The organism is Pseudacidovorax intermedius, from assembly GCF_001476815.1.
Classification (GTDB): domain Bacteria; phylum Pseudomonadota; class Gammaproteobacteria; order Burkholderiales; family Burkholderiaceae_C; genus Xenophilus; species Xenophilus intermedius_A.
In genome coordinates this window covers 1-54,197 of the sequence record NZ_LDSL01000033.1, presented here as the reverse complement: position 1 = coordinate 54,197, position 54,197 = coordinate 1, and the positions used below count along the sequence as shown (strand labels likewise).

59 protein-coding genes and 2 pseudogenes are annotated in these 54,197 nt (G+C 68.8%); 34 read left to right on the top strand and 27 right to left on the bottom strand.

Annotation, left to right across the window (positions count from 1 at the left end; all coding sequences use genetic code 11):
• Positions 1 to 21: 21 nt before the first annotated feature.
• A complete protein-coding gene (locus tag NS331_RS04940) occupies positions 22 to 360 on the bottom strand; it encodes a hypothetical protein (RefSeq protein ID WP_153012748.1) in 339 nt (112 codons plus the stop codon).
• Between the two features lie 229 nt (positions 361 to 589).
• Between NS331_RS04940 and NS331_RS04935 the strand changes: the two genes are divergently transcribed.
• On the top strand, positions 590 to 1,048 hold the full coding sequence (locus tag NS331_RS04935; protein WP_058640899.1) for an MbcA/ParS/Xre antitoxin family protein: 459 nt from the start codon (positions 590 to 592) through the stop codon (positions 1,046 to 1,048).
• On the opposite strand, the gene NS331_RS04930 is transcribed toward NS331_RS04935, so the two are convergent.
• On the bottom strand, positions 1,030 to 1,983 hold the full coding sequence (locus NS331_RS04930; protein WP_058640898.1) for a LysR family transcriptional regulator: 954 nt from the start codon (positions 1,981 to 1,983) through the stop codon (positions 1,030 to 1,032). The two genes, NS331_RS04935 and NS331_RS04930, sit on opposite strands and share 19 nt — an antisense overlap.
• 68 nt (positions 1,984 to 2,051) lie before the next feature.
• Here NS331_RS04930 and NS331_RS04925 point away from each other — a divergent pair, with 68 nt between their 5' ends.
• Genes NS331_RS04925 through NS331_RS04915 form a run of 3 tightly spaced genes read left to right on the top strand, consistent with a single transcriptional unit; the run spans position 2,052 to position 4,877 of the window.
• Positions 2,052 to 3,038, top strand: coding sequence for a 3-hydroxyacyl-CoA dehydrogenase family protein (locus tag NS331_RS04925; RefSeq protein ID WP_058640897.1), 987 nt, complete (start codon positions 2,052 to 2,054; stop codon positions 3,036 to 3,038).
• Positions 3,035 to 3,859, top strand: a complete 825-nt coding sequence (locus NS331_RS04920) for a beta-keto acid cleavage family enzyme (protein WP_058640896.1) — start codon at positions 3,035 to 3,037, stop codon at positions 3,857 to 3,859. The genes NS331_RS04925 and NS331_RS04920 overlap by 4 nt, the downstream gene beginning before the upstream one ends.
• Positions 3,860 to 3,899: 40 nt before the next feature.
• Positions 3,900 to 4,877 (top strand): Bug family tripartite tricarboxylate transporter substrate binding protein, encoded by a 978-nt coding sequence (locus tag NS331_RS04915; RefSeq protein WP_058640895.1) that lies wholly within the window; start codon positions 3,900 to 3,902, stop codon positions 4,875 to 4,877.
• A gap of 37 nt (positions 4,878 to 4,914) precedes the next feature.
• Here the strand turns inward: NS331_RS04915 and NS331_RS04910 are convergent, their stop codons facing one another.
• The 8 genes from NS331_RS04910 to NS331_RS04875 all read right to left on the bottom strand — a co-directional run bounded on the left by NS331_RS04910 (position 4,915) and on the right by NS331_RS04875 (position 13,860).
• On the bottom strand, positions 4,915 to 6,324 hold the full coding sequence (locus tag NS331_RS04910) for an amidase (RefSeq protein ID WP_058640894.1): 1,410 nt from the start codon (positions 6,322 to 6,324) through the stop codon (positions 4,915 to 4,917).
• The gene (locus NS331_RS04905; RefSeq protein WP_058640893.1) at positions 6,321 to 7,025 is read right to left on the bottom strand and encodes an ABC transporter ATP-binding protein; all 705 of its coding nucleotides are present in this window, start codon (positions 7,023 to 7,025) and stop codon (positions 6,321 to 6,323) included. The genes NS331_RS04910 and NS331_RS04905 overlap by 4 nt, the downstream gene beginning before the upstream one ends.
• A gap of 16 nt (positions 7,026 to 7,041) precedes the next feature.
• On the bottom strand, positions 7,042 to 7,758 hold the full coding sequence (locus tag NS331_RS04900) for an ATP-binding cassette domain-containing protein (protein ID WP_058640892.1): 717 nt from the start codon (positions 7,756 to 7,758) through the stop codon (positions 7,042 to 7,044).
• The gene (locus NS331_RS04895) at positions 7,755 to 8,849 is read right to left on the bottom strand and encodes a branched-chain amino acid ABC transporter permease (protein WP_058640891.1); all 1,095 of its coding nucleotides are present in this window, start codon (positions 8,847 to 8,849) and stop codon (positions 7,755 to 7,757) included. Before NS331_RS04895 ends, NS331_RS04900 begins: the two co-directional genes overlap by 4 nt.
• The gene (locus NS331_RS04890; RefSeq protein WP_058640890.1) at positions 8,846 to 9,712 is read right to left on the bottom strand and encodes an ABC transporter permease subunit; all 867 of its coding nucleotides are present in this window, start codon (positions 9,710 to 9,712) and stop codon (positions 8,846 to 8,848) included. Before NS331_RS04890 ends, NS331_RS04895 begins: the two co-directional genes overlap by 4 nt.
• 32 nt (positions 9,713 to 9,744) lie before the next feature.
• Positions 9,745 to 10,971 (bottom strand): urea ABC transporter substrate-binding protein, encoded by a 1,227-nt coding sequence (locus NS331_RS04885; RefSeq protein ID WP_058640889.1) that lies wholly within the window; start codon positions 10,969 to 10,971, stop codon positions 9,745 to 9,747.
• 116 nt (positions 10,972 to 11,087) lie between these two features.
• The gene (locus tag NS331_RS04880; RefSeq protein ID WP_058640888.1) at positions 11,088 to 12,605 is read right to left on the bottom strand and encodes an amidase; all 1,518 of its coding nucleotides are present in this window, start codon (positions 12,603 to 12,605) and stop codon (positions 11,088 to 11,090) included.
• A 142-nt stretch (positions 12,606 to 12,747) separates the two neighbouring features.
• On the bottom strand, positions 12,748 to 13,860 hold the full coding sequence (locus NS331_RS04875) for a substrate-binding domain-containing protein (RefSeq protein ID WP_082702258.1): 1,113 nt from the start codon (positions 13,858 to 13,860) through the stop codon (positions 12,748 to 12,750).
• Between the two features lie 133 nt (positions 13,861 to 13,993).
• Between NS331_RS04875 and NS331_RS04870 the strand changes: the two genes are divergently transcribed.
• Positions 13,994 to 14,428, top strand: a complete 435-nt coding sequence (locus tag NS331_RS04870) for a MarR family winged helix-turn-helix transcriptional regulator (RefSeq protein ID WP_058640887.1) — start codon at positions 13,994 to 13,996, stop codon at positions 14,426 to 14,428.
• Positions 14,429 to 14,536: 108 nt separating this feature from the next.
• Here the strand turns inward: NS331_RS04870 and NS331_RS04865 are convergent, their stop codons facing one another.
• The gene (locus tag NS331_RS04865; RefSeq protein ID WP_242873651.1) at positions 14,537 to 15,208 is read right to left on the bottom strand and encodes a ferritin-like domain-containing protein; all 672 of its coding nucleotides are present in this window, start codon (positions 15,206 to 15,208) and stop codon (positions 14,537 to 14,539) included.
• 286 nt (positions 15,209 to 15,494) lie between these two features.
• Between NS331_RS04865 and NS331_RS04860 the strand changes: the two genes are divergently transcribed.
• The 3 genes from NS331_RS04860 to NS331_RS04850 are packed head-to-tail and all read left to right on the top strand — an operon-like array spanning position 15,495 to position 17,900.
• Complete coding sequence (locus NS331_RS04860; RefSeq protein ID WP_058640886.1) at positions 15,495 to 16,394, top strand: manganese catalase family protein; 900 nt, start codon at positions 15,495 to 15,497, stop codon at positions 16,392 to 16,394.
• The gene (locus tag NS331_RS04855; protein WP_058640885.1) at positions 16,391 to 17,014 is read left to right on the top strand and encodes a cysteine hydrolase family protein; all 624 of its coding nucleotides are present in this window, start codon (positions 16,391 to 16,393) and stop codon (positions 17,012 to 17,014) included. Before NS331_RS04860 ends, NS331_RS04855 begins: the two co-directional genes overlap by 4 nt.
• Positions 17,015 to 17,042: 28 nt before the next feature.
• The gene (locus tag NS331_RS04850; RefSeq protein ID WP_058640884.1) at positions 17,043 to 17,900 is read left to right on the top strand and encodes an SDR family oxidoreductase; all 858 of its coding nucleotides are present in this window, start codon (positions 17,043 to 17,045) and stop codon (positions 17,898 to 17,900) included.
• A gap of 106 nt (positions 17,901 to 18,006) precedes the next feature.
• Here NS331_RS04850 and NS331_RS04845 read toward each other — a convergent pair whose 3' ends face one another.
• On the bottom strand, positions 18,007 to 18,426 hold the full coding sequence (locus tag NS331_RS04845) for a BLUF domain-containing protein (RefSeq protein WP_058640883.1): 420 nt from the start codon (positions 18,424 to 18,426) through the stop codon (positions 18,007 to 18,009).
• A gap of 475 nt (positions 18,427 to 18,901) precedes the next feature.
• Entirely contained in the window at positions 18,902 to 19,120 is a 219-nt protein-coding gene (locus tag NS331_RS26010; RefSeq protein ID WP_153012747.1) for a hypothetical protein, read from the bottom strand.
• A gap of 174 nt (positions 19,121 to 19,294) precedes the next feature.
• On the opposite strand from NS331_RS26010, the gene NS331_RS04835 reads away from it, so the two are divergent.
• The 8 genes from NS331_RS04835 (at position 19,295) to NS331_RS04800 (ending at position 26,264) form a co-directional block, all read left to right on the top strand.
• Positions 19,295 to 19,966, top strand: coding sequence for an amino acid ABC transporter permease (locus NS331_RS04835; protein ID WP_058640881.1), 672 nt, complete (start codon positions 19,295 to 19,297; stop codon positions 19,964 to 19,966).
• Positions 19,967 to 19,988: 22 nt separating this feature from the next.
• The gene (locus NS331_RS04830) at positions 19,989 to 20,642 is read left to right on the top strand and encodes an amino acid ABC transporter permease (RefSeq protein ID WP_058640880.1); all 654 of its coding nucleotides are present in this window, start codon (positions 19,989 to 19,991) and stop codon (positions 20,640 to 20,642) included.
• A gap of 38 nt (positions 20,643 to 20,680) precedes the next feature.
• A complete protein-coding gene (locus tag NS331_RS04825; protein ID WP_058640879.1) occupies positions 20,681 to 21,478 on the top strand; it encodes a transporter substrate-binding domain-containing protein in 798 nt (265 codons plus the stop codon).
• Positions 21,479 to 21,516: 38 nt separating this feature from the next.
• The gene (locus tag NS331_RS04820) at positions 21,517 to 22,293 is read left to right on the top strand and encodes an amino acid ABC transporter ATP-binding protein (protein WP_058640878.1); all 777 of its coding nucleotides are present in this window, start codon (positions 21,517 to 21,519) and stop codon (positions 22,291 to 22,293) included.
• A 206-nt stretch (positions 22,294 to 22,499) separates the two neighbouring features.
• A complete protein-coding gene (locus NS331_RS04815; RefSeq protein WP_058640877.1) occupies positions 22,500 to 23,252 on the top strand; it encodes a sugar phosphate isomerase/epimerase family protein in 753 nt (250 codons plus the stop codon).
• Between the two features lie 29 nt (positions 23,253 to 23,281).
• Positions 23,282 to 24,235, top strand: a complete 954-nt coding sequence (locus NS331_RS04810; protein ID WP_058640876.1) for a sugar kinase — start codon at positions 23,282 to 23,284, stop codon at positions 24,233 to 24,235.
• Entirely contained in the window at positions 24,232 to 25,218 is a 987-nt protein-coding gene (locus NS331_RS04805; RefSeq protein WP_058640875.1) for a 2-hydroxyacid dehydrogenase, read from the top strand. Before NS331_RS04810 ends, NS331_RS04805 begins: the two co-directional genes overlap by 4 nt.
• Positions 25,215 to 26,264 (top strand): LacI family DNA-binding transcriptional regulator, encoded by a 1,050-nt coding sequence (locus tag NS331_RS04800; RefSeq protein WP_058640874.1) that lies wholly within the window; start codon positions 25,215 to 25,217, stop codon positions 26,262 to 26,264. The genes NS331_RS04805 and NS331_RS04800 overlap by 4 nt, the downstream gene beginning before the upstream one ends.
• 45 nt (positions 26,265 to 26,309) lie before the next feature.
• Here the strand turns inward: NS331_RS04800 and NS331_RS27345 are convergent, their stop codons facing one another.
• The 3 genes and pseudogenes from NS331_RS27345 to NS331_RS04790 all read right to left on the bottom strand — a co-directional run.
• A complete protein-coding gene (locus NS331_RS27345; protein ID WP_275936446.1) occupies positions 26,310 to 26,675 on the bottom strand; it encodes a Bug family tripartite tricarboxylate transporter substrate binding protein in 366 nt (121 codons plus the stop codon).
• Positions 26,663 to 27,280, bottom strand: a complete 618-nt coding sequence (locus NS331_RS27340) for a Bug family tripartite tricarboxylate transporter substrate binding protein (protein ID WP_275936445.1) — start codon at positions 27,278 to 27,280, stop codon at positions 26,663 to 26,665. The genes NS331_RS27345 and NS331_RS27340 overlap by 13 nt, the downstream gene beginning before the upstream one ends.
• 34 nt (positions 27,281 to 27,314) lie before the next feature.
• Positions 27,315 to 27,596, bottom strand: a pseudogene (locus tag NS331_RS04790) (arylsulfatase); the annotation flags it as partial.
• Between the two features lie 26 nt (positions 27,597 to 27,622).
• On the opposite strand from NS331_RS04790, the gene NS331_RS04785 reads away from it, so the two are divergent.
• Positions 27,623 to 28,528, top strand: a complete 906-nt coding sequence (locus tag NS331_RS04785) for a LysR family transcriptional regulator (RefSeq protein ID WP_058640872.1) — start codon at positions 27,623 to 27,625, stop codon at positions 28,526 to 28,528.
• A gap of 129 nt (positions 28,529 to 28,657) precedes the next feature.
• Here the strand turns inward: NS331_RS04785 and NS331_RS04780 are convergent, their stop codons facing one another.
• From NS331_RS04780 to NS331_RS04765, 4 genes are all read right to left on the bottom strand, one after another.
• A complete protein-coding gene (locus NS331_RS04780; protein WP_058640871.1) occupies positions 28,658 to 29,053 on the bottom strand; it encodes a type II toxin-antitoxin system HicB family antitoxin in 396 nt (131 codons plus the stop codon).
• 25 nt (positions 29,054 to 29,078) lie between these two features.
• Complete coding sequence (locus tag NS331_RS04775) at positions 29,079 to 29,258, bottom strand: type II toxin-antitoxin system HicA family toxin (protein ID WP_058640870.1); 180 nt, start codon at positions 29,256 to 29,258, stop codon at positions 29,079 to 29,081.
• Between the two features lie 78 nt (positions 29,259 to 29,336).
• On the bottom strand, positions 29,337 to 30,014 hold the full coding sequence (gene lolD, locus NS331_RS04770; protein ID WP_058640869.1) for a lipoprotein-releasing ABC transporter ATP-binding protein LolD: 678 nt from the start codon (positions 30,012 to 30,014) through the stop codon (positions 29,337 to 29,339).
• Positions 30,007 to 31,263: a lipoprotein-releasing ABC transporter permease subunit gene (locus tag NS331_RS04765; RefSeq protein WP_058640868.1), complete on the bottom strand. Its 1,257-nt coding sequence runs from the start codon at positions 31,261 to 31,263 to the stop codon at positions 30,007 to 30,009. Before NS331_RS04765 ends, lolD begins: the two co-directional genes overlap by 8 nt.
• Before the next feature lie 147 nt (positions 31,264 to 31,410).
• Between NS331_RS04765 and NS331_RS04760 the strand changes: the two genes are divergently transcribed.
• From NS331_RS04760 to NS331_RS04695, 15 genes and pseudogenes are all read left to right on the top strand, one after another.
• The gene (locus NS331_RS04760) at positions 31,411 to 32,346 is read left to right on the top strand and encodes a hypothetical protein (RefSeq protein ID WP_082702257.1); all 936 of its coding nucleotides are present in this window, start codon (positions 31,411 to 31,413) and stop codon (positions 32,344 to 32,346) included.
• Complete coding sequence (gene recJ, locus NS331_RS04755; protein ID WP_058640866.1) at positions 32,343 to 34,157, top strand: single-stranded-DNA-specific exonuclease RecJ; 1,815 nt, start codon at positions 32,343 to 32,345, stop codon at positions 34,155 to 34,157. The genes NS331_RS04760 and recJ overlap by 4 nt, the downstream gene beginning before the upstream one ends.
• Positions 34,154 to 34,873, top strand: coding sequence for a response regulator transcription factor (locus NS331_RS04750; protein ID WP_058640865.1), 720 nt, complete (start codon positions 34,154 to 34,156; stop codon positions 34,871 to 34,873). Before recJ ends, NS331_RS04750 begins: the two co-directional genes overlap by 4 nt.
• Positions 34,873 to 36,249 (top strand): sensor histidine kinase, encoded by a 1,377-nt coding sequence (locus NS331_RS04745; RefSeq protein ID WP_058640864.1) that lies wholly within the window; start codon positions 34,873 to 34,875, stop codon positions 36,247 to 36,249. The genes NS331_RS04750 and NS331_RS04745 overlap by 1 nt, the downstream gene beginning before the upstream one ends.
• Positions 36,250 to 36,320: 71 nt before the next feature.
• Entirely contained in the window at positions 36,321 to 36,569 is a 249-nt protein-coding gene (locus tag NS331_RS04740) for a type II toxin-antitoxin system Phd/YefM family antitoxin (RefSeq protein WP_058640863.1), read from the top strand.
• Positions 36,566 to 36,952: a type II toxin-antitoxin system VapC family toxin gene (locus NS331_RS04735; RefSeq protein WP_058640862.1), complete on the top strand. Its 387-nt coding sequence runs from the start codon at positions 36,566 to 36,568 to the stop codon at positions 36,950 to 36,952. The genes NS331_RS04740 and NS331_RS04735 overlap by 4 nt, the downstream gene beginning before the upstream one ends.
• A 183-nt stretch (positions 36,953 to 37,135) precedes the next feature.
• Positions 37,136 to 37,621 (top strand): tripartite tricarboxylate transporter TctB family protein, encoded by a 486-nt coding sequence (locus NS331_RS04730; RefSeq protein WP_058640861.1) that lies wholly within the window; start codon positions 37,136 to 37,138, stop codon positions 37,619 to 37,621.
• 37 nt (positions 37,622 to 37,658) lie between these two features.
• Positions 37,659 to 39,170: a tripartite tricarboxylate transporter permease gene (locus NS331_RS04725; RefSeq protein WP_058640860.1), complete on the top strand. Its 1,512-nt coding sequence runs from the start codon at positions 37,659 to 37,661 to the stop codon at positions 39,168 to 39,170.
• A gap of 135 nt (positions 39,171 to 39,305) precedes the next feature.
• Positions 39,306 to 39,914, top strand: coding sequence for a gamma carbonic anhydrase family protein (locus NS331_RS04720; protein WP_058640859.1), 609 nt, complete (start codon positions 39,306 to 39,308; stop codon positions 39,912 to 39,914).
• Complete coding sequence (locus tag NS331_RS04715) at positions 39,901 to 40,449, top strand: MarR family winged helix-turn-helix transcriptional regulator (protein WP_193758045.1); 549 nt, start codon at positions 39,901 to 39,903, stop codon at positions 40,447 to 40,449. Before NS331_RS04720 ends, NS331_RS04715 begins: the two co-directional genes overlap by 14 nt.
• Positions 40,450 to 40,563: 114 nt before the next feature.
• The gene (locus NS331_RS04710) at positions 40,564 to 40,851 is read left to right on the top strand and encodes a gamma-glutamylcyclotransferase (protein ID WP_058640857.1); all 288 of its coding nucleotides are present in this window, start codon (positions 40,564 to 40,566) and stop codon (positions 40,849 to 40,851) included.
• Positions 40,852 to 40,962: 111 nt separating this feature from the next.
• Positions 40,963 to 41,114, top strand: a pseudogene (locus tag NS331_RS27090) (IS5/IS1182 family transposase); the annotation flags it as partial.
• A 54-nt stretch (positions 41,115 to 41,168) separates the two neighbouring features.
• Positions 41,169 to 41,483, top strand: a complete 315-nt coding sequence (locus tag NS331_RS04705; protein ID WP_058640856.1) for a DUF1153 domain-containing protein — start codon at positions 41,169 to 41,171, stop codon at positions 41,481 to 41,483.
• Positions 41,480 to 42,301 carry an IS3 family transposase gene (locus tag NS331_RS04700; protein WP_058640855.1) on the top strand — a complete coding sequence of 274 codons (822 nt, stop codon included), beginning with the start codon at positions 41,480 to 41,482 and terminating at the stop codon, positions 42,299 to 42,301. Before NS331_RS04705 ends, NS331_RS04700 begins: the two co-directional genes overlap by 4 nt.
• 250 nt (positions 42,302 to 42,551) lie before the next feature.
• Complete coding sequence (locus NS331_RS04695; protein ID WP_058640854.1) at positions 42,552 to 43,652, top strand: AraC family transcriptional regulator; 1,101 nt, start codon at positions 42,552 to 42,554, stop codon at positions 43,650 to 43,652.
• A gap of 28 nt (positions 43,653 to 43,680) precedes the next feature.
• On the opposite strand, the gene NS331_RS04690 is transcribed toward NS331_RS04695, so the two are convergent.
• From NS331_RS04690 to NS331_RS04660, 7 genes are all read right to left on the bottom strand, one after another.
• The gene (locus NS331_RS04690) at positions 43,681 to 45,105 is read right to left on the bottom strand and encodes an aldehyde dehydrogenase family protein (RefSeq protein ID WP_058640917.1); all 1,425 of its coding nucleotides are present in this window, start codon (positions 45,103 to 45,105) and stop codon (positions 43,681 to 43,683) included.
• Between the two features lie 36 nt (positions 45,106 to 45,141).
• Complete coding sequence (locus NS331_RS04685; protein ID WP_058640853.1) at positions 45,142 to 46,962, bottom strand: flavin-containing monooxygenase; 1,821 nt, start codon at positions 46,960 to 46,962, stop codon at positions 45,142 to 45,144.
• 38 nt (positions 46,963 to 47,000) lie between these two features.
• The gene (locus NS331_RS04680) at positions 47,001 to 47,789 is read right to left on the bottom strand and encodes an SDR family NAD(P)-dependent oxidoreductase (RefSeq protein ID WP_058640852.1); all 789 of its coding nucleotides are present in this window, start codon (positions 47,787 to 47,789) and stop codon (positions 47,001 to 47,003) included.
• A 26-nt stretch (positions 47,790 to 47,815) separates the two neighbouring features.
• A complete protein-coding gene (locus NS331_RS04675; protein ID WP_082702256.1) occupies positions 47,816 to 48,823 on the bottom strand; it encodes an ABC transporter permease in 1,008 nt (335 codons plus the stop codon).
• On the bottom strand, positions 48,820 to 50,415 hold the full coding sequence (locus NS331_RS04670) for a sugar ABC transporter ATP-binding protein (RefSeq protein ID WP_058640851.1): 1,596 nt from the start codon (positions 50,413 to 50,415) through the stop codon (positions 48,820 to 48,822). Before NS331_RS04670 ends, NS331_RS04675 begins: the two co-directional genes overlap by 4 nt.
• On the bottom strand, positions 50,412 to 51,407 hold the full coding sequence (locus NS331_RS04665) for a sugar ABC transporter substrate-binding protein (protein ID WP_058640850.1): 996 nt from the start codon (positions 51,405 to 51,407) through the stop codon (positions 50,412 to 50,414). Before NS331_RS04665 ends, NS331_RS04670 begins: the two co-directional genes overlap by 4 nt.
• Positions 51,408 to 51,494: 87 nt before the next feature.
• Positions 51,495 to 52,268 (bottom strand): glucose 1-dehydrogenase, encoded by a 774-nt coding sequence (locus tag NS331_RS04660; RefSeq protein ID WP_058640849.1) that lies wholly within the window; start codon positions 52,266 to 52,268, stop codon positions 51,495 to 51,497.
• 583 nt (positions 52,269 to 52,851) lie between these two features.
• On the opposite strand from NS331_RS04660, the gene NS331_RS04655 reads away from it, so the two are divergent.
• Both NS331_RS04655 and NS331_RS26960 read left to right on the top strand, forming a co-directional pair.
• Entirely contained in the window at positions 52,852 to 53,775 is a 924-nt protein-coding gene (locus tag NS331_RS04655; protein WP_058640848.1) for a LysR substrate-binding domain-containing protein, read from the top strand.
• 152 nt (positions 53,776 to 53,927) lie between these two features.
• A partial coding sequence (locus NS331_RS26960) for a hypothetical protein (RefSeq protein ID WP_206597313.1) occupies positions 53,928 to 54,197 on the top strand: 270 nt, incomplete at its 3' end.

Genomic DNA, 54,197 nt, shown 5'->3' with positions numbered 1-54,197 from the left:
GACGGCGCGAGGCCGGCGCGATCAGCGGAAGAGCGCGACGTCCGTCGCCGGGCCGGGCACGGGCAGGTGACCCCGCGGCGCGTGGTCAGCCTGGCTTACTGCCTGGCTTTCCACCTGCCTAGGCGATGGCGCATCGGACGCGGCACGCGACGGCCCCATCGGCGAGGGCCGCGGGTCGGCGGTGAAGAGCGGGATGGCCATGGACCCGGCCTCCGGCGCCGATGCGCGGCTTGCGGGCTGCTGTGCCAGGGCATTCAGGGACAGGCCGGCGGCCATCAGGCCGAGGCCGACGGCGCGTCGCCACGCCCCCCGACCGCTGGCCGGGGCACTGCGAACGAAGGGGGTGAAAGACAGCGGCATGGCGACCTCCGGTTCGGCATGCGCCGCGGGTGCCATCACCTGCGCCGTCGCCGTGCAGACACTGTCTGCCGGCCGCCGCGACGGTCGTGTCGGCAGCGCCAATCGGGCGCTGTAGGCCGGCCGGCGACGCGGCGTGTCGCCACCCGGCCGGCGGCTTGTCGGCCGCGGGCATTTAGACTCGCCCCACTCCCAACAACAAAGCAGCGCCCCGGGGCGCCCGAACTCCCTCATGACAGAACGTGCCTCCAGCGTCGAAGCACTGGAAGCGCAGATCGCGCGCCTCACCCAGGAGCGCAAGGATCTGGAACGCCAGCAGCAGCGCCTGCGGGTGGATGAACTCAAGGCCCTGGCCGACGCCTATGCCGCCCAGCTGAAGGCGGCGGGTTTCAGCATCGAGGAAGGCATCCAGGCCCTCCAGCCGCACCGGCCCGCGGCGGAACCGCCGGCACCGCCGCGGCACCAGGCGATCCGGCCCGCGCCCTTCGTCACGGCGCCCAAGTCCCAGCCGCGCCCACCCATGGACACGGTGCACCTGCGCGCCCAGAGCGTGCTGGGCAGCGACGCCATCGACTGGCTGCGCCGCCCCCATGCCCTGCTGGGCGGCATGACGCCCTCGCAGATGGCGGACACGCCGCAGGGCGAAGAAAAGGTGCTGGCGCTGCTGACGGCCTACGCGCGCGGCGCCTGAGCCGCCCGGCGGCGCGGCCTGGCCGCCGTCTGGCCCAGCTGGCGCAGCAGTTCGGCCCGCAGGGCCTGTGCCACGGCCGAGGCCGCCGTCGACAGGGCCCGCTCCTGCCGCAGGACCTGGCCGATGGGCCGCTGGACGTCGGGCGCCGTCAGCCGCCGCAGCACCACCGGCCCGCCCAGCGCCACCTGCGCCGCCAGGGCGGGCAGCACCGACACCCCCAGGCCGGCCGCCACCATGGCGTTGATGGTGGCCAGGTGCTCCACCTCGAAGCGCGGCGCGAAACGCTGCCCCAAGGACAGCAGCGCCGCCTCGGCGTACTGCCGCACGCTGGTGGGCGCCGGCATCGAGATGTGCGGCAGGCCCGCCACCTCGGCCCAGCGCAGCGGGCCGCGCCGCGCGGCCAGCGCATGGTCGGCGGGCAGCAGCAGCACCAGCGGATCGCTGGCCAGCGTCTCGTAGGCCAGGTCGGCATAGGCCGGGTTCTCGGCCGTGAGCGCGAAGTCGACCTGGCCGGCGCGCACCAGGTCGAAGGAGGCGCCCGACAGCGAATCGACCACGCCCAGCTGCACGCCCGGATGCGCCGCCATGAAGCGCGCGAACACCGGCGGCACCACCGTGGCCGCCAGCGACGGCAGCGCCGCGATGCGCACCCGGCCCTCGCGCAGCTCGACCACGTCGCGCACCGCGCTCGCGGCCGCCTCGGCCTGGGCCCGCAGGATGCGCGCATGCGACAGCAGCGCCTGCCCGGCATCGGTAAGTTGCACGCTGCGCGTGTTGCGGGCGAACAGGCGCGCGCCCAGCGTCTCCTCCAGCCGGCCGATCACGCCCGAGACGGCCGACTGCGACAGGTGAACCCGCGCCGCCGCACGCCGGAAGTTCAGCGTCTCGGCCAGTTCGATGAAGACCTGCAGTTCGCGCAGCGACAGATTGATCATGGTGGCCGATCAGTCTATCGGGCAATAGCGTTGGACCGATCAGTGCCGGCTTCCTAGACTGCGCCGCCATGACAACCCCTTCCCTTGCCCGCCCCGCCGGCGCCGCCGTGATCGGCGGCGGCACCATGGGCGCAGACGTCGCCGTGGTGCTCAGCCGCGGCGGCCTGCCTGTCACCGTGGTGGAGCGCGATCCCGCCAAGGCGGCCGGGCTGCCCGCCTACATCGGTGCCCAGCTCGAGGCCGCCGGCTGCGCCGCGCATGCCGGGCCGGTCACCGTCGTTCAGCAGCTGGAGGCCGTGGACTGGGCCGACGTCGGCCTGGTGGTCGAGTGCATCGTCGAACAGCTGGCGCCCAAGCAGCAGCTCTTCGCCCGGCTGGTCGAGCTGGCCCTGCCCTCGGCCCTGCTCACCAGCAACAGCTCGGGCCTGCCCATCAGCCGCATCGCCGATGGCCTGCCCACGCGGGCGCGCATGTTCGGCCTGCACTTCTTCATGCCCGCGCATCTGGTGCCGCTGGTGGAGGTGGTGATGGGCCCGGACAGCGACGCCGACGCCGCCCAGGCCCTGATGCAGACCATGCGCCGCTGCGCCAGCGTGCCGGTGCTGGTGCGCAAGGACCGGCCGGGCTTCCTGGCCAACCGGCTGCAGCATGCCCTGGCGCGCGAGGCCTTCGCGCTGCTGGACGACGGCGTGGCCAGCGCCGAGGACATCGACGCCGCGGTGCGCTTCGGCTTCGGCTTCCGCTTCCTGGCCGCCGGGCCGATCCTGCAGCGCGACCATGCAGGCCTGGACGTGCACTGCGCCGCCGCCGCCACCATCTATCCCAGCCTGTGCAACGACGCGGAACCCGCGCGGGCGCTCCAGCAGCAGGTGCAGGCGGGCCGGGTGGGCATGAAGGCCGGCGCCGGCTTCCGCGACTGGCCCGAGGCCGAGCGTGCGGCCGAACGCGCGCGCTACGACCGCCTGCTGCGGGCTGGACTGCATCTGCTGGGCGACGAACTGCCGCCGCTGCCCGGCGCTGCCGCAACCCCTTTTTCCGAACCCAAGGCCACGTGACCTCCGACCCCCTCATCCTCACCGTGGCGCCCAACGGTGCCTACAAGCAGCACAGCGACCATCCCGCCGTGCCGCTGACGCCCCAGGCGCTCGCCGACACGGCCCGCCGCTGCCTGGACGCCGGCGCCGCCATGCTCCACCTGCACATCCGCGATGCCGACGGCCGCCACAGCCTGGACGTCGCGGGCTACCGCGAAGCCCTGCGCGTGGTGCGCCAGGCAGTCGGCGACGCGATGGTGCTGCAAGTCACCAGCGAGGCGGCGCGCGTCTACCAGGCGCCGCAGCAGATTGCCATGGTGCGCGCGCTGCAGCCGGAGGCCGTCTCCATCGGCCTGCGCGAGGTGGACGTGCCCGCCGTGGGCGAGGCCGGCCTGGCCGCCTTTTTCGGCGAACTGGCGGCGCGCGGCACCATGGTGCAGGTGATCCTCTACGACGCGGCCGACGTGTCGCGCTGGCAGGCCCTGCGCGCGGCGGGCACCATCCCCGATGCGCCCTGGTTCCTGCTCTTCGTGCTGGGCCGCTACAGCGCCGGGCAGACCTCCGACCCGCGCGACCTGCTGCCCTTCCTGGCCGCGCATGGCGACGGCCCCGAGCCGTGGGCGGTGTGCGCCTTCGGCCCCACCGAGCAGGCCTGCGTCACGGCCGCGGCGGCCTTCGGCGGCCATGCGCGCGTGGGCTTCGAGAACAACCTGCGGCTGCGCGACGGCCGTCTCGCCCCCGACAACACGGCCCTCGTGATGCAGGCGGCCGAGGCCGCCGCCACGCTCGGCCGGCCGCTGGCCACGGCGGCGCAGATCCGCGCGCGCTTCCGGCCGCGCTGACGCCCCCGATCCCCCACCACAACAACCGGAGACAAACCCCATGATCGATCGCCGCCAATGGCTGGCGGGCGCGGCCACCGGCCTGCTTGCCCCTTCCTTCGCCCTTGCCCAGTCCGATGCCGCCAAGGGCCCCGTGCGGATCGTGGTGCCCTACCCGCCGGGCGGCCCCACCGACCTGATGGCGCGGCTGCTGCAGCCGCAGCTGCAGCGCCGGCTGGGCGCCACCGTGATCGTCGACAACCGCGGTGGCGCGGGCGGCAACCTGGGCAGTGCCTACGTCGCGCGGCAGGCGCCGGCCGACGGCCTCACGCTGCTGCTGGCGGCCAGCGGGCCGATGGCGGTCAATGCGGCGCTGTACAAGTCCATGCCCTTCAACGCGCAGGAGGATCTGCTGCCGGTGGTGCAGCTGTCGGCCTTTCCGCTGGTGCTGGAGGTGCATCCCTCGGTCAAGGCCCGCACGCTGAAGGAATTCATCGCCTCCGCGGGCAGCCAGAAGGCGCCGCTCAACTTCGCCTCGGCCGGCAGCGGCACGCCGCAGCACCTGGCGGGCGAGCTGTTCGCCCGCGAGGCCAAGGTGCCGCTCACGCACGTGCCCTACCGCGGCGCCGGGCCGGCGCTCAACGACGTGCTGGGCGGGCAGGTGCCGCTGATGTTCGACATCCTGGCCAGCTCGCTGCAGCACCTGCAGGCGGGCAAGCTGGCGCCCATCGCCGTCACCTCGGCCACGCGCAGCCCAGCGCTGCCGCAGGTGCCGACCATGGCCGAGGCCGGGCTGCCCGGCTTCGAGGTGACGGCCTGGCACGGCATCGCCGTGCGCAGCGGCACACCCGCCGCCACCGTGCAGCGGCTCAATGCCGTGTTCCTGGACATCTTTGCCGACGCGGCCTTCCGCAAGTCCTGGGAGGCGCTGGGCACGCCCGTGGTGGCCGGCACGCCCGAGGCCTTCGGCCAGTTGATCCGCAGCGAGACAACGCGGCTGGGGCGCATCGCTCGGGAGACGGGGGCGACGGCGGACTGACGCCGCGCAGCGGCCAGCGCGTCAGTGCGTCAGTGCGTCAGGGGACTCGAAGCACCGGATGCCGCCGGTGCCAATCCGTCGCCTGCTGATAGGCCCAGCCCGCCCGCACCAGCAGCGCCTCGTCGAAATGGCGCGCCACGAACTGGAAGGCGATGGGCGTGCCCGCGTCGGTGAAGCCACCGGGCAGCGTGATCGTCGGGCTGCCCGTCATGTCGAAGGGGCAGGTGTAGCGCAGCATGGCCGACATCAGGTCGGCATCGGTGCCGAAGGTCCGCATGCGTTCCAGCGTGGGCGAGGCCACGCCCTGCGCCGGCACCAGCAGCAGGTCGATGTCCTGGAACAGGGCGCGGACCTTGCCGCTGAAGTCGTGCCGGTGCAGCACGATCTTCTGGTAGTCGGTGCCCTTCTGCGCATGGCCCAGGTCCAGCAGGCCCGAGAGCGCGGGACCGTACATGTCCTTGCGCGCCGGGTAGGTCGATTCATGCACCACGGCGGCCTCGACGGCGCACAGCGGAAACCAGTCGGCAATGGCCTGCGTGGGATCGGGGAAGACCACCTCGCGCAACGCGCCACCCAGGTCGCGCACGGCGGCCAGCACGCCGGCCATGACCTGGCGGGTGGCCTCGTCGACGCCCTCGCCGTTCCAGCGCGAATCGACGCCGATGCGCAGCCCCTGCAGGCCAAGCGTCATGCCGGCGAGGTAGTCGGGTACCGCCGCGAGGCTGGCGGTCGGGTCCTTCGGATCGGCGCCGGCGATGGCACCCAGCATCGCGCCCGCATCAGCCGCGCTGCGCGTCATCGGTCCGATGTGGTCCAGCGTCGCGGCGAGCTCGAAAGCACCGTAGCGGCTGACGCGACCCCAGGTGGGCTTGAGCCCAGTGAGGCCATTGGCCGCCGAAGGAAAGCGGATCGATCCGCCCGTATCGGTCCCCAGCGAGCCATAGCACAGGCCCGCGGCGGTGGCGACGCCCGATCCGCTGGATGACGCGCCCGACCAATGGGCGGCGTTCCACGGATTGACCGGCGGCACCACCGTCGGGTGGTGATCCGCATAGGCACTCTCGGTGAGCTGCAGCTTGCCCAGGATCACGGCGCCGGCCTCGCGCAGCTTGCGCACCGCCGTGCCGTCCTCGCTCGGCACGAAGTCCTGGTAGAGCGTCATGCCGGCGGCGGTGGGCACGCCGGCGGTCCAGCACAGGTCCTTGACGGCCACCGGCACGCCATGCAGCGGGCCGCGGACTTCGCCGCGGCCGATCTCCGCGTCGGCCTGCCGCGCATCGGCCAGGGCCTGGTCGGCCATCACCCGCACATAGCTCTTGAGCACGCCGTCGTGCGCGGCGATGCGCGCGAGCTGGGCCTGGGTCACCTCGACGGAGGACAGCGCCTTGCGCTGGATCTGCTGGCCGACTTCGACCAGCCCGAGGTCATGCAGTTCTGGGTTGCTCATCCGTGGACTCCTGTGTACTGGCTCATGATTTCGAAATCGCCGAGGTGCTCGCGCGGCACTTCGCCACCGATGTGGCCGCGCTTGATGACCAGCACCCGCTGCGACACGGCAGCGATGAATTCGAGGTTCTGCTCGACCAGCACGATGGTCAGGCCCGTGCGGTCGCGCAGCGAGGCCAGCGTCTCGGCAATCTCCTCGATGATCGAAGGCTGGATGCCCTCGGTCGGCTCGTCGAGCAGCAGCAGCGTGGGCTTGCCGGCCAGCGCGCGCGCCAGGGCCAGCAGTTGCTGCTCACCCCCGGAGAGCGAGCCGCCCGGGCGGTCGAGCAATCGCTTGAGGCGGGGAAAGTGCTCCAGCAGCGCCTCGATCGTGTCCAGCGTGCGTTCGCCGGTCTTGACCAGGCCCATGCGCAGGTTGTCCATGGCGCTGAGCGTGGGAAAGATCTCCCGCCCCTGCGGCACGTAGGCCATGCCCAGCCGCGCGCGCGCATGCGGGGCCAGGCGCGCGACCTCGGTGCCGTTGAAGCGCACCGTTCCCGCCGTGGGCCGGATCACGCCCATCAGCGTCTTGAGCAGCGTGGTCTTGCCCATGCCGTTGTGGCCCAGGATGCCGACCGACTCCCCCGCCTCGATCTTCAAGGCGACGTCGTTGAGCACGGGGATGGCCCCGTAGCCCGCATGCAGATTCGAGACTTCGAGCATCGGTCCGCCTTCGCACTCAGTGGGGCTTCTTGCCCAGGTAGATCTGCTGGATCAGCGGGTCGCTCATGATGCGGTCAGGCGTGTCCTCGCGGATCACGGCGCCCTGGTGCAGCACCGTGACCTTGCGCGCGATCATGCGGATGAAGTTCATGTCGTGCTCCACCACCACCAGCGCATGCTGGCGGTTGATCTCCAGGATCAGCTCGGCCGTGCGGGCCACCTCGGCATCGCTCATGCCGGCCGCGGGCTCGTCCAGCAGGATCAGTGGCGGGTCGGCCGCGATCACCACGCCGATCTCCACCCACTGCCGCAGCCCGTGCGCCAGCAGGCCGGCCTGCACGTCGTGGTAGGCGGCCATGCCCACCCGCTCCAGCGTCTCACGGGTGATGCGCTCGGCCTGCATGCTGCTGTTGAGCCGCCGGGCCGACAGCCACACGTTCTCCCACACGGTCAGCCCGTTGAAGAGGCTGGGCACCTGCGTCTTGATGCCGATGCCCAGGCGGCCGGGTTCGTGCGGCTGCATGCGGGAGATGTCCTGGCCGCGGAACAGGATCTGGCCCGAGGTGGGCTTGACCTGCCCGGTCAGCAGCTTGAAGAAGGTGCTCTTGCCGGCCCCGTTGGGCCCGATCACGCAGCGCAGCTCGTTCTCGGCCAGCGAGAAGTTAACGTCGCGCGTGGCATGCACGCCGCCGAAGCGCACGTTGAGGTCGCGGGTTTCGATCAGCGGGGTCATCGCGTGGGCTCCAGCGGGGCCAGGGACGTGGCGTCCGGCGCGTCGGGCATCGGTGCCGCAGCCGACACGGGTGCGGCGACGGAAGGCCTTGGCCCGCGCAGCCTTCGCCACGCCGCCTCGATCAGCATCCCCGCCGTCGGCACGATGCCCTTGGGCACCAGCAGCACGAACACCACCAGGATGGCGCCGAGGACGAGATTGGCGTTGAGGGTCTGCTGGGTGCCGATCTGCGTGGTCAGCCACTGGATGACCACCGCACCCACCACAGGGCCCACCAGCGTGCCCAACCCGCCGACGATGACCCAGATGATGATCTGCGCCGACTGCGCCAGGCCGAAGATGGTCGGACTGGTGAAGGCGCCCCAGTTGGCGAAGAGGCAGCCGGCCAGGCCGGCGATGGCACCGCCGAGCGTGAAGCTGAACAGCTTGTACACCCGCGCGTCGTAGCCCAGCAGCAGCACGCGCTGCTCGTTCTCCTTGGCCGCCACGATCACCCGGCCGATCTTGGAAGCCAGCAATGCGCGCAGGCCCAGGTAGACGATCAGCAGGCAGGCGAAGGCGAGGTAGAACAGGTCCTTGGGCGTCAGCACCTCGTCCGTCAGGCCCGGCCAGTTGAGCGTCGGGATGGCCGGGATGCCGTTGAAGCCACCCAGCGGTGCATCGCCGATGCGCCACTCGGGCCCGGCCGTCGAGTTGACCAGGTTGAACAGGATCAGCGTCACCGTGAGCGTGATGACACCCATGTACACGTCGGACAGCCGGCCATAGAAGATCACGTACCCCAGTAGCGCCGCAAAGAGCGCCGGAACCACGATGGCCAGCAGGAAGGGCACCGTGCTGTCCCCCATGTTCATCACGGCGATGGCATAGGTGTAGGCCCCCAACCCGAAGAAGGCCGCCTGGCCGAAGCACAGGATGCCGCCGTAGCCCCAGATGAAGGCCAGGCTGACCGACAGGATGGCCATGACCACGTAGATGGTGGCCTCGATCAGCGTGTAGTCGTCGATGACGAAGGGCAGGCCCAGCATCAGCGCCAGGCCGAACGCCAGGCAGACGATGGCGCTGGCCCACGAATTCGCGAAGCGGTTCACAGGGACCCCTTGAAGAAACGGCCGGTGATGCCCTGCGGCAGCAGCCGCAGCAGCACGATGGCGGCCACGAGCAGCGCCACCTCGCCCAGCACGGGCGTGGTGGCGAAGGTGGCGAGCTGGTTGATGGCACCGAACAGCGAGGACGCGCCCAGCAGCCCGGCCAGGATGGCCGGCCCGCCGCCGATCACCGTGATGAAGGCCTTGGCCACGAAGGCCGCGCCCATGGTCGGCACCACGCCCGTGAGCGGCGCGAGCAGTCCGCCCGCCAGGCCCGACAGTGCGGCGCCGACGGCGAAGGTCACCGAATAGACCCGGCTCGGGCTGATGCCCAATGCGTTCGCCATGTCCGGCTTCTGCATCGTGCCGCGCGCGATCAACCCCCACTGCGTGTGCGTGAGCACCCAGCGGATGGCGAAGGCCACCACTGCCGCCACGGCGATGATGACCAGCGTGTAGCCGCTGACCGAATACGCCCCGACCGAGAAGCTGCCCAGCGGCGCCGACACGCCGGCCGTGGTGTTGCCCGCGATGGAGGTCACGATGCCCACCAGCAGCAGGGACAGCCCCCAGGTGGCCAGCATGGTGTCGACCATGCGGCCGTACAGCCGCCGGATGACCAGCCGCTCGAGCAGCACGCCGATGGCGCCGACCGCCACCGGCGCCACGACGAACATCGCCACCCAGAGGTTGATGCCCAGCTTGAGCGCCAGGATGACGGCATAGGCCCCGAGCATCATGAACTCGCCATGGGCCAGGTTGATCACCTTCATCATGCCGAAGATGACGGCCAGCCCGGCCGAGACGATCACCAGGCCCGCCACGGCGTAGAGCACCTGGATGACCACGATCAGCGCAAGATCCATGTCGATTGACTCCTCGGTCCAGGCGGTTTCATTCAGGCTTTGATGACGTACTGCTGGTTGTCTTTCGGGTTCTTCTGGAGGTTGCACACCGCGCTGGTGTCCACCGGCGGCTGCTGCTGGAAGGTCTCGACGATGTTGAGCTGCTTGTTGCGCACCTCGGCGATGCTCACGTTCAGCACGCAGTGGTGCGTGGGCGCGTCGATGGTCACCTTGCCGCTGGGCGCGTCGATGCTGATGCCGCTTTCCAGCGCGGTGATCATCTTTTCGCGGTCGATCGAGCCGGCCTTCTTCACCGCCTCGGCCCAGAGCTTGAAGCCCTGGTAGGTGCCCATGGCCAGCTCGGTGATGTTGGGATAGTCGCTGCCGAAGCGCTTGTAGAAGCGCTCCTTGAAGGCCTTGTTCTGCGGCGTGTCGAGGTTCTGGAAGTAGTTGTACGACACCAGGAAGCCGTCGGTCTCCGCGGGCGACAGCACGATGTGCTCGTTGCCGCCGGCGAAGGTGGTGGAGGCCAGCGGGATCTTCTTGGTCAGACCCGCTGCCGCCCACTGGCGATAGAAGGAGATGTGCGCGCCACCCACCAGGGCCGAGACGATCATGTCGGGCTTGGCGGCCTCGATCTTGGAGATGGTCGGGCCGAAGTTGGTCACGTCCAGCGGGAAGAAGTCGATGGCGGCAACCGAGCCACCGTTGTCCTGCACGAACTTCTTGACCCACTGCGAGGTGATCTGGCCGTAGTTGTAGTCGGCCGCCACCACGTAGACCTTCTTGCCCCACTTCTTCATGGCGTAGGGGATGAGCTTGGCCACCGTCTGGCCCGGCGTGACGCCGGTGCAGAAGGTGTTGCGGTCGCACACGCCGCCTTCGTACTGCGTGTTGTAGAAGTAGAGCGTCCTGTTGCGGGTGAGCACCGGCCGGATCACCTCGCGCGAGGCGGAGGTGATGCCGCCCATCACCACGGTGGATTTGTCGCGCAGCGCCGACTGCTGGGCGAACTGCGCATACAGCTGCATGTTGGACTGCGGGTCGTAGGTGACCAGCCTGATCTTCCTGCCGAGCAGGCCGCCGGCCGCGTTCTGCTCCTCCACCGCCAGCGTCATGCAGTCCGCCATGGGCTTGCCGTAGATGTCGAGGCCGCCGGACATGTCGATGATGCTGCCGACGACGATCTCGTCCGCGGCCATCGCAGCCATGGGAAAGAGCGGCAGCGCCGTGCCGGCCAGGGCGGTGGCGGAGCCTTGAAGGAAGGATCGACGGTCCATGGGAACACTCCTCGTTGATCTGACGGACGCAGGCCGTCGTTGTGTGTGGCAGGGATGAAGGGACGGAAACGCAGGTGACGCGGGGCAAGCGCAGCGCGCCGCCCGGCTCGAAGGGCTCAGAGGGCTTTCCAGTCGCCGGCCTGCTCGAAGGCATAGGCGGCGCGGTAGAGGGTCTCTTCCTCGTAGTTGCGGCCGACGAGCATCATTCCGACCGGCAGGCCGTCCACCAGCCCGCAGGGAATGCTCATCGCCGGATGGCCGGTGACGTCGAAGGGACAGGTGTTGGGCAGCACCTCGAAGGCCCGTGTGATCACCTCCTCCAGCGACGCGCCCGGCTTCGGGATGGGCGTGGCCGTGATCGGCAGCGTGGGCATCAGCAGCAGGTCGAAGTCCGACAGGGCGGCGTCGTAGGCCGCCGTCAGCTTGCGGGCGAGGTTCTGCGCCTTGGCATAGAAATGGCCGCGGTAGTTCTGGATGAAGTATTCGCCCAGCACCATGGTGATCTTGAGCGTGTCGGACAGCTCGTCGGCGCGTTGCTTCCAGCCGGCGTGGAAGTCCACCAAGCTGGTCACGTACAGGCCCTTCCAGTTGAAGCCGTGGCCGTTGTCCTTCATCATCTGCTGCGTCGCCCCTTCGGCGGCGATGGGCAGCCAGATGGCCGGGCCCAGTGCGTGCATCGGCACCGACACCTCGCTCACGGTGGCGCCCAGGCGTGTGAAGACCTCGGCCGCGCTGCGCACCTTCTCGTTGACGGCCGCATCCGACTGCGGCCAGCCGAAGCCCTCGGTCACGATGCCGATGCGCAGGCCCTGCACGCCCTTCTTCATCAGCTCGCTGTAGGGCTTGGGGCCCTGGCCGGCGTGCTGGCGCGGATCCAGCCCGTCGGGCCCTGCCAGCACCTCGAGCATCAGCGCGTTGTCGGTCACGTTGGCCGTCATGGGGCCGGTGTGGTCGATGGTCAACTCGATGGGCATCACGCCCGTGTAGGGCACCAGGCCATGCGTGGCCTTCATGCCGTAAATGCCGCAGTACGACGCCGGCATGCGGATGGAGCCCCCCTGGTCACCGCCGATGGCCATGTCGACCTCACCGGCGGCGACCAGCGCCGCGCTGCCCGAGGACGAGCCACCCGCCGAGTAGCCCATGCGCCAGGGGTTGTGCACCGGCGATGGCGAGCTGGTGTGCGACCCGCCCGAGAAGCAGAAGTATTCGCACACGGCCTTGCCGACGACGGTGGCACCGGCATCCAGCAGCCGTGTCACAACGGTGGCGTCGACGTTGGGCACATAGCCCTCCAGCGTGGAGGCGCCGTTCATCATGGGCACGCCGGCCAGGCAGACGTTGTCCTTCAGCACCACGGTCTTGCCGGCGAGCTTGCCGCCTGGCTTGCCCTGGATGGTGGTCTTCACGTACCAGGCGCCGTACCGGTTTTCTTCGCCCGAGGGGAAGTAGCCCGGGGTGCGGGCGTAGGTGACCGCCGGCTGGTAGTCGGGCATGGCGTCCACCGCATCGTAGGCGTCGAAATTGGGCTGCAGCAGTGCGTTGTAGCTGGCGGCCTGGGAATCGGACAGGTGGATGCCGAGGCTGAGTGCGACGTCCTGCAACTGCTCGACGGTGGGGCGCTTGATGGCCATGAAAGGACTCCGTGTCACGAGGGAAGAAGAGGCGCCCGAAGCCTTGGGACACCATGCGTTTCACGGATCGATTCTGGGAACTTATATTTTCCTGGTCAAGCTTTTTCTTTTCTTTGGAAAATAAAAATATGGCAAAGACAAGTCAGAGTCGGGTCAGCACCCGGAATGCATTGCCCTCCGCCCGCGCCAGGTAGATGGGCACGCCGCTCGGTTCGCCCGCCTCGAATGCGGCGTCGCGAGCACTGCGGTAGGCGATGGTGCCGACGCTGGTGGCACGGCTGCGCCCGGTGCATTCGCCGCGGTCGAGCAGCGCTGCCAGGAAGTGCATCCCTTCGTAGGTGGACTGGCCATGCGTGCTGAGCGTCGGCGCGCGCTCGCCGAAATGGGCGCGGTAGCGCGCCTTGAACGCCAGGTTGGCGTCGGTGTCCAGCGTGGCGAAGTAGCCGCAGGCGGCATAGAACTCTTCGGCGTTGTCGGCGCCGAAGCCCAGCAGTTCGTTCTCGCCGGCGCCGCAGGTCAGGCGCAGCATGTGGCGGTGCAGGCCCGCGCGACCGAAGGCGCGGTTGAACTCGATGGCGTCCTGCCCCACCAGCGAGACCAGCACCGCATCGGCCCGGGCCTTGCGCACGGCATCCAGCACGGCCGAGAAGTCGGTCGTCTCGAAGGGCACGTAACGCTCCCCCACCAGTTCCGCCCCGGTCTCGGCGATGCAGGTGCGCGCGATGCGGTGGGACATCCGCGGCCAGACATAGTCGTTGCCGACCGCATACCAGCGCCGCGGGCGCTTGCGCTCGCCCAGCCAGCGGATGGCCGGCCGCAGCTGCCGTTCGGCGGTCTCGCCGATGGCAAAGACCCCAGGGCTGGCCTCGCCCCCCTCGTACAGCGGGGTGTAGACGATGGGAATGCGGCCGCCGACAGCGCGCAGGATGCGATGGCGCACGGCACTGGTGTGCATGCCGACGATGGCGTCGATGTCGCCGGCCTGCACCAGTTCCGTCAGCGTGGCCTCCATGTCGGCCGCATCGTCCGCGGCGTTGACCGTGAGCAGTCGGCAGGCGCGGCCGCCCAGCCCTGCCCCGCGATTGAGTTCGGAGACGGCCAGCTTGGCACAGGCCAGGGCCGACGGCGCCCAGATGCCGGCGAAGCCACCGAGCGGCACGCACAGCGCGATGTTGAGCTCATGGCTCGCGAGCAGCGGCCGCTGCGGCCGACCGGGGGGCAGGCGCGGCGTGGCGGGTCCTGAGGATGGAAACATCGGGAACTCCCGGGGCGGTGCACCAAGTTGGCAACGGGAGGGACGGCGTCGCAAAAAACGCGCCAATGCTTTCCAAGGCAAGGGTTGCGCGCTACCATCGGCGGCCCTTCCCCCGCAAGCGCCCACGTGAGCCATGCCTGAGAAAGACCTATCGCAGTACCTGGCCTATCTGCTGGCCTCTGCCAACCGGCGCATGCGCATCGGTTTGGCGCAGTCCATCGCGGCGGAAGAGGTGACGGAGGAGCACTGGCGCATCCTGCAGGTCCTTGCCGACGAGCAGGGCCGCTCGATGGGCGACCTGGCCGAGGCGGTGCTGCTGAACCACCCGGCCCTGACCAAGAACATCGACAAGCTGGTGGCCCGCGGCCTGGTGCAGCGGGCCGCCGACCCGGCGGACAGCCGGCGGGTGCTGGTCTACATCAGCGACCTCGGCCTGGAAACGGTCGCCCGCCTGCGCAAGAGCGTGGATGCGCACCACGAGCAGATCGAGGAAGCCCTCGGCCCCCGCAAGACCAGCCAGCTGAAGAAGCTGCTCGAATCCTTCATCGACGAGACCGAGCCGAACTGACGCGCGGCATCGGCGCGTCGAGTCGGCCGGCCAGGACCACCCGTCCGGACACCTGGGCGGTCGGATGCCTGCCGGGCCTGAGCGCGACGGTCGGCAGGCGGGCCGCGATCACCGCTTGGCGTCCGAACCCGCACCCCGCGACAGCACCAGGAATTCCTGCGTCAGCACGCCCAGCCGCTCGCCCAGCCATGCGGCGGTGGCCTCTTCCTGCCGCAGGATGTCGTCGCAGACCTGGCGGGTCTGCGTGTCCTGCGCCATGTCGGCGGCGGCCACAAGGATGCGGTACGTCGCGACCTCGAAGTGCTCGAAGGCATAGCAGCTCATGGCCACCTTCATCACCTCGTCGTCGGCCATCCTGGCACCCAGGCCCTGCATCATGGCGCTCATCTTGCCGGCCATGTCCTTGACGCCCGAGGTGTCGCCACCGCGGCGCTGGATGCACTCGCGCAGCAGACGCGCCTGCTCGCGCGTCTCCTGAAGGTGCGCCTGCAACTTGGCCTTGAGTTCGGGATAGTTCTCCAGCCGGTCGCTGGCGGTCTGCAGCATGGTCTCGGCCTGCTCCTCCATGGCGTGGGCATCGCGCAGCCAGTCCATCAGATGTTCGGCGGGTTCGGTCATCGGAGAGCTCCAGGTCGGCAGGGTTGAGTCAGGCAGGGCCGTGCGGGCCGGTGCCGCGGAATCGCCCGCGAAATCCTCGAGGGACGCGCCGGGGTCTTCCTCGCCGGCCGCCGACTGGCTGGCCAGGTCCACGCCGAAAGGCTTGCGGGAGTGGGCATTCATGGGCGTCGTCCTTCAGGTCGGGTGCGAAAGACTTGACCGTGGGGCACGCGTCGACCTGCCCTGTAGGAAGAGTCCCGGCGGCAGGCCGGCGCGACGCGAGGCCGCTGCCAGCGCACGGCCGACGGACGGGCCTGCCGCATCGCCGCTTCGCCCTCCCACCCCGGGCTGGGCCTTTGCCTACATGCCGCGCGCCGTACCCGCCAAAGGCTGTGCAGCCGCGTCCGAAACATGGACGTGTCTTTCGCATCCCCGACCTCATCATCCCAACCCCACAGGAGCGCCATCGATGTTCTCGCACAACAAGCGACTGCAATACACCGTGCACGTCAGCATGCCCAACCCCGGTCTCGCCAACCTCATGCTCGAGCAGTTCGGCGGCCCGCAGGGCGAACTGGCGGCCGCCTGCCGCTACTTCACCCAGGCCATCGCGGAGGACGACCCGGGCCGCAAGGACATGCTGTTCGACATCGCCACCGAGGAGCTGAGCCATCTGGAGGTGATCGGCAACCTGGTCTGCATGCTCAACAAGGGCGCCAAGGGCCGGCTGGCCGAGGGCGTGGAAGAACAGGGCGAGCTCTACCGCTCGATCACCGGTGCCGGCAACGACAGCCACCTCACGCAGGTGCTCTACGGCGGCGGCGCAGCGCTGACCAACTCGGCGGGCGTGCCCTGGTCGGCCGCCTACGTCGACACCATCGGCGAGCCCACGGCCGACCTGCGCTCCAACATCGCGGCCGAGGCCCGCGCCAAGATCGTCTATGAGCGGCTCATCAACCTGACCGAAGACCCGGGCGTGAAGGACGCCCTCACCTTCCTGATGACGCGCGAGGTGGCGCACCAGAAGTCCTTCGAGAAGGCCCTCTACAGCATCGAACCCAACTTCCCACCGGGCAAGCTGCCGGGCGATCCGCGCTTCGCCAGCGTGTACTTCCGCATGTCCAAGGGCGAGGCCGACCTCAAGGGCCCGTGGAACGAGGGCCCGGGCTGGGACTTCGTGCCGATGACGCAGGACTCCGGGCCGGTAGACGGCCGCACCGGCTGGGCCTCGGTGGAACTGCCCGAGGCCGATGCCGCCCAGGTGCGCGCCATGGCCACGCGCACCCAGTCGCGCACCGACATCGACCCCACCACCGGCGCCGAACTGGGCATGGGCCAGACGCCGCCGCCCGCCGCCACCAAGAAGTGACCAGGCATTCGCGGGAGGCCGGCCATCCGGCCGGCGGCGAGGCGCCGGAGGGCATGGCGCTGGTCATCATCGACATGATCAGTTGCTGGGACTTTCCGGATGCCGAGCACCTGCTGCCCCATGCACGCCGCGCCGCGGAGGAGATCGCGGCGCTGGCGGAAGCCTGCCGCGCCCGCGACGTGCCGGTCATCTATGCCAACGACAACCGCGGCCGCTGGCGCTCGGACTTCCGTGCGCTGGTGGACGGCGCCCTGGCGCAGGACGGCCCGGGTGCCGACATCACCCGCCTACTGCAACCCTGGGCCGAGGACTACTTCGTCCTCAAGCCCAAGCATTCGATCTTCCATGGAACGCCCATGCCCTTCCTGCTGCAGCACCTGGGCGTGCAGCGGCTGGTGCTGACGGGCGTTTCCAGCGACCAATGCGTGCTGATGTCGGTCTCGGATGCGCGCATGCGCGAACTGGACCCCATCGTTCCCGCCGACTGCTCCGCCTCGCAAGGCGACGCGCGCCATCGGGCGCTGCTGCAGCAATTGCGCGAGACGTGGAAGGTCGAGGCGCCGCCGACCTGGCGCGCGCTGTTCGACGATGACGCCCCGCCGCAAGACCTTTCCCCTTGACATTCCTACCCCTAGCCAGGAGCCCTGCATGACCGAACCCACCGCCAAGCCCTCGACCCCGCCGCAACAGCCGCCCGGCCTGGAATCGCGGATGACGCCGGAGCCCGATTTCGGCGCCGACAGCTACCGCGGCAGTGGCCGGCTGGACGGCAAGGTGGCGCTGATCACCGGCGGGGACAGCGGCATCGGCCGCGCCGTCGCGCTGGCCTTCGCGCGCGAAGGCGCGGACGTGCTGATCTCCTTTCTGGAGGAGGAGGAAAGCGATGCCCGCGTCACCCGCGACTGGGTGCAAAAGGCCGGTCGCCAGTGCCTGGCCATTCCCGGCGACATCCGCAGCGAGGCGCATTGCCGCGCCCTGGTCGATGCAGCAGTGCAGCAGTTCGGCCGGCTGGACGTGCTGGTCAACAACGCCGCCTTCCAGATGAGCCACAAGTCGCTGCAGGAGTTGACCGAGGAAGAGATCGACCGCACCTTCCGCACCAACGTCTTTGCCATGTTCTTCCTGGCCAAGGCCGCGGTGCCGCACATGAAGCCGGGCGCCGCCATCATCAACACCGCGTCGATCAACGCCGACAAACCCAACGCCACCCTCGTGGCCTATGCGGCCACCAAGGGCGCCATCCAGAACCTCACGGGCGGCCTCGCACAGTTGCTGGCCGAGCAGGGCATCCGCGTCAACTGCGTGGCGCCCGGGCCGGTGTGGACGCCGCTGATTCCGTCGACCATGCCGCCCGAGCAGGTCGCCACCTTCGGCCAGCAGACACCCATGAAGCGGCCAGCCCAGCCAAAGGAGCTGCAGGCTGCCTACGTCATGCTGGCTTCAGACGAGGCGAGCTACATCTCCGGGGCCACCATTGCCGTCACCGGCGGGGTGCCGATGATTTAAGGGCCAAGGCGCTGGGTACGACGGTGTCGGAAGGCCGCATTTCAGGCGGCGCTCGGCAGGCGTTGTGCCGGCCGCAGCGGCGGTCGACCTCGCGCGGCTCGGGGCCTCAGAGGGCCACCCAGTTCGGCATGCGCGCCAGCGCGCGGAACAATGCGGGCGCCTCGTCCGGCGGCACGGCATACAGGTCCAGCGGCGCGGCCATGCCATGGCTCATCAGCAGTGTGCGTATGCGCTCGTCCCATGCCAGCAGCGCCATGGACCACTGAGGGAACAATCGCGTCCCGATGGCACCTTGATCCAGCAGGCGCACCGCATGGTTGCGCTCGTCGTCGAGGATTCGGCCGAACAGGCCTTGAAGCGCCGCCTCCGGCCCTTCGAGGTACTGCATGTACACGCCATCGAGGAGGCACAGCCCGCCCGTCACGTTTGCGGCCGGATTGTTCTCGCGCGACTGCACGAGGATGGATGCCACATCGTCGGACCGGAAGGCCCGCGCGCGGCTGACGTAGATGAGGCGGCACAGCACGGGGCCATGCTAACGCCGGGTGGGATGCGACGGAAGGCGCACGCGCCTCACCTTCATCGCACCTTGGTCATCAGGCAAGACAGGACATAACGGCTGGGCAAGGGCGAGTCCCGCCACGCCGGCACGCCTCTTTTTTCGTAGGCCTCCAGGGAAGGGAAGCCAGTGACATTCCATGCGTACGTGTCTGCCCGCTCGAGTTCGATCACCTCGTAGGGGCAGCGGGCGCCCCTGGGCCTGGGAAGCCGCGCGACCAGCCTGGGAGCTCCCTGCTCCCGCGTGGCGTCAAGCACCTCGTAATGCCGGGCTCTGCAATCGCCGTACTGCCACCGCCAGGACAGGACGGTCGCCTCCATCGACAAGACGCCGGAGCAGGCGCGCCCCGTCCCCTCGAAACGCCCTATCCACGGCTCATCCGCGCTGGCAGCAATCCCCGCCCCTCCCATGAGGGACAGCAGAACGGCGCCTACTCGACGCTTCACCGGCACACCGCCGCCTTGCGCCGACGAACTGCCGCCAGGGTGTCGTCCAGCTTGCGCGCGTACTGGCTGTCGCCTCCAGCGTTGTAGTACGTCGCGGCGGTCGACGTATCGAGCGCAATCCAGCCGGTGACGACGCGCTGCATCGAAGCCTTCTGGCATGTCAGTACACCGGCGCGACGGGGAACAGCCAGAACAGCTTCGTGGGTGGGCGTCACTTTTCAGCTCCTAAGGGAAGTCAGGCTAGCACTTGCGGCACCGCGCCCAACGTGACAAATGCCCGATGCCCCAACATTTCTCAGCACCGGGATAAACCCTGATCCCAAACACTGAAACCGGTTTCATAATTTCTCTCATCGGAGACACACCGGCGCGCCCACGCGCCCCATGCCGTGAAATACCAGTTCCAGTTCGATGCCGTGCTCGCCGCCTGGCCCCTGCTGCTCAAGGGCACGTGGATCACGGTGCAGTTGTCCCTCACCGCCACGCTGCTGGGGCTGGCCGTGGCCGTGATGTGCGCCTGGGGCAAGACCAGCGGGCCGGCGCCGGTGCGCTTCCTGATCAACACCTACATCGAGGTGATCCGGAACACGCCCTTCCTGGTGCAGCTGTTCTTCTTTTTCTTCGCGCTGCCGGCCATCGGCGTGCGCTGGTCGCCGTACATGGCCGCGCTCACGGCCATGGTGGTCAACCTGGGCGCCTACGCCACCGAGATCATCCGCGCCGGCATCGAATCCATTCCCAAGGGCCAGATCGAGGCGGGCCGCGCACTCAACCTCAAAGGCTGGGAGATCTTCCGCTTCATCATCATCAAGCCGGCGCTCAAGGCCATCTATCCCGCGCTGACCAGCCAGTTCATCCTGCTGATGCTCAGCTCGGCCGTGGTGTCGGTGATCTCGGCCGATGACCTCACCTCGGTGGCCGCCACGCTGCAGTCGCAGACCTTCCGCAGCTTCGAGATCTACATCGTCGTGGCCGCCATCTACCTCGGGCTGGCCCTGCTCTTCTCGCTGCTGTTCAAGCTGATCTACCAGCGCGTGCTGCACTACCCCGACCGCCGCTGAAGGCAGCAACAGGAGATCCACCATGCGTACCTTCGGCTTTCCCGAATTCCTGTTCATCCTCGAAGCGGCCCAGTGGACGCTGGCCCTGTCGGCCATCGCCTTCGTGGGCGGCGCCATCCTCGGCCTGATCATCGCGCTGGCCCGCACCAGCGAGAACCGCGCGGCGCTGTTCGCCTCGGGCGTGTTCATCCAGGTGTTCCAGGGCACGCCGCTGCTGCTGCAGCTGTTCCTGATCTTCTTCGGCGCACCGGTGCTGGGGCTGGACATCAACCCGTGGATCGCCGCAGGTGCAGCGCTCATCCTCAACAGTGCCGCCTTCCTGGGCGAGATCTGGCGCGGCTGCATCCAGGCCATTCCGCGCGGCCAATGGGAAGCGGCCATGGCGCTGAACCTGTCGTACACCGCCCGCCTGCGCGACGTGGTGCTGCCGCAGGCCTTCAAGATCGCGCTGCCGCCCACCGTCGGCTACGTGGTGCAGATCATCAAGGGCACGTCGCTGGCAGCCATCATCGGCTTCACCGAGATCACCCGCGCCGGGCAGATCATCAACAACGCCACCTTCCAGCCGCTGGAGGTGTTCAGCACCGTGGCCGCGCTGTACTTCGTGATCTGCTGGCCGCTGTCGCTGCTGGCCGCGCACATGGAGCGCCGGCGCGCCCGCGCCCTGGCCCGCTGACATTCCTCTCTTCACCGCTCAACCCAAGGAGACTTCGCATGACCATCCGCCTGCACCGCCGCACCGCCCTGGCCCTGGGCCTGGCCGCCTGCGCCACCGCCTTCGCACCCCTGGCCTCGGCCCAGTCCGTGGCCGACATCAAGAAGAAGGGCGAGATCACCATCGGCATGCTGGTGGACTTTCCGCCCTACGGCACCACCGACGCGAAGAACCAGCCCGACGGCTACGACGCCGACGTGGCCAAGCTGCTGGCCAAGGACCTGGGCGTCAAGGCCAACATCGTGCCCGTGACCGGCCCCAACCGCATTCCCTTCCTGCTGACCAACAAGGTCGACCTGCTGATCGCCTCGCTGGCCGTCACGCCCGAGCGTGCCAAGCAGGTGGACTTCTCGGTGCCCTATGCCGCCGCCACCATCGTGCTGTACGGCAGCAGCAAGGTCGAGATGAAGTCGCCCGCCGACCTCAAGGGCAAGCGCGTGGGCGTGGCCCGGGCCAGCACGCAGGACGTGTCGCTGACGGCCGTGGCGCCCGAGGGCACCGAAATCCGCCGCTTCGACGACGACGCCTCGGCCATGCAGGCGCTGATGTCGGGCCAGGTCGACGCCATCGGCTGCTCCACCACCGTGGCCGCGCAGATCGCCAAGCGCGCCGGCAGCAACTTCGAGAACAAGTTCAACCTGCGCCAGCAGGTGATGGGCATCGCCATGCGCCCCGGCCAGCCCGAACTGAAGAAGACGCTGGACGAGTTCGTCGAGCGCAACAGGAAGAATGGCGAGCTGAACAAGCTCTACCAGAAGTGGCTGGGCACGGACTTCCCGGCCCTGCCCAACTCCTGATCGCCCTCTTCACGCAGAACGCACAAGGCAGCCGAACGATGAACAGCAGCGTGGCCGCGCCCCATGAACTGGGCGACCCCATCATCCGCATGGACGGGGTGAGCAAGTGGTATGGCGAGTTCCAGGTGCTCACCGACGTGGACCTGTCGGTGCGCGCCGGCGAGCGCATCGTCATCTGCGGGCCCTCGGGCTCGGGCAAGTCCACGCTGATCCGCTGCATCAACCGGCTGGAGACGGTGCAGAAGGGCCGCATCACGGTCGACGGCATCGAGCTCACGGCCGGCGGCAAGAACGTGGACGCCGTGCGCGCCGAAGTGGGCATGGTGTTCCAGCAGTTCAACCTGTTCCCGCACCTCACCATCCTGCAGAACTGCACGCTCGCGCCGATGCGCTCGCGCGGCATGTCGCGCGAAGAGGCCGAGGCCGTCGCCATGAAGTACCTGACGCGAGTGCGCATTCCCGAGCAGGCCAACAAGTACCCGAGCCAGCTGTCGGGCGGCCAGCAGCAGCGCGTGGCCATCGCGCGTGCGCTGTGCATGGCGCCCAAGATCATGCTGTTCGACGAGCCCACGTCGGCGCTCGACCCCGAAATGGTCAAGGAAGTGCTCGACACCATGATCGGCCTGGCCGACGACGGCATGACCATGCTGTGCGTGACGCACGAGATGGGCTTCGCGCGCAGCGTGGCCGACCGCGTGATCTTCATGGCCGGCGGCCAGATCCTCGAACAGGGCACGCCGGAGGCCTTCTTCGGCCATCCGCAGCACGAGAAGACGCGGCAGTTCCTGGGCCAGATCCTCACCTCGGGCCATTGAGATGACGCATGCCCGTGCCGCCGCCCGGAGCCCCTCTCCCCTCGCGGGAGAGGGGTTGGGGAGAGGGGGCGCTCGCACCACGACGGCCTTGTCTCCCTGCGCGGGCCGCGCCCCCCTCTCCCCGGCCCTCTCCCGCGAGGGGAGAGGGCGTTCCGTTCCCATTCAAGCGCTGCAGCGGGCGCGCAGCGCCACTGAAGCCTGACCCCATGTTCACCGTACTCATTTCCCTGTCCTCCTTCGGCGCGGCCGAGGTGGGCCGCCATGGCCAGGCCTGGGCCACGGGCCTGGCCTACGAAGCCGGCGTGGACAGCGTCGAGGTGCGCGGCGAGCTGCTGCGCAGCCCCGATGCCGAACTGTCAGCACTGAAGGGCCGCGCGGCGGTCTACTCCAGCCCCGATGGCCTGTGGACGCCCGCCGGCGAACTCGACAGCGCCGCATTGCAGCTCGGCCTGGCCCGCGCCGTCGCGCTCGATGCGCCCCGCCTCAAGATGGCCATCGGCGGCTTCCACGCGGTGCGCAGCCGCGACTCGCTGGCAACGCTGCGCGACGCCCTGGCCCGCACGCCCGTCGAACTGGTGATCGAGAACGACCAGACCCCCACTGCCGGTACGCTCGACGCGCTGCTCGCCTTCTTCGACGCCCAGCAGGCCGCCGGCCTGGACCTGGGCATGACCTTCGACATGGGCAACTGGCACTGGCTGGGCGAATGCCCGCTGGAGGCCGCCCGCGCCCTCGCCCACCGCGTGCGCTATGTGCATGCCAAGGGCGTGCAGCGCCGGCCCGACAAATGGGTCGCCGTGCCGCTGGCCGAGTCCGCCGCGCCCTGGCGCGCCGTGCTGCGCGCCCTGCCGGCCGACGTGCCGCATGCCATCGAATACCCGCTGATCGGCGATGACCTCACGGCGGTCACCCGCGCCGAGATCGCCGCCCTGCGACAGCTGCGCGCGCCTGCGCGCTGAACACCCGCCTTTCCCACCGCCGCCCGACCATGACCGCCGCCCCCACCTTCGACGTCGCCACCTTCGGCGAGGCCATGCTGCTGCTCGTGGCCGACGAGCCCGGCCCCATCGAGCACGCCACGCTGTTCCACAAGCGCAGCGCCGGGGCGGAGACCAACGTGGCCATCGGCCTGTCGCGCCTCGGCCTCAAGGTGGGCTGGGCCAGCCGGCTGGGCACCGACTCCATGGGCCGCGCGCTGCTGGCCACCATGCAGGCCGAAGGCATCGACTGCTCGCACGTCGTGTGCGATGCCACGCAGCGCACCGGCTTCCAGTTCAAGGGCCGCGTCACCGACGGCAGCGATCCGCCCATCGAATACCACCGCAAGGGCTCGGCCGCGAGCCAGATGCGGCCCGAGGACATCGACGAGGCCTGGCTGTGCGCTGCACGGCACCTGCATGCCACGGGCGTGTTCGCCGCCGTCTCCGAGACCACGCTGCCCACCGCCCACCGCACGCTGGACCTGATGCGCGCGGCGGGCCGCAGCATCTCCTTCGACCCCAACCTGCGGCCCACGCTGTGGGGCAGCACCGAGCGCATGCGCGAATGCATCAACGCGCTGGCCGCCAAGGCCGATTGGGTGCTGCCCGGCCTGGAAGAAGGCCGGCTGCTCACCGGCGAGGCCACGCCCGAGGGCATTGCCCGCTTCTACCGCGCGGCCGGGGCCTCGCTGGTCGTCGTCAAGCTCGGGCCCGAAGGCGCCTACTACGACAGCGCCACGGCCGGCTGCGGTCAGGTGCCGGGCTTTCCGGTCGACAAGGTCATCGACACCGTGGGCGCCGGCGACGGCTTCGCGGCCGGCGTCGTCAGCGCCCTGCTCGAAGGCCGCAGCGTGCCCGAGGCCGTGCGCCGCGGCGCCTGGATCGGCGCCCGTGCGGTGCAGGTGCTGGGCGACACCGAAGGCCTGCCCACGCGGGCCCAATTGGACGAGGCCGGCCTGTGAGCGACGCACGCAAGAAGGTCCTGGTGTTCCGGGCGCTCCCGCCCGACCAGATGGCACGGCTGCAGGCCGCGCACGACGTCAGCTTCGCCGACCCAAAGAAAGACCACGCCGCCTTCGACGCCGCACTGGCCGAGGCGCAGGGCCTGATCGGCTCCAGCTTTCCCATCGACGCTGGCGTCATCGCCGCCGCGCCCAAACTGGAAGTGGTCTCCAGCGTGTCCGTGGGCGTGGACAACTACGACCTGGCCGCCCTGCACGCCCGCAACATCGTGCTGGCCCACACGCCCGGCGTGCTGGACGAGACGGTGGCCGACACCGTGTTCGCCCTGCTGATGGCCACCAGCCGCCGCGTGGTCGAACTCGCCGCGCTGGTGCGCGAGGGCCGGTGGGACCGGAACATCGGCGAAGACCTGTTCGGCTTCGACGTGCACGGCAAGACGCTGGGCCTGCTGGGCTTCGGCCGCATCGGCCAGGCCATCGCGCGGCGCGCGGCGCTGGGCTTCGGCATGCCGGTGCTGTATCACGCCCGCCGGCCGGTGGACCTGGCCACGCAGGCGCCCGAACTGCAGGGCCGCGCCAACCACACGCCGCTGCCTAAGTTGCTGGCCCGCGCCGACTTCGTGGTCGCCATGCTGCCGCTCACGCCGCAGACCCGCGGCATGGTCGATGCCGCCCTGCTCGCCCAAATGAAGCCCGGCGCCATCTTCATCAACGGTGGCCGCGGTGCCACCGTGGACGAGGCCGCCCTTCTGGCCGCGCTGGACAGCGGCCGCCTGCGGGCCGCCGGCCTGGACGTGTTCGCGCGCGAGCCGCTGCCGCTGGATTCGCGCCTGCGCACGCACCCGCAGGTGACGCCGCTGCCGCACATCGGCTCGGCCACGCACGAGACGCGGCATGCCATGGCTGCGCTGGCGGTCAGCAACCTGCTGGACGCATTGGCCGGCCGGCGGCCCGCTGCGGTGTTCGACACTGCGGCTTCATGAACCAGCCCTCGCCGGCGTCTCGGCCGGCCCGCCCCACCATCTCGGACGTCGCCCGCGTGGCGGGCGTGTCCAAGGCCACGGTGTCGCGCTTCTTCAACCACCGTGAGCGGCTGCTGAGCCCCGACATCGCGGCCCGCGTCGAAGCCGCCATCGGCGAGCTGGGCTACGTGCCCAGCCCGATGGCGCAGGCACTCAGCCACGGCCGCTCGCGGCTCATCGGGCTGATCGTGGCCGATATCACCAACCCCTTCTCCGTGGCCGTGCTGCGCGGCGCCGAGAAGGCCTGCAAGGACGCGGGCTACCTGGTGATGCTGTTCAACATCGGCAACGAGGCCGGCCGCGAGCGCGAGGCCATCGACGCCCTGGCCGGCTACCAGGTGGACGGCTTCATCCTCAACACGCTGGGCCGCGGAGCGGGCGTGGTCGAGGCCATCGCCACCCACGGCAAGCCGGCGGTGCTAGTGGACCGGCGGCACGACGGGCTGGAGGCCGACTTCGTCTCCATCGACAACCGCGGCGCCATGGCCGAGGTCTGCAGCCACCTGATCGATGGCGGCTGGCGCGAGCTGCTCTACGTGACAGAGCCGCAGCAGGGCGTGAGCACCCGCCGCGAGCGCACGGCCGCCTTCCGGGACTGCGTGGCGGCCCATGCCCCGGCCACGCCCCGCGTGCACGGCGAGGTGTTCGAGATGGCCGAGAGCGGCGACGAGGCGCTGCGCGACGCCCTGCGCGCCCTGCGCAAGCGTGCTCGCGCCCCGCGCCGTGCCGCCGTGGTGGCCGGCAACTCCGTGGTGACGCTGCGTGTGGCGCAGGCGGTGCGCCAGCTGGGCTGGGAGTTCGGCGAGGAACTGGGCTTCATCGGCTTCGACGAGCCCGAATGGGCCTCGCTGGTCGGCCGCGGCCTCAGCACCCTGGCCCAGCCCACCGACGACCTGGGCCGCGCCGCCGCCGCTTGCCTGATCGAGCGCATGCAGGGCCTGGAAGGCCCGGCGCGCGAGCGGCTGCTGCCGGGGACGCTGGTGGTGCGGGGATCGTCCGCGCCCTGATCGGCGCTCACACGCGCCGCCTTTCGCATTCAGCCCCTATCCGACTCAGTTCAGCACGATGTGCGCCTTGGTCGCCACGTCGCCGAACTTGCGCAGGCTGTCCTGCACGAACTTCTGCGCCTCGGCCGGCGACATGCGGCCCGGCAGCTGGCCGCCCGCCTCCAGCGCGGCCTGCACTTGCGGGTTCTCGGCCGCCTTGGCGATGGCGGCATTGAGCCGTGCCACCACCGGCGCGGGCAGGCCCTTGGCCGCCGCAACGGCGAAATACTGGGTCGCCTCGTAGCCCTTGAGGCCCGCTTCGGCCATGGTCGGCACGTTGGGCAGGCGGGGAATGCGGTAGGGCGTTGTCACGGCATAGGCACGCAGCTGGCCGGCCTTGATCTGCGACAGCACGGGCGTCACGCCCAGCATGCCAGCTTGACCTGGCCACCCACCACGTCCACCACCGCCTGGCCGCCGCCCTTGTACGGCACGTGCAGCATCTGCGTTCCCGCCATCTGGTTGAACAGTTCGCCGGCCAGGTGCTGGCCGGTGCCGATGCCGGAGCTGGCGTAGTCCCACTGCTGCGGGTTCTTCTTCATCGCAGCGATGAGCGAGCTCAGGTCCGTCGGCGCCAGCGCGGCGCCGCCCACCAGCACGATGGGCCCCTGCGACAGCAGGCCCACCGCCTGCAGTTCTCGGCCCACCTCCGGCTGCGCTTGGCCGAAGAGCACGGGCCCCGGCACCGTCACCAGCGTGTAGCCGTCCGGCTTGGCGCGCGCCGCCTGCTTGAGTGCCAGCGCGCCGGAAGCACCGGGCACGTTGTCGACCACGATGGACTGGCCGATCTGGTCCGACACGGCCTTGGCGAAGGCCCGGGTGAGCACGTCCACCGAGCCGCCGGGCACGAAGCCGACGATCCAGGTGATGGGTTTGGCCTCGGGCCAGGGCGCTTCGGCATGGGCGCCGAGGGCGAGCGTGGAAAGCGCGAGCGCCGAAAGGCGCAGGAGGTGACGGCGGCTGGCGGAGGTGGTCATGGCTTGCTTCGGGGCGTTGTTCGAGGGGTGGCGGTCAGCGGTCCAGCTGGCCGGGTGGCGTGTGCGGATGCGCGGCCGCACTGGCGTTGAAGTCGCGGATCATGCGCAGCACCGGGCCCATCACCCAGGTGTTGAAGACCAGCACGTCGGTCTCTTCCTTGGGGTCGCGCGTCACGTTGAACAGGTAGGGCGATTCCAGCTTGCCCTGGCCCTGGTTGACCTCGGGCTCCCAGTAGAAGTGCAGCTTCCAGTCGCGCCACTTGGCCGCGCGCAGCTCCTGCTTGATGTAGAAGAGAAAGCCCTCGCGCGCCGACTTCTCGCGCCATGCCATGAGCGCCAGGAATGAACCTCTCGATCCAGGACATCCAGTACTTTCTTGCCGTGGCCCGCGATGGCCAACTCTCGGCCGCCGCCGACGAGCAGGGCGTGACCCAGTCGGCACTCACCAAGGCCATGCAGCGGGTGGAGCGGGAGTTCGGCGTGCAGCTCTTCGAGCGCAGCGTGCGGGGCGTGCGGCTGACCTCGGCCGGCCTGCGCGTGGCCGAGCAGATGCGCCGCCTGCAGGCCGAATATGCCGACACGGTGCTGCTGGCCGACGAGATGCGCGCCCGCCAGGCAGGCCTGCTACGCCTGGGCGTGACCGACACCACCGGCGGCAACCGCATGGCCGCCGTGCTCGGCCCCATGCTGGCCATGCGGCCGGGCCTGCGCATCAAGCTGCGCGTGGACCGCTCGGACGCGCTGGCCGCCCAGGTGCAGGACGGCACGCTGGACCTGGCCCTGGTGCCCGCGTACGAAGGCCTGCCGCTGCCCGCCGAGCGCACCAAGGTCGACAACGACCCGCTGCTGCCGCTGGTGCGCGTGGGCCATCCGCTGGCGCAGCTGGCGCGCGTCGCGCTCAAGGACGTGGCGCGCTACGGCTGGATGCTGGGGCCGGAGCATTCCTCCGCCTTCCGCGCCGTGGCGGCGGTGTTCGCACGCCAGGGCCTAGGCCCGCCGCAGGTGGTGGTGGAGGTGCCCTTTTCGTCCGAGATGAACCTGTCGGTGCTGGCCGCCACCGACCTGGTCACGCTGCTGCCGCGCTCGCTGATGCCGCTGGCGGCGCAAGACCGCTTCGTGCAACTGCCCGTGGCGGCGCTGCGCATCCCGCGGGCGGTGGTGCTGCTGTCACGGCCGGGCTCGGCATGGTCGCCGTTGATGGAGACGCTGCGGGGGTTGCTGCTGGAGCGGACGATGGCGAGGCACTGAAATCCTTTGCGCGCCTGAGCCCGTCGGCTGCGGAGCCGCCCCGGACGACCATCCGCCAGCAGCCTCGACCATGCCGCAAGCGCAAAAAAGCCCGCGCGCGGCGGGCTCGAAGGGTGGCGCAAGGCGCCGTCAGTGGGCTCGCTCCGCCATCTCTTTCTCGGCCGCCGCGGCCAGGAACGCCGAGCGAGAGATGCGGCGCTGGCTCGCATACCGGTCGATGCGCTGCAGCAGGGCTTCGGACATGCTCACGTTCACACGCACGGCCCTGTCGCGCACCTTGGCAAGGTCGATGTCCACCAGCATCCAGAAGCCGCCCTTGAAGTCCTTGCTGCCAGCCCACTCATCGACGCTGGAGGGTGCGGGAATGGGGTCCGCGTCGTTGCCGTAATGGGCCTCGACGGCTTCCTGTGCTGCGCTGGGGATACCGGCGGCATCGTCGGCGGCCGCGAAGCATCCGGGAAGGTCGGGAAAGGTCAGGCCAAAGGCGCTGCCCTTGTCCTTGTGGACGTAGACGGGATAGAGCATCGTCGTTCCTTCGAGAGTGCCCGGCTCAGAGCCCAGCCTGTTTCAGTATGCTTTTGACGGTACCGACCGGCAGATCCTTCTTCGGATGCGGGACCGTGACCTTGCCCGGCTTCGTCGGGTGCTTGTACTGCCGGTGCGATCCCACCGTGTGGACCAGGTACCAACCGTCGGCCGTGATCTGCTTGATGAGCGCGTCGCTCGACATTGCGCAACTCTACACAAAACTGCGCAATTTTGCGCAAGTGCACATCGAGCGATGGGGGCGTCGCTCCAGCTGGAGCGCTCAATCCGCCAACCGCCCCTGCACGAGTCGCAGCACACGGTCGCAGCGCGCGGCCAGCGACTCGTCGTGCGTCACCATCACAAAGGCCGTCCCGCGCTCGCGCGCCAGCTGCAGCATCAGCGCGAACACCGTGTCGGCCGTGCTTCGGTCCAGGTTGCCCGTGGGCTCGTCGGCCAGCACGCAGGCGGGCTGCGTGACCAGCGCCCGGGCGATGGCCACGCGCTGGCGTTCGCCGCCGGAGAGCTCGGCCGGGCGGTGCGACAGGCGCTCGCCCAGGCCTACGGCGGCCAGCGTGGCGCGCGCGGCCTCGGCGGCCTTCTCGGGCGCTTCGCGGCGGATCTTGAGCGGCATGGCCACGTTGTCCAGCGCGCTGAATTCGGGCAGCAGGTGGTGGAACTGGTAGACGAAACCCAGGTACTGGTTGCGCAGGCGGCCCTGGGCCGCGGCATCCAGCCGGCCGAGCAGCTGGCCCTTGAGCTCGACGGTGCCGCTGCTGGGCGAATCCAGCCCGCCCAGCAGGTGCAGCAGCGTGCTCTTGCCCGAGCCGGAGGCGCCGACGATGGCCATGGTCTCGCCGGCGCGCACGTCCAGGTCCACGCCGTGCAGCACGGTGAGGTCGATGCGGCCTTCGTGGAAGCGCTTGGTCAGGCCGCGGGCCTTGAGCACGACGTCATTCATACCGCAAAGCCTCCGCCGGATTCACACGGCTGGCGCGCCAGCTGGGGTAGAGCGTGGCCACGAAGGCCAGCACCAGGGAGATGATGGCGATGGGCATGATGTCGCTGCGCTGCGGGTCGCTGGGCATGCGGCTGATGAGGTAGATGTCCTGCGGCAGAAAGTGCGTGTGCAGCAGCCGCTCGATGGCCGGCACGATGACGTCGATGTTGTAGGCCACCAGCAGGCCCAGCCCCAGGCCGGCGAAGGTGCCGATCACGCCGACCATGGCGCCCTGCACCACGAAGATGCCCATGATGCTTTTCGGACTCGCGCCCAGCGTGCGCAGGATGGCGATGTCGGCGCGCTTGTCGGTCACGGTCATCACCAGCGTGCTCACCAGGTTGAAGGCGGCCACGGCCACGATCAGCGTGAGGATGATGAACATCATGCGTTTCTCGACCTGCACGGCCGCGAACCACGTCTTGTTCTGCCGCGTCCAGTCGCGGATGAGGAACTGGCCCGGCAGCGTCTTGGCCAGCTCGTCGGCCACCTCGCGCGCGTCGTCCAGGTTGCGCAGCTTGAGGCGGATGCCGGTCGGGCCCTCCAGCCGGAAGACCTTGGCCGCGTCCTGCTCGTTGATCATCGCCAGCGCAGAGTCGTACTCGTAGTGGCCCGATTCAAAGGTACCCACCACGGTGAACTGCTTGAGCCGCGGCACCACGCCGGCCGGCGTGACCTGGCCGCCCGGCGCGATCAGCGTCACCTGGTCGCCGTCACGCACGTATAGCTGGCGCGCCAGCTCGCTGCCGAGCACGATGCCGAACTGGCCGGGCACCAGCCTGTCGAGCGCGCCCTTCTGCGCCGTGCTGGAGAAGTCGGTGACCTCGGGCTCCAGCTTGGGCTCGATGCCGCGCACCAGCGCGCCCTTCATGTCCTCGCCGCGGGCGATCAGCGCCTGCGTGGCGATGAAGGGCGCGGCGCCGATGACTTCGGGATTCTTGCGGGCCGCGTCCATGATGGGCTGCAGCTCGGGCAGCGCCTGGCCGTCGCGCGAGAAGATCTCGATGTGCGAGACCACGCCCAGCATGCGGTCGCGCACCTCCTTCTGGAAGCCGTTCATCACCGACAGCACGATGATCAGCGCCGCCACGCCCAGGGCGATGCCCGCCATGGACACGCCGGAGATGAAGGAGATGAAGCCGTTGCGGCGGGTGGCCCGGCCCGCGCGCGTGTAGCGCCAGCCGAGCTGCAGTTCGTACGGAAGAGGCATGGATGCGAAGACGGCGCCGCGTGGCGCCGGAAGCCCCCGGGAAGCCGGGCCGGGCATTGTGGCACCGCGCCACGAGGCCCCGCGTCGGACGCGACAATACGGCCCATGTCGCCTTCCGCCGACGCCCAGTCCCCTGCTTCGTCCCCCTTGCACCTGATCGTCCCCTTCGCCGGCCGGCGCACGCCCGCCTGCCAGGCCGCCCTGCCCGGCCTGACGCTGCCCAACCTGGCAGCCCTGCTCGCCCGCCTGCCCGAGGCCGCGGCCGACGCGCAGGACGAACACAGCCTGAACCCGCCGCACGAGCGCGCCCGCGCCGCCGCGCTGGGCCTGCCCGCCGCCGCCGACGGCACCCTGCCCTGGGCCGCCCTGGCCGCCCGCCGCGCCGGCCTGCCCGGCGCCGCCGACCAGGCCTGGGCCTGGGTCACGCTGTGCCACTGGCAGGCCGGCATGAGCGAGGTGGTGCTGACCGACCCGGCCCACCTGGCCGTGCAGCCCGCCGAATCGCAGGCGCTGCTGGCCGCCGTGCGGCCCTTCTTCGAAGAGGACGAGATCCATCTCTTCGCCACCGACGCGCCCGGCACCTGGCTGGCCAGCGGGCCGGTGTTCGACCAGCTGCCCACGGCCTCGCTCGACCGCGCCATCGGCCAGCCGCTGGACGCCTGGCTGCCCATGGCCGATGGCGCCCGCACCCTGCGACGGCTGCAGAACGAGATGCAGATGCTGCTCTACAACCACCCGGTCAACGACGCGCGTGGCGAGCGCCGCCAGTTGCTGGTCAATTCTCTGTGGTTCAGCGGCACCGGCCGCGCCGCCATCGTGCAGCCACCGGCCAGCCTGCCGGCCGTGGACGAGCGCCTGCGCGCCGCCGCGCTGGACGACCATGGCGAGGCCTGGGCCGCCGCCTGGGCCGCGCTCGACGCCGGCCCCATCGCGCAATGCCTGGCCCGCAGCCGTGCCGGCGAGCCCGTGGCCCTGACCCTGTGCGGCGACCGCGCCGCCCGCCGCTACCAGGGGCGGCGCGGCCTGCTGCAGCGCTGGCTGCAGCGCACGCCCGGCGTCGCCGCCGTGCTGGAGTCGCTGTGAAGATCATTCCCCGCGACGTACCGCCGCGCACCGCCTGGGCGCTGGAACAGGCCGGCCTGCATCCGCTGCTGGCGCGCCTGTATGCCGCGCGCGGCGTGGCCTCCGCCGACGAACTGGACGACGGCCTGGCCCGCCTGCTGCCGCCCGCCGGCCTGCGCGGCGCCGAGGCCGCCGCCCGCCTGCTGGCCGACGCCATCGCCGCTGACCGCCGCATCTGCGTGGTGGCCGATTACGACTGCGACGGCGCCACCGCCTGCGCCGTCGCGCTGCGCGGACTGCGCCTGCTGGGCGCACGCCACGTGCAGTACCTGGTGCCCGACCGCGTGACCGACGGCTACGGCCTGACACCGCCCATCGCCGAGCGCGTGGCCGCCACCGGTGCCGACCTGCTGCTGACGGTGGACAACGGCATCGCCAGCGTGGAGGGCGTGGCCCGTGCGCGAGAACTGGGCCTGTCCGTGCTGGTGACCGACCACCACCTGCCCGGGCCCGAACTGCCCGCCGCCGACGTGCTGGTCAACCCCAACCAGCCCGGGTGCGACTTCGCCAGCAAGAGCATCGCCGGCGTGGGCGTGATGTTCTATGTGCTGCTGGCCCTGCGCGCCGAACTCCGCGCGCGCGGCGCCTACGACGGCCGGCCCGCCGCCGGGCCCACGTCTTCGGCGGATGGCGAAGCACGCGCAGCGGGCAAGGTGGCGGCGCCCGTTCAGCAACCCAAGCTGGACGTGCTGCTGCCCCTGGTGGCCCTCGGCACCGTCGCCGACGTGGTCCGGCTGGACGCCAACAACCGCCGCCTGGTCGCCCAGGGCCTGCGCCGCATCCGCGCCGGCGCCATGCCCTGCGGCCTGGCCGCCCTCTTCCGCGCTGCCGGCCGCCGGCCCGAGGTGGCCACCACCTTCGACTTCGGCTTCGCCCTCGGCCCACGGATCAACGCCGCCGGCCGGCTGGCCGACATGACGCTGGGCATCGAATGCCTGCTCACCGACGACCCCGGCCGCGCCGACGAACTGGCGAAGCTGCTGGACGGCATCAACCGCGAGCGCCGCGACATCGAAGGCGGCATGCGCGAGCAGGCCATCCGCCTCGCCGAGTCGTTGTTCGGCATGCAGCAGGCGGTGGAGGGCCAGGACCGGCCCGTCGCCAGCATGCCCGCCGCCATCAGCGTGTTCGACCCCGAGTTCCACGAAGGCGTGGTCGGCATCGTGGCCTCGCGCCTCAAGGACCGGCACCACCGGCCGGTGTTCGTCTTCGCGGCCAGCGGTGCCGAAGGCAAGTCGCACGAGCTCAAGGGCTCGGGCCGCTCGATCCCCGGCTTCCACCTGCGCGATGCGCTGGACCTGGTGGCCAAGCGCCACCCCGGCGTGCTGCTGCGCTTCGGCGGCCATGCGATGGCGGCGGGCTGCACCATCGCGCGCGAGCAGTTCCCGGTGTTCGAGCGCGCCCTGGCCCAGGTCGCCGCCGAATGGCTGGACGCCGCCACGCTGACCCGCCGGCTGGAGACCGACGGCCCCATCGACCGCGAATACCTGCGCGTGGAGCTGGTCGACACCCTGCACCGCGAGGTGTGGGGCCAGGGCTTCGCGCCGCCCACCTTCAGCGACGAGGTCGAGGTGGTGTCGCAACGGCTGGTGGGCGAGAAGCACCTGTCGCTCAAGCTGCGCCTGGCGGGCCAGCCGGTGGACGGCATCTGGTTCGGCCAGACCGAGCCGCTGCCGCCGCGCGTGCGCCTGGCCTTCCGCCTCGATGCGGACGAATGGCAGGGCGTGCGCCGGCTGCGCCTGATGGTCGAAGGCGCCGAGCTGCCCGGATGAGCGATACCGCCCTGCCCTGGCGCTGCCTGCTGGTGGAGGACGATGCCTCCAACGCGCGCTACATCGCCGACGGCCTGCGCGCCATGGGCCACACCGTGGCCATCAGCCGCGACGGCGCCGAGGCGCTGGCCCGCGCCACCGGCGAGGCCTGGGACCTGGTCATCCTCGACCGCATGCTGCCCAACGGCATCGACGGGCTGGCCATCCTCTCGACCCTGCGCGGCCTGGGCCTGCGCACGCCGGTGCTGGTGCTCAGCGCCCTGAGCGCGCTGGACGAGCGGGTGCGCGGCCTCAAGGCCGGCGGCGACGACTACCTGGCCAAGCCCTTCGCCTTCTCCGAGCTGGCAGCGCGGGCCGAGGCCCTGGTTCGCCGCACCCGCGCCGGCCCCGAGCAGCGCGTGCTGCAGGTGGCCGACCTGCGGCTGGACCTGGGTGCGCGCAAGGCCGAGCGCGGCGGCAGGCCGCTGGCGCTGCAGCCGCGCGAGTTCCGCCTGCTGACCTGCCTGATGCTCAACGCCGGCCAGGTCATGACCCGCACCATGCTGCTCGAGGCCGTGTGGGACTACCAGTTCGACCCGCAGACCAACGTCATCGACGTGCAGATCAGCCGCCTGCGCACCAAGCTCGACGGCGCCGGCGGGCCGCCGCTGATCCACACCGAGCGCGGCGTGGGCTATCGGCTCGCTGCGCCGGAGCCCGGGGAGTCATCCGCCTGATGGGCGCCTGGCGCCGGCTGTGGGCCTCGGTGGGCTTCCGGCTCGCCTTCCAGTACGCCGTGCTCGTGGCCATCACCATGATGGCGGCGCTGGCCATCGTCTACCTGCAGACCGTGGGCGTGCTGCACCAGCGCATCGCGCGGCAGGTGGGCACCGCCACGACGCAGATGCAGGCGCGCGCCGAGCGGGAAGGCCTGGACGCGGTGGCCGCCGCCATCGGCCGCGCGCTGGCCGACGGCCGCCAGTCCGACACCGAGCTCTACGGCCTGTGGCAGCCCGACGGCACGCGCCTGGCCGGCAACCTGGACGCGCTTCCGGCGGACGCCACCGGCAACCGCGACGGCCAGCAGCGCGTGCAGCGCGGCGGCAGCGCCATCACCGGCTACCTGGCCGTGCGCCGCCTGCCCGGTGACGCGCTGCTCGTGGTCGGCCACGACCTGAGCGACCAGGACGCGCTGGAATCGCTGGTCATCAGCGCCAGTGCCGCCGCGGGCCTGATCGCGCTGCTGCTGCTGGTGGGTGGTGTCTTCGTCTTCCGGCAGGAGCTGGAGCAGGCCGTGGGCCGGGTGCGCCGCACGGCCGGCCGCATCGCCGAGGAAGGCCGGCTGGCCGAGCGGGTGGACATCGCCGCGGGCGACGACGAATTCGCGCGCCTGGGCCAGGACATCAACGCCATGCTCGACCGCATCGAGTCGCTGATGGCGGGCGTGCGCCAGGTTTCCGACACCGTGGCGCACGAGCTGCGCACGCCGCTGACCCGCGCGCTGCTGGGCCTGCAGGCCGCGCAAGCGCCCGAGGTGCCCGACGCCGCGCGCCGCGAGGCCATCGACCGTGCCGTGCAGGAACTGCAGGAGCTGGGCACCGTGTTCCAGAAGCTGCTGCAGATCGCCGAAGCCGAGGCCGGCGCCCGCCGCCGCGACTTCGCGCCGGTGGCGCTGCATGCCATCGCCGACGACGTGCTGGAGCTGTACGAGGCCGTCGCCGAGCAGCAGGGCGCGCGGCTGCTGCGCGAGCCTGCCGACGACGCGCGGGTGCACGGCGACCGCGACCTGCTGGCCGGCGCCATCGCCAACCTGGTCGACAACGCGCTCAAGTACGGTGGGCCCGGCTGCACCGTGCGCGTCGGCACGGCTGTGGATGCCGACGGCCAGGCCGTGGTCGAGGTGCAGGACGACGGCCCCGGCGTGCCCGCCGCCGACCTGGCCCGCATCGGCCAGCGCTTCACCCGCCTGCGGCCCGAGCTGCCCGGCCACGGCCTGGGCCTGGCCAGCGTGCGCGCCGTCGCCGCCCTGCATGGCGGCAGCCTGCAGGCCGAGGATGCGGCGCCCGGCCTGCGCATGCGGTTGACGTTGAGCGCCCTTGCAGAGACGGCCTGAAGCGCCTGGCTTTCGCCCTTGCAGCAAAGAATTTAGACTAACCTTAGCTAACTTCACCCCCCGAGCCGGCCATGCAACCCGTCAACATGTTCGAAGCCAAATCCTCGCTGTCGCGCCTGGTCGAGGCCATCGAGGCCGGTGCCGAGAGCGAGATCGTCATCGCCCGCCATGGCCGGCCCGTCGCCAAACTGGTGCCGGTGGATCAATCCGCGGCGCAGAAGCGCATCGGCGTGGCCAAAGGCAAATTCGTCGTGCCGGACTCCATCGATGCGTACAACGACGAGGTGGCGGCGCTGTTCACCGGCGAGGTCAAGTCTTGAACCTGCTGCTGGACACCCACATCGCGCTCTGGGCGATCACGGACAGTCCACGGCTTTCGCAAGCCGCACGAGAGCGCATCGCATCGCCGCGCGCCACGGTGTGGGTCAGCGTGGCCTCGCTGTGGGAAATCGGCATCAAGCATTCGCTCGGCCGTGGCGACATGCCGGTCGGCAGTGAAGAGGCCTGGCGCTACTTCCGTGAGGCGGGCTACCAGTTGCTGTCGATCAAGCCCGAGCACATCGTCGAGGTCGAGGCGCTGCCTGCCCACCACAAGGACCCGTTCGACCGCCTGCTCGTGGCCCAGGCCCTGGTCGAGCCCATGCACCTGCTGACGCACGATCCGCTGGTCGCGCGCTACAGCGAACGCATCCTGCACGTCTGAAGCCGGCGCGCCATGCGCCGCATCGCCTCGACGGTCTTCCCCTGCCGCCCACATTGCCGAATGGCAATGTTCCTGTAACCCACGGCGCAGGCCCCCTTTCCTACGATCGCGCCCGCTTCCCGCCCCGATGTGGCGGACCTGCCGCCGTGCGCGGATGCATCAACGATCAAGGAGACCTGCAGGGTGAAGATCAAGAGTCAAAGAGATTTCTTTTCGGGCGCGCTGTTCTGCGCCTTCGGCGTGGCGTTCGCCTGGGGCGCCACCTCGTACACGGTGGGCGACGGCGCCCGCATGGGCCCGGGCTACTTTCCGCTCATCGTCGGCGTGCTCATCGCCATCATGGGCACGCTGATCACGCTCAAGGCGATGACGGTGGACACCGAGGACGGCGAGCCCATCGGCCGCATCGCCTGGCGGCCGCTCATCTTCATCATCGGCGCCAACCTGGCCTTCGGCGTGCTGCTGGGCGGCCTGCCCAGCATCGGGCTGCCGCCCATGGGGCTGATCGTGGCCATCTATGCGCTCACCTTCATCGCCAACCTGGCGGGCGACCATTTCAGCGTGAAGTCCTCGCTGGTGCTGGCCACCATCCTGGCGGTGGGCAGCTACCTCGCCTTCGTCGTCGCACTCAAGCTGCAGTTCCCGGTCTGGCCCACGTTCATCGCCTGATCCCCTTTCTCCAGAGACATACAAGAACACGGGCCTCATGGACCTCTTCAACAACCTAGCGATCGGCTTCGGCGTCGCCTTCACATTCCAGAACCTCGTCTACGCCTTCGTCGGCTGCCTGCTGGGCACGCTGATCGGCGTGCTGCCGGGCATCGGCCCGGTCGCCACCATCGCCATGCTGCTGCCGGCCACCTACGCGCTGCCGCCGGTGTCGGCGCTGATCATGCTGGCGGGCATCTACTACGGGGCGCAGTACGGCGGATCGACCACCGCCATCCTGGTCAACCTGCCGGGCGAATCGTCGTCCGTGGTCACGGTGATCGACGGCTACCAGATGGCCCGGCAGGGACGCGCCGGACCGGCCCTTGCCGCCGCGGGCCTGGGCTCCTTCTTCGCCGGTTGCGTGGGCACCATCATCCTGGCCGCCTTCGCGCCGCCGCTGACCGAGCTGGCCTTCAAGTTCGGCCCGGCCGAGTACTTCAGCCTGATGATCCTGGGCCTGATCGGTGCGGTGGTGCTGGCCTCGGGCTCGCTGCTCAAGGCCATCACCATGATCCTGCTGGGCCTGGCCCTGGGCTTGGTGGGCACGGACGTGAACTCGGGCGTGGCCCGCTATAGCTTCGACATTCCGGAACTCACCGACGGCATCGGCTTCATCGCCATCGCCATGGGCGTGTTCGGCTACGGCGAGATCATCGGCAACCTGTCGCAGCCGGCGGAGCAGCGCGAGGTGTTCACGGCCAAGGTCAAGGGCCTGTGGCCGACGGCCGCCGACTTCAAGCGCATGACGCCCGCGGTGCTGCGCGGCACGGCGCTGGGCTCGGCGCTGGGCATCCTGCCGGGCGGCGGCGCGCTGCTGTCCTCCTTCGCCTCGTACACGCTGGAGAAGAAGATGCGCCGCGCCCCCGGCGAGGTGCCCTTCGGCAAGGGCAACATCCGCGGCGTGGCGGGCCCCGAGTCGGCCAACAACGCCGGCGCGCAGACCTCCTTCATCCCGCTGCTGACGCTGGGCATCCCGCCCAATCCGGTGATGGCGCTGATGGTCGGTGCCATGACCATCCACAACATCCAGCCCGGCCCGCAGGTGATGACCAGCAACCCCGAGCTGTTCTGGGGCCTGATCGCCTCGATGTGGATCGGCAACCTGATGCTCATCATCCTGAACCTGCCGCTGATCGGCGTGTGGATCAAGCTGCTGACCATTCCCTACAAGTGGCTCTTCCCGGCCATCGTGCTGTTCTGCGCCGTGGGCGTGTACTCGGAGAACAACAACACCTTCGACGTCTGGATGGTGGCCGTGTTCGGCGTGGTGGGCTATGCCTTCCTCAAGCTCAAGTGCGAGCCGGCGCCACTACTGCTGGGCTTCATCCTGGGGCCGATGATGGAAGAGAACCTGCGCCGGGCGCTGCTGCTGTCGCGTGGGGACTGGGGCGTGCTGGTCTCGCGGCCCATCTCGGCCAGCCTGCTGGCGGCATCCGCACTGCTGCTGGTGATCGTGCTGCTGCCGGCGGTGAAGGCGAAGCGGGAAGAGGCGTTCGTGGAGGAGTAACGCGGCGACGCCACAGCGCAAGAGCGCCAAAGATTACGCCCGGGCCGCCATCGCGCCGCCCGGGCGTTTTTTTGCTTGCGCGCCGCGGCCCGTGCCTGCACACTATCCATGCACTTTGCATGCATGGAGGTTGAAATGCTGCTGCAGTCGAATGGCCGCACCCCCGTCGTGGACCCCACCTGCCGGGTCGCCAGCACCGCCGTCATCTCGGGCGATGTCGAAATCGGCCCGAACTGTTCCGTGGGCCACGGCGCGGTGATCGTGTCCGAGGGCGGGCCCATCCGCATCGGCGCGCACTGCGTGGTCATGGACACGGCCGTCATCCGCGGCGTGCCGAACCAGACCATGCGCCTGGGAGACCATGTGCTGGTCGGCCCGCGGGCCTACCTGGTGGGCTGCACCGTGGAAGACGAGGTCTTCATCGCCACCGGCGCGTCGGTCTTCAATGGCGCCGTGCTCGGACGCGGCAGCGAGGTGCGCATCAATGCCGTGGTGCACCTCAGGACGCAACTCGAGCCCCACGCCACGGTGCCCATCGGCTGGGTCGCCGTGGGCGCGCCGGCCCGCATCCTGCCGCCCGGCGATCACGAGGACATCTGGGCGGTGCAGAAGCCGCTGGACTTTCCCAAGTACGTGTTCAACGTCGAAAGACCCGCCCCTGGCGAATCGATGATGCAGCAGGTCATGCCCCGCTACGCGCAGGCCCTGCAGCGCATGCATGCCGACGACCGTGCCGTCTCCTGACCTGCCGCGCACCCGGGCGCTGCGTGCCAACAAGCTTGGCGCGCTGTGGGCGGTGGTGGGCCGCGCCATGAGCGATGCGATGCAGGCCCATTCGGAGTCGAGCGTGGCGATCCTGCTGTGGCTGTATCACTGGGCCCCCGTCGGCGTGGTGGAACTGGGCCGCGTGGTCGGGCTGTCGCAACCCGCCTGCTCGCGCGCCGTCGACAAGCTCATGGCCGAAGGGCTGCTGCTCAAGGCACCGAGCGGCGGGCGGGAGGTCTGGCTCGAACTCTCCCCCGAGGGCCGCGCCAGGGCCGAGGAACTTCAGGCAGCGCGGCTGCGGGCCTGCGATCGCCTTTTGGCTGCGCTTTCGCCGCAAGAACGCAGCACCATGGCCGACTTGCTCGACAAGCTGCTCGCTGCGCCGGTGGCCGACCGGGCCTATGCCCGCCACGTTTGCCGCTTCTGCGACCACGGCGTGTGCGATGGTCCCGCCTGCCCGGTGGGCTGCCGCGCCACCGAACTCGAAGCCCGTCAGCGTTCGGACGGCGCCTGACCCTCGCCGCGCGGGCAGCCTGCCGTTGCGCGCCGGCCACTGGCTGCGGGCGCGCGGGCGAGGCGCGCACGAAAACTGCTCGGGGTCAGCCACCCCGTCGCAGAATCACAGGCCATGTCCGCCAGCCTCAGCCCGCTGCCTCCCCCGCCTGCCGGTCAACCCTTCACCCGCGAGAGCCTGTTCGACGGCTCCGTGATGGCCGCACTTAAAGCCTGCGCACCTCCCGACGTGCGGCTGCGCACCCAGGAAGAACTGGACGCCTGCCTGGACGCCACCCTTGCGAGCCACGACCCGGCCGAAGACCTCTACCTCTTCGGCTACGGCTCGCTGATGTGGAACCCCGCCATCCACCACATCGACGCCGCGCCCGCCCTGGTGCGCGGCTGGGGCGGCGGATGCTGACCTTCGTGGCGAACCGGGCGCATCCGCGGTATGCGGGGCGAATGGAGCCGGAGGAGGTGGCGAGGTACATCGCCAGCGGGCAGGGGCCTCTAGGGACCTGCCGGGACCACGATCCGTCGCTTTCGCCATCTTCTGGACAGGCATGCACTGGCGCCGCAGGACTGGCAACCGTCGACGCCCATCTCGCAGAACACGGCCTGATGCTGCGCACTGGCACCGTCGCGGACGGCAAGATCATCGCGGCGCCCAGTTCGACCAAGAACATGTATTGACCCAGTGAAAACCTGCTCAGGTGTTATCTTTGAAAGGAAGCCACCGTGAGTATGTTGATGGAAGAAGAGATCAAGCGCTGGACGGCCAAGCGCAAGACGGCGTTGGTGCTGGAGATCATCCAGGGCAAGACGAGCGTGTTGGAGGCGAGCCGTGCCTACGACCTGCCGCCCTCGGAGATCGAGGGGTGGGTAGAGGATGGCCGCAAGGGCTTGGAGAACGCTCTGAAAGCGAACCCGCAGGACGTGAGTGAGCAGTACGAGCGCCAGCTCAAGGATCTGCAGGAGGCCTATGGTGAGGCGATGCTGGAGTTGCGCGCCCGAAAAAAAATGCAGTCCCTGCTGGGCGAGGACGCGAAGTGATCGAGACGATCCGCCAGGGACTGCAGGCCGACGGCATCACCGTCTCGATCAGCAAGCTGTGCCGGTGGTTCGAGGTGCCGCGGCGCAGCGTGTATTACAAGCCGGTGAAGGCCGCACCGAAGCTGCAGGAACATTTGGTCGCACCGGTCAAGGCAATGATCGAGGAGAACCCTTCGTTCGGCTACCGCACGGTGGCGCACCTGCTCGGATTCAACAAGAACACTGTGCAGCGCATCTTCCAACTCAAGGGCTGGCAGGTGCGCAAACGACCGGTAGGCTTTCGCCCAAGGATCCAATCGTTGCCTTCGATGGCAGAAGCGCCGAACGAGCGCTGGTCGACCGACATGTGCTGGGTGTGGGCGGGGCGTGATGGCTGGACGACGATGGCGCTGGTGATCGACTGCCACAGCCGGGAGTTGCTGGGCTGGCATCTATCTCGAAGTGGGAGATCGAAGACAGCCGAGTCGGCGCTGGAGCAGGCGCTGATCGCGCGGTTCGGCACGCTGGGTCGGGTGCGGACACCGTTTCTGCTGCGCTCGGACAATGGCTTGGTGTTCACCAGCCGCAGCTTTACGGCGCTGGTCAGAAGCTACGGATTGCGCCAGGAGTTCATCACGCCGCACAGCCCCGAGCAGAACGGCTTGGTCGAGCGGGTGATCCGCACGCTCAAGGAGCAGTGCGTGCATCGACATCGATTCGAATCGCTACAGCACGCCAGCCGTGTGATCGGCGACTGGATCCATTTCTACAACCACCGGCGCCCGCACCAGGCGCTGAACATGAAGACCCCCGCTGAAGCATTTGCATTAGCGGCCTGATCTGAGCAGGTTTCGCTGGGTCAATACACGGCTTCGCACGCGCCGATGTCGCGCTACGGCGGCGTAGGTGCCTCGCCTCAAAACCGGCGTAGGTGGGCTGCCGTCGAAGCGCTGGTGGCAGCGGTCGAGCGTCGGGTCGTGGCAACGAAAGAAACCGGCAGCGGCCCAGCAAGCGCGGCTGGAACGCTGGGCCCACATAGGGATAGCACGGTACAAGACCTCAAGGCACAACGATAGATTTCGCAAGCCGATGAACGGCGCCAGCAGCTTTGTAGACCTTACCGCACTCATCAGGCAGGCAATGCGTTACGAAAACCCTCCGTTACGCGCTGCGGGCATCCAGGGTCTGGAGCAAGTCGATGCCCTCGCCTTCGGGCAGGGAGCGGAAATTTTGCGGACGGCGCACATCGACCCCTCCGACGCCCGCTGGCCTGAGGCGCACATTCCCTACAAGGCCGTCATCAGTCTTCTGGAGCATGTTGCCGACCGCCACGCGGTACCTGACCTGGGACTGCGATTGGCACACAAGCAGGATGCCACGGTCCTGGGCGCCCTGGGCGTGGCGATCCAGAACGCGAGGACTCTGCGGGAGAGCGTCGACCTATGGGAGAAGCATCTGCATTTCCACAGTCCGGCTTGCGAACTCCACGTCGAGCGTCCCCGCCCGAACCAGCTTTTCTTTTGCTTCGATATCGCCATCGAGAAGATTGGCCCCGCCAGCCAGACCTTTGAACTCAGCCTGCGACTTACGCAGAAGATTGCACAATCCCTACTGCCCTCCATAGGCGTTTCCTACGACGTCTGGTTCAAGCATTTGCCGGTAGGACCCCTGTCTTCTTATGAGAACGCGTTTGGGGTGACGCCAAGATTCGGCATGCCACGCACGGGACTCATGATCGGGGGTTGCGACCTCGACCAACCCATTCCGACGCACAACGAGGTCTTGCGTGAACTGGCGGCGTACTACCTCGACACCAAGCAGCCCGCTGCTGCACGAACAACCAGGCAGCGTACACGTGCGACCATCGCGCGCATCATGGATTCCGAATGGTGCACGCAGGCAAAGGTTGCGGCCTCGATGTTCATGACAGTCCGAACGCTTCAACGCCGCCTGCGAGACGAGGGCACCGGCTTCGACCAGATCGTGGACGAGATCCGGCAGGAGCGCGCCGAGAACTACTTGCGGCAGACCGAAACACCGATTGCCAAGATCGCCGACCTGCTCCACTTCAAGGAGCCATCCGCGTTTACCCACGCTTGCCACCGGTGGTTCGGCGCTGCACCCAAGGCGGTAAGGCGCAGGCTGGCTGGCGACGATCCGCTGGCGCTGCCCGACGGCCCAAGGCTCTGAGGCGGCGGGTGAACGCCGAGATTGCCGTTCAGCCGCCCACGATGCCCTTCGTCTCCAGATACTCGTCCAGGCCGAACTCGCCGTACTCGCGCCCGTTGCCGGACTGCTTGTAGCCGCCGAAGGGGACTGCCGGGTCCCAAGCAGGGTAGTTGATGTACACCGTTCCAGCTCGCATCTGTCGTGCGATTTCGCGTGCACGGTCGGGATTTTTCGTTTGGATGTATGCCGCCAGTCCATATACCGTGTCGTTGGCCTGCTGCAGCGCAGCCGTCTCTTCGTCGTAGGGAATGATGGACAGCACAGGGCCAAAGATCTCTTCGCGCGCAATGTCCATTTCCGGGCTCACCTTGCCGAAAACGGTGGGCTTGATGAAGTACCCGCCTTCGAGGCCGTCGGGCCGGCCAAGACCGCCCGCCGCCAGTTCGGCGCCTTGGCGGATTCCCCCATCGATCAACTGCTGCACCTTGTCGTACTGCGCCTGACTGACCACCGGGCCGAGAACAACTCCCTCGTGATTGGCCGGCCCGACCTTGAGCTGGGCGGCCACACCCGCAGCGATCCGGACGGCCTCATCATGTCGCTCCCGCGGGACAAACATACGCGTCGGCGCATTGCAGGACTGGCCACTGTTGAGGAAACAGGCCATCGCGCCCTGACTCACCGCGTCAACCAGGTCCGCATCGCGAAGGATGATGTTGGCAGACTTGCCCCCCAACTCCTGGTGCACGCGCTTCACGGTGTCGGCGGCGATCTTGGCGACACGCACGCCGGCACGCGTAGAGCCGGTAAACGACACCATGTCCACATCAGGATGCGCGGCCAATGCTTCGCCAACTGTTGGACCGTCGCCATGTACCAAGTTGAATACACCGCGCGGCACGCCCGCCTCCTGCATGATTTCGGCGAACACGATTGCGCTGAAAGGCGCAATCTCGCTGGGTTTGAGCACCATGGTGCAGCCTGCAGCGAGGGCCGGTGCTACCTTGCAGGTGATCTGGTTCAGCGGCCAGTTCCAGGGCGTGATCATCGCGACGACGCCGATGGCTTCCTTCACCACCGAAAAACCTTTGCGTTCACTGTCGAACCGGTAGTGGCGCACCACTTCGACCATCCGGGCCAGATGGGCCTGTCCGACGGCCACCTGAGCGTCGTGTGAGAGGCGACGTGGCGCCCCCATCTCTCGCGACACCGCCTCTACCAGGTCGCCGTAGCGGCGTTCGTACGCCACCAGGATCCTCTCCAGCAAGGTGGCGCGCGACTCGACCGTGCTTTGGGAAAAGGTCCCGAATGCGGCGCGCGCAGCAGCGACAGCGGCATCGACATCAGCCGCGCTGCCGAGCGCCACTTCGGCGAAGGGTCGACCCGTAGAGGGGTCGATGACTGGCAGCGTTCTCAGCGTTCCCAGTGGCGCACGCCACTCCCCGTTGACGAAGAGTTGCTTCGAGATATCCATAGTTGTCTCCTTTTGAAAGGTCATCGCGGTCATCGATCAATGCTTGTGATGAACCTGCTGCAGGCCATAGACCGGTGTAACCAAGCCTTCCATGCGGGCCTTCAGCTGCAGTGCCAGGATCTTCGAGAAGAAGCGGCACTGGTACAGATTGCCGCCGTGGAACCAAAGGCCTTCCTGCTGGGTCGGCCTCCACATGTTGCGGGCTTCGCCTTCCCAGGGCCCAGGATCCTTCGGTGTGTCGGAGCCCAGCCCCCATACCCGCCCTACCCGCTCCACCATTTCGGCGGGCAGGATCTGCGCCGAGAGCTGGCTCATGGGGCCGTAGCCCGTGGCATAAACGATGAGGTCGGCTTCCAGTTCCGTGCCGTCATCCATGACCACCGATCGCGGCTTGATGCGCTCGACCTGGCCCTGCTTGAGCCCGATGCGCCCGTCGATGATCAGTTCCGACGCACCGACATCGATGTAGTAGCCCGACCCGCGGCGCATGTACTTCATCCACAGACCCGAGCCGTCGACGCCGAAGTCCAGTTTGAAGCCGGTAGCGGCAAGACGCCGATAGAACTCCGCGTCGCGCTCTTTGGCCATCTCCACGAGCGGCTTGCTCATTTCTGCCAGCACCCGATAAGGAAGGGAGGCCTGGACCAGGTCGGCGCGCTCCACGGTGATGCCCTTGCTCAACGCCTCCTCGGAATAGAGGTCCTTGACGAAAAGGTCGAACAAGGTTTCCGACCGGATCACCAGCGTGCTGGAACGCTGCACCATGGTCACCTGGGCACCCTCCTCCCACAAGGCGGCGCAGATGTCGTGCGCCGAATTGTTAGAGCCGATCACCACCGCCTTCTTTCCTCGCCAAGCCTCGGGCCCGGCATGAGCCGACGAATGATGCTGATCGCCCAGGAACTCGTCTGCCCCGGGGTAGCGCGGCGTGTTCGGAAAGCCCGAGAGGCCCGTGGCAAACACCAACTGGCTCGGGCGCAGTTCCACATTGCGGCCCTCGCGCTCGACCTGCACCGTCCACTCCTTCCTCTGCTCGTCGTATCGGGCGCTGCGTGCAACAGTATTGCCCCAATAGTCGATCTCCATGAAGTCTGCATAGGCCTCCAGGAAGTCGCCCATCTTGTCCTTGGGCGTGAACACCGGCCAATTGCGAGGAAACTCCATATAGGGCATATGGTCGTACCACACGGGGTCGTGCAGGCACAGTGACGCGTAGCGCGAGCGCCAGGTGTCTCCCGGCCTGGGTCGCTTGTCGATCACCAATACGGACACCCCCAACTGCTTCAGGCGGGCAGCAAGCGACAGGCCGGCCTGTCCGCCACCGATGACCAGCACATAGGGCTGCTCGCTCGTTCCCATGGCCTGCGAGGCCGCGCGACGTCGATCGGCCCAGTTCGTGCGGTTGGTCCGAGCGCCGTGTTCGGCCCCTGATTGACGGCGCGAGCCGATGGCTTCCTCATGCCCCTTCAACTGGTCGACTGCCGCCAGGAAGGTCCAGGCCTTGGTGCCCCGTATCCGCAGGTGGCCCACGCAAGTGGCGGTCTCCGTCTCGAAGCGTAGCCAAGCTTCGATGACACCCGCGGCTTCCGAGGGCTCGTCGGTCAGGTGGAAGCCATGCGGCTTTGCATGTCGACACGCATGCGCCAGCATGCCGCTCAGAGCATCGCGGCCTTCAAAGGTGCGGAGGTTCCAGGTCAGCGCCGCCAGGTCTCGGCACACGCCTTCCGGCTCGAACAGCAAGGCAGCGCCACTCGGGTCGCCGGCCGACAGGGCAGCCTCGAATGCAGCGAGCCATCGCTGCGCGGCGCGGCGCGCCTCGCCATCCACGGTTGAGTCCTGGGCAGTGGAAGTGGTCATGGGGAAGTCTCCTTGTCTAAGCAGCAGTGCGGGACGGATCAGCTGAAGGCCATGCCGCCATCGACGACGATCGACTGGCCGGTGATGAAGTCAGACTCGGAAGAGGCGAGAAAGCGGGTGATTCCCGCCAGATCTCGTGGAACCGAGGCACGGCCCAGCACCGCAAGTGCGGACTGAGCCTCGAATGCCTGGCCGGGGTCGGTGGTCCAGCCTTCCTTGTGAAAGCCGTCGCCCAGCACCTTCCACATGTCGGTGTCGACGATGCCAGGGCAGATGGCATTGACGTTGATCTTGTGCGGCCCGAAGTCCTTGGCTGCCGCCTGCGTCAAGGAGATGACCGCAGCCTTGCTGGCGCAGTAGTGCGCCAGCTCCCTGTAGCCCTGCTTGCCGGCGATCGATGCCGTGTTGATGATCTTTCCACCGCGGCCCTGGGCGATCATCACCTTTGCCGCCTCCTGCATGCCAATCAGCACACCCAGCGCGTTGGTGTCCATGATGCGGTGCCATTCGACCTCCGTGATCGACATCAGCGCCTTGCCTTGAACCACGCCGGCGTTGTTGACCATGCAGTCCAGACCGCCGAAGGCGGTGACGGCCTGATCGATCATCTTGACCACGGTCTCCCGCCGGGTGACATCCACGGAGGTCGCCATGGCGCGTCCCCCGGCGCGGACGATGTCGCGTGCGACGGCGTCTGCACCGGCCTCGTTGATGTCCGCCACCATGACCTGCGCGCCATGTGTAGCCAGTTCACGTGCCAGCGCTTCTCCGATGCCGCGGGCGGCACCGGTGACGATGGCCGAGCGGCCCTCGAGAGTCTTTTGCATTTCGGTTTCCTTCCTTTTGGGGACGACTACGCCTTGCGGCCGGACATCACGCCCGCTCCGAACAAGGCAACGATGAGCAGCACCCCTTGCACGATGTACTGCCAGAAGGTGGGCACGCCGATCACCGACAAGCCGTTGTTGATGACGCCGATGATCAACACGCCGACCAGGGTGCCGAGGATGTGGAACTGGCCCGGACGCAGCGTCGATGCGCCGATGAACGAGGCCGCGAAGGCATTGAGCAGGTAGGCATCGCCGACGCCGGTTGGCCGTCCAGCGCCCAGGTTGGCCGCGGCGATCATTCCGCCGATGCCGGCGCACACGGCCGAGATGCCCAGAGCCAGCAGCGCATAGCGCTTGACGGCGATGCCCGAAAGCTTGGCGGCCTCGGCGTTGCCGCCGATGGCGTAGAGGTTGCGCCCGGTCTGCGTGTGTTCCAGGAGCAACCACAGGGCGGCGACCACCACCACCATCACCCAAACCGGATTCGGCACCCCGAGCGTGTTTTGCTGGCCGAGTGCAAGGAACGCATCAGGAATGCCGCCGATGATGGTCCGGGAGTCCGAATACCCGAGCACCACGCCTGTGAGGATGGAGCCCATCGCCAGCGTCTCGATGAAAGCCGAGACACCGAGATAGCTGACGATCGCGCCGCTGGCTACTCCGACCACCGCGCACACGGCCAGCACGCCGGCGATGCTCAGCCAGACGTGCGGCTCGGCGCCTTGGGAGAGGAGCAACGCGCAGATGGCGTAGTTGCCCACGGTGGCCAGCGCAGAGATCGACAGGTCGTAAAGACCCATGACCAAGCAGACGGTCAGTCCTGCCGAGATGATTAGCAGAATCGCCGCTTGGTTCAGCACGTTCAGCAGGTTGATCCGTGTTGCGAATACATCCGGACTGGCGATGCTGAAGCCCGCAACCAGCAGGAAGAGCGAGGCGATGGTCCCCTGGCGTGCCAGCAGACGCCGCCAGTCGACAGGGCCCGATCGGGTGGCCGTATGCGCGGAAAATTTGACGTTGGCAGTGGTCATGGCAGGCTCGCAGCGAATTCGGGGGAAGTTCGGCGCGGGGCGGCATCGGTGGTCCGCTCGCCCAACGCAAGGTTCAGGAGGTTCGACTCGTTCATCTCGGGGCCGTCGACTTCGGCCACGATGCGGCCGCGATGAAACACCAGGACGCGGTCGCACACGCGCATGTATTCGTCCATCTCGGTCGAGGTAAACAGCACCGAAGCGCCGTCGCGTGCGATTGCCCGGAGCAGGTCGTAGATTTCGGCTTTGGCGCCGATGTCGACGGCGGCCGTTGGGGAGTTCAGCAGGAACACCTTGGCCCCCGTTGCCACCCAGCGTGCCAGCACGCACTTCTGCTGGTTGCCCCCGCTCAACGCACCGATGTCGGCGTCGACGCTCGTGGCCCTGACATGCAGGCGCTTCGCCAGGTCGCGTGCCGCGCGGCGTTCCGCGGCCTGGTTGACGATGCGCGTGACCGGATCGACGAGAAACCGGTGCAGCGACGGCAGCGAAATGTTCTGGCGCACGGAGAACCCATAGACGACGGCCTCGCCCAGCCGGTCCTTGGGAACCAGGGCGAAGCCCTGTCGGACCGCTTCGCGCGGCGAGCTTAGCCTGACCCGCCGGCCAGAAAGGTGGATGTCGCCGCCAGTCTGGCGCAGCCGACCGTACAGGGCGTCGAGCGTCGCCTCGGCCCCGCTGTCAGGGAGGCCCGCCAGCCCCAGGATCTCACCTTGCGTCGCACGGAAGCTGCAGTCCACAACGTGGCGCGCACTGAGCCCCGAGACCTCCAGCAGCACGGGCTTGGGCGCTTGCGGCCGCCCTGCCGGGGTGGCCGCGAGCGCGCTGTTGGTCTTGCCGAGGATCGCCGACACCACATCGGCCCGATTCAACCCTTCCCGGTGCATGCAGCGCCACGCGACCTTTCCGTCGCGCAGTACCGTTGCACTGTCCGCCACTTCGAAGATCTCGTTAAGGCGATGGCTGACGAAAACGAACGCGTGCCCCTGCTCCGCCAGGCGCCTCATGTGGCCGAAAAGCACATCGACCTCACCGGGCGACAGCGCGGCGGTCGGCTCGTCCAGCACGATCACCTTCGCGTCCAGCGACAGGGCCTTGGCAATGGACACCATCGCCATCTGGTCGGCGCGCAGTTCGCCCGCGTAGGCCTGAGGATCGACATCCAGTTGCAGCCGGCCGAGCAGCTCGCGCGCATGGCGGGCCACGTGGTGCCAGTCGATCAGCACACCCCCGCGTCGGGGCAACCGGCGACCGAGCATCAGGTTCTCTTGGACCGTCATCGACGCGATCAGGTTGCCGTGCTGGTGAACCACCGCGATGCCCGCGGCCTGGGCGTCGTGCGGGCTGGTGATCTGCACCGGCCGGCCGTGCACTCGGATCTCGCCTGCGGTGGCCTCGTGGACCCCCGTCAGGATCTTGATGAGCGTCGACTTGCCGGCGCCGTTCTCGCCGAGAAGCGCATGAATCTGGCCCGCGCGCAGGCTGAACGACACGTCGTCGAGTACCCGGTGGGTGCCGAACTCCTTGACGATGCCTACCGCCTGAAGAACCTCTGCCGTGTCAGCGGCCTCGTGGCCAAGAGGATTGCTCATTTGCGGCGCAGCTCTGCGGTGAACGGCGTGCAGGTTTCGTAATTGGGCTCCTGTCCCGGCGCCGGCATGTTGTCGCGCGTGAACAGGCAGGACCGCAGCATGAGCGCCTTGAAGGGTGTGGGCCGTCCGTCGACCGTTTCCGCAACAGTGCGCATCGCCGACCTGCCGGCTTCGTCGTTGCTGAAGCCGACGACCATCGCCAGCGGTGAGCCCTTGCGCATCAACTCGAACGCCGGCGCGATGGCGTCGTAACCGTAGACGCGGACCTTGTCCTTCAGACCCAGCTGCTCGATGGCACGCACAGCCGCCGGTGCCAGCTCATTCCACCCGACCACGACCGCCTTGACGTTCTTGTTGCTCTGCAGCAGCGTGAGCAGCTTCGAATAGGCGTCCTCCACATAGCCGGGCACCTTGACTTCAACCTCGACGATCTTGATGTTCTTGTCATCGGCCATCGTCGCCTTCAGGCCGCGGGAGCGCTCGCGCAGTACTGGCAACACGTTCCAGTTGACAACGGCGACTTGGCCTTCCAAGCCGATGGCGCTGCGCACCTCCCCACCGATCAGTGCCCCCTGCACGACGCCGCTGCTGCCAATGTCCGCCGTGATGCCAGGCGCGTCGCCCGAGAAGATGGACACGTAAGGGATGCCAGCCGCGTTCGCCGCCTTGATCACCGTGCCGAGTTGGTTGTTGTCGGACACGGCATTGACCACCGCATCGAATTTGCGGTTAACGAAGTTGACCCCTGCGTTGCTCGTGGCGACCGGGTCACCTTTGCCGTCGAACAATTCGCAGGTCCAGCCACGCTGCTTGCAGTCCGCCATCGCCGCGTCGGCCATGGCCTGCACGGCCGGAGAGCTGTAGGTGAAGGCGATCACGCCAACCTTGAGGTTGTCTTTGGAAGACTTGGCGCTGGCGGGCAGCGCTGCTGCGAACAGCGCGATGAGGCTGGCGGACAGAAAGGCTCCGCCGTGCCGAGTGAACAGGCTCATGGATGTCTCCTTGAAATGATGAGGGCGGCTGCGCTTGCCGTGCGCATCGCCGCGTCGGCAGGAAGGCCTGCCGCTAGGGGGTCGAGATCAGTGGCAAAGCTGTCCGCCGTCGACCACCAGCTCCGAGCCCGCCATGAACAGCGAGTCGTCCGAGGCCAGGAAAGCCACGACGCCTTCGATGTCCTGCGGTGTGCCGATGCGGCCCAGTGGCACCCGGCCGACGGTGCGCGCGGCATAGGCCTGAGCCTCCGCTTCCGGCATGCTGGCGCCGGCGTTGTCGACCATGGGCGTCTGCACGAAGCCCGGATGCACCGAGTTCACACGCACGCCGTTGCCCTGCGCCGCGCAGTAGAGCGCTGCCGATTTGGTGAGGCTGCGCACCCCGCCCTTGCTGGCGCAGTACCCCGCTGCCAACTGGTCCGCGGCCATCGCCCAGATCGACGCAATGTTGATGATCGACCCTCCACCGCCACTGGCCATCAGGGGGATCGCACTCTTGCAGCCCAGGAACACGCCGGTCAGGTTGACGCCGATGCTGCGGTTCCAGTCCTCGAGGGAACAATCGACGATGGAACCCACGATGCCGACGCCGGCGTTGTTGACCAGCACGTCCAGCTTCTTGAAGTCGGCCCGTACGAAATGGATTGCCTCATCCCATGCAGTTGGAGAGCGCACATCCAGCGCCCGAAAGGCAGCGATACCGCCGCGCTCGCGAATCTCTCGCGCGGCGGCCTCGCCATTGGCCTCGTCCACATCGGTCAGCACGACCGCTGCGCCTTCTCTCGCTAGACGCTGGGCGAAGGCCTGCCCCATACCCATCGCCGCGCCTGTGACCATCGCCACTCGTCCTTGCAGTCGCATCGCTTGTCTCCTTGTGTTTATGAACCAGCGATGTGAAGCGTAAGCCTGGACCTGGCAGCCGCTATTGCTTCGGAACGACAACTTATTGGCGCAGGGCGACACACATGCGCACACGGGTGTTGCCCGACCGCCTGGCGCCTACGGTAGCCAGGGACCGCAGTGTTGGGTGGGAAGGAGCGTCTGCCAGGTTTGCGGGCGACCGGTTCCTGCCTGAGACCAGCATGCGAGCTCGTTCGCCCGAGCCGCGACCTTGCAGCTGAGCGTGGCCGGCGCCTGCTGCAACGCCTGGAATCTGCCGATGTTCCTGCCCACCTGGCGCCGCTCGTTGGCGTCGGTGATGGGCAGATCCAGCCCACGGCGCGCAGCGTCGGCGATGAGAGTCCCGGCGCCTGCACGCAACAGCCGTGCGCCGGCCTTCCAGCGCCATCGACTCGACTTTCCTTGAGCGCCAACCGCGGCGCGCGGCCATGCCGCTAGCGCAGCCGGCGCGGGGTTTGCATGGGGTCGGCATGGTCCCCTGCGCCCCTATGCTGCGCCCAGCCCTTTCGCGACTCGCCCAGCCCAAAGCACCCGGATTCTGCCCATGCCCCCCAGTCCCCATGACATCGCCGACGACCTGACGGTGCTGGCGCTCGTGGTCGATGCCGGCGGCTACAGCGCGGCCAGCCACCGCAGCGGCATCCCGGTTTCGCGGCTGAGCCGGCGCATTGCCGCGCTGGAGCGCAAGCTGGGCGTGAGCCTGATCGTGCGCAGCTCGCGCGCCTTCCGCGTCACCGACATCGGCCAGCGCATGCACCAGCATGGCGTGCGCATCCTGGACGAGGCGCAGCGCGCCATGTCGCAGGCCAAGGACAGCCTCAGCGAACCCTCGGGCGCTCTGCGCATCTCCTGTCCCGTGATGCTCAACACGATGGTGGTCGGCCCGCTGGCCACCGACTTCGCGCTGCGGCATCCGCAGGTGTCGATCACGGTCGATTCGACAGACGGGCGCGCCACGGCTTTTGCCGAGCCGGCCGACCTGCAGATCCGCCCTACCTCGACACCGCTGCGCGACTCCAGCCTGGTGGTGCGCCGACTCGCCGTCGTGCCCTACGTGCTTGCCGCGGCACCCGCCTTGTGCGAGACGCTGCCCGGCACGACCAGCCCGGCCGAACTTCAGCAATGTCCAGGCATCGGCTGGAGCTTCCGCGCCCAGCCTTCGCGCTGGCCGCTGCACCATCCGCAGATGGGCAGCATGACGCTGGAGCTCACGCCGCGCCTGGTGAGCGACAGCCTGATCCAGATCCGCGCCGCCGCCGTGGCGGGGCTTGGCATCGCCCAATTGCCGGCATCGCTGTGCGAGGCCGATGTGAAAGCCGGCCGCCTGCAGGTGATAGCGCCGGGCTGGGCACCACCGAATGTGGAGCTCTACGCGCTCTATCCCTCGCGCCGCGACCTCACGGTGGCAGGTCGGCTTTTCCTTGACGAGTTGTGCCTGGCGATGGCGCGAATCGGCAGTCCGCACTGACGCGCGGAGTGCCTGAAGGCGGCCACGCCAGACCTCCAAAACTGCAACGCAGTCTTGCGCCGGCACGGCTGTCCCTGCGCGCGGACGCTTCCTAGACTGGGCCGCACACCCCAATCGTCCCTCACAGGGACTGCCCAGCGAAGGAGCCTTGCATGAAAGACCCGCGTTCGCGCGCCTGCGTCCCGCCCCCGCTCGCCGTCGCGCGCAATGCCGCCCCCGAGGGCGCCAGCCGCCGCCGGTTCCTGCTCACGGCGGGCGCCGCCCTGCCGCTGGCCGCCTGCGGCGGTGGCGGCACCCCCAATTCCACATTCGTGCCCGTGACGGCCTGTCTCTTATACCCCTCTGACGCGTCCGGCGAAGAGGGCAGTGTGGATCTCGGTGGGCGGCGTTCTCTCATAACACAAACAGAAGAGAACGCACTA

Excerpts from the sequence above, each read along its gene's own strand:
- NS331_RS04825 (WP_058640879.1), top strand. The coding sequence starts at position 20,681 with ATGACCATCCGCCTGCACCGCCGCACCGCCCTGGCCCTGGGCCTGGCC.
- NS331_RS04930 (WP_058640898.1), bottom strand. The coding sequence starts at position 1,983 with ATGATCAATCTGTCGCTGCGCGAACTGCAGGTCTTCATCGAACTGGCC.
- NS331_RS27340 (WP_275936445.1), bottom strand. The coding sequence starts at position 27,280 with ATGACCACCTCCGCCAGCCGCCGTCACCTCCTGCGCCTTTCGGCGCTC.
- NS331_RS04720 (WP_058640859.1), top strand. The coding sequence starts at position 39,306 with ATGCTGCTGCAGTCGAATGGCCGCACCCCCGTCGTGGACCCCACCTGC.
- NS331_RS04900 (WP_058640892.1), bottom strand. The coding sequence starts at position 7,758 with ATGACCCCGCTGATCGAAACCCGCGACCTCAACGTGCGCTTCGGCGGC.
- NS331_RS04820 (WP_058640878.1), top strand. The coding sequence starts at position 21,517 with ATGAACAGCAGCGTGGCCGCGCCCCATGAACTGGGCGACCCCATCATC.
- NS331_RS04655 (WP_058640848.1), top strand. The coding sequence starts at position 52,852 with ATGCCCCCCAGTCCCCATGACATCGCCGACGACCTGACGGTGCTGGCG.
- NS331_RS04830 (WP_058640880.1), top strand. The coding sequence starts at position 19,989 with ATGCGTACCTTCGGCTTTCCCGAATTCCTGTTCATCCTCGAAGCGGCC.
- NS331_RS04860 (WP_058640886.1), top strand. The coding sequence starts at position 15,495 with ATGTTCTCGCACAACAAGCGACTGCAATACACCGTGCACGTCAGCATG.
- NS331_RS04885 (WP_058640889.1), bottom strand. The coding sequence starts at position 10,971 with ATGGACCGTCGATCCTTCCTTCAAGGCTCCGCCACCGCCCTGGCCGGC.
- NS331_RS04910 (WP_058640894.1), bottom strand. The coding sequence starts at position 6,324 with ATGAGCAACCCAGAACTGCATGACCTCGGGCTGGTCGAAGTCGGCCAG.
- NS331_RS04660 (WP_058640849.1), bottom strand. The coding sequence starts at position 52,268 with ATGCGACTGCAAGGACGAGTGGCGATGGTCACAGGCGCGGCGATGGGT.
- NS331_RS04670 (WP_058640851.1), bottom strand. The coding sequence starts at position 50,415 with ATGAGCAATCCTCTTGGCCACGAGGCCGCTGACACGGCAGAGGTTCTT.
- NS331_RS04785 (WP_058640872.1), top strand. The coding sequence starts at position 27,623 with ATGAACCTCTCGATCCAGGACATCCAGTACTTTCTTGCCGTGGCCCGC.
- NS331_RS04775 (WP_058640870.1), bottom strand. The coding sequence starts at position 29,258 with ATGTCGAGCGACGCGCTCATCAAGCAGATCACGGCCGACGGTTGGTAC.
- NS331_RS04710 (WP_058640857.1), top strand. The coding sequence starts at position 40,564 with ATGTCCGCCAGCCTCAGCCCGCTGCCTCCCCCGCCTGCCGGTCAACCC.
- NS331_RS04935 (WP_058640899.1), top strand. The coding sequence starts at position 590 with ATGACAGAACGTGCCTCCAGCGTCGAAGCACTGGAAGCGCAGATCGCG.
- NS331_RS04870 (WP_058640887.1), top strand. The coding sequence starts at position 13,994 with ATGCCTGAGAAAGACCTATCGCAGTACCTGGCCTATCTGCTGGCCTCT.
- NS331_RS27345 (WP_275936446.1), bottom strand. The coding sequence starts at position 26,675 with ATGCTGGGCGTGACGCCCGTGCTGTCGCAGATCAAGGCCGGCCAGCTG.
- NS331_RS04890 (WP_058640890.1), bottom strand. The coding sequence starts at position 9,712 with ATGGATCTTGCGCTGATCGTGGTCATCCAGGTGCTCTACGCCGTGGCG.
- NS331_RS04680 (WP_058640852.1), bottom strand. The coding sequence starts at position 47,789 with ATGCAAAAGACTCTCGAGGGCCGCTCGGCCATCGTCACCGGTGCCGCC.
- lolD (WP_058640869.1), bottom strand. The coding sequence starts at position 30,014 with ATGAATGACGTCGTGCTCAAGGCCCGCGGCCTGACCAAGCGCTTCCAC.
- NS331_RS04695 (WP_058640854.1), top strand. The coding sequence starts at position 42,552 with ATGAACGGCGCCAGCAGCTTTGTAGACCTTACCGCACTCATCAGGCAG.
- NS331_RS04765 (WP_058640868.1), bottom strand. The coding sequence starts at position 31,263 with ATGCCTCTTCCGTACGAACTGCAGCTCGGCTGGCGCTACACGCGCGCG.
- NS331_RS04815 (WP_058640877.1), top strand. The coding sequence starts at position 22,500 with ATGTTCACCGTACTCATTTCCCTGTCCTCCTTCGGCGCGGCCGAGGTG.
- NS331_RS04685 (WP_058640853.1), bottom strand. The coding sequence starts at position 46,962 with ATGACCACTTCCACTGCCCAGGACTCAACCGTGGATGGCGAGGCGCGC.
- NS331_RS04725 (WP_058640860.1), top strand. The coding sequence starts at position 37,659 with ATGGACCTCTTCAACAACCTAGCGATCGGCTTCGGCGTCGCCTTCACA.
- NS331_RS04865 (WP_242873651.1), bottom strand. The coding sequence starts at position 15,208 with ATGAATGCCCACTCCCGCAAGCCTTTCGGCGTGGACCTGGCCAGCCAG.
- NS331_RS04675 (WP_082702256.1), bottom strand. The coding sequence starts at position 48,823 with ATGACCACTGCCAACGTCAAATTTTCCGCGCATACGGCCACCCGATCG.
- NS331_RS04810 (WP_058640876.1), top strand. The coding sequence starts at position 23,282 with ATGACCGCCGCCCCCACCTTCGACGTCGCCACCTTCGGCGAGGCCATG.
- NS331_RS04940 (WP_153012748.1), bottom strand. The coding sequence starts at position 360 with ATGCCGCTGTCTTTCACCCCCTTCGTTCGCAGTGCCCCGGCCAGCGGT.
- NS331_RS04750 (WP_058640865.1), top strand. The coding sequence starts at position 34,154 with ATGAGCGATACCGCCCTGCCCTGGCGCTGCCTGCTGGTGGAGGACGAT.
- NS331_RS04745 (WP_058640864.1), top strand. The coding sequence starts at position 34,873 with ATGGGCGCCTGGCGCCGGCTGTGGGCCTCGGTGGGCTTCCGGCTCGCC.
- NS331_RS04690 (WP_058640917.1), bottom strand. The coding sequence starts at position 45,105 with ATGGATATCTCGAAGCAACTCTTCGTCAACGGGGAGTGGCGTGCGCCA.
- NS331_RS04915 (WP_058640895.1), top strand. The coding sequence starts at position 3,900 with ATGATCGATCGCCGCCAATGGCTGGCGGGCGCGGCCACCGGCCTGCTT.
- NS331_RS04780 (WP_058640871.1), bottom strand. The coding sequence starts at position 29,053 with ATGCTCTATCCCGTCTACGTCCACAAGGACAAGGGCAGCGCCTTTGGC.
- NS331_RS04850 (WP_058640884.1), top strand. The coding sequence starts at position 17,043 with ATGACCGAACCCACCGCCAAGCCCTCGACCCCGCCGCAACAGCCGCCC.
- NS331_RS04740 (WP_058640863.1), top strand. The coding sequence starts at position 36,321 with ATGCAACCCGTCAACATGTTCGAAGCCAAATCCTCGCTGTCGCGCCTG.
- NS331_RS04925 (WP_058640897.1), top strand. The coding sequence starts at position 2,052 with ATGACAACCCCTTCCCTTGCCCGCCCCGCCGGCGCCGCCGTGATCGGC.
- NS331_RS04905 (WP_058640893.1), bottom strand. The coding sequence starts at position 7,025 with ATGCTCGAAGTCTCGAATCTGCATGCGGGCTACGGGGCCATCCCCGTG.
- NS331_RS04800 (WP_058640874.1), top strand. The coding sequence starts at position 25,215 with ATGAACCAGCCCTCGCCGGCGTCTCGGCCGGCCCGCCCCACCATCTCG.
- NS331_RS04665 (WP_058640850.1), bottom strand. The coding sequence starts at position 51,407 with ATGAGCCTGTTCACTCGGCACGGCGGAGCCTTTCTGTCCGCCAGCCTC.
- NS331_RS04875 (WP_082702258.1), bottom strand. The coding sequence starts at position 13,860 with ATGTTTCCATCCTCAGGACCCGCCACGCCGCGCCTGCCCCCCGGTCGG.
- NS331_RS04880 (WP_058640888.1), bottom strand. The coding sequence starts at position 12,605 with ATGGCCATCAAGCGCCCCACCGTCGAGCAGTTGCAGGACGTCGCACTC.